This is a genomic window from Micromonospora sp. NPDC023737, assembly GCF_040639715.1.
Classification (GTDB): Bacteria; Actinomycetota; Actinomycetes; order Mycobacteriales; family Micromonosporaceae; genus Micromonospora.
In genome coordinates this window covers 385126-441451 of sequence record NZ_JBFAAL010000005.1, presented here as the reverse complement: position 1 = coordinate 441451, position 56326 = coordinate 385126, and the positions used below count along the sequence as shown (strand labels likewise).

The window sequence follows — 56326 nt, the reverse complement described above, 5'->3', positions numbered from 1 at the left end:
ACGGCAATGCACCCACCCACCGGCGAACGGCACCCGTGAATCCTCACTAGCCACGCCAGGTTGTGCCCGTTATCGGCGGGAGATAACGCCGGGTTCGTTCGCAAGCTCCCCGCTCACGAGGATCCCCGTCATCCTCGGTGTCGCGGTGTGCTACCACTGGACGGTGCCCCTGCCTCCTACGTCGTCGACCCGACGGCGGTCAGCGCCGCCGAGCTCCGGCTGGTCGCCGCGCGGATCCGGCCCCACGGGGCCCGAAGTGGTGATCCCCGGCCCCCACCGCGTCGCGATCCTCGTGTACGACGGAGTCACGTTGCTCGACGTCGCCGGACCGGCGGAGGTGTTCAAGGAGGCGAACCGGTTCGGCGCCGACTACCAGATCATGCTGCTGTCGCCGACCGGAGCGGACGTCATGTCGAACCTCGGGGTGCGGCTCGCCGTCGACGACGCCGTCTCCGCGGAGCCGGCTCTCGACACGTTGCTGGTGTCCGGATCCGACCTCTTTCCGCGCGCCCATGTCCCCGGCCACCTGGCGGACGCGGTGCGGATACCGGCAGCCGCGGCCGGCCGGGTCGCGTCGATCTGCACCGGGGCTTTCGTCCTCGCCGCCGCCGGCCTCCTCGACGGCAAGCGCGCGACCACGCACTGGAAGGTCGCGCACGAACTCGCCACCCGGTACCCGACGTGCCGCGTCGAGCCCGATGCGATCTACGTTCGCGATGGCACCACGTACACCTCGGCCGGAGTGACGGCCGGAATCGACCTGGCGCTCGCCCTCGTCGAGGAGGACCACGGGCCCGACCTGGCGCGCGACGTCGCCCGAGCCCTGGTGGTGTACATGCAGCGCGCGGGCGGCCAGTCCCAGTTCTCGGCACCGCTGCAGGGACCACCGCCCCGCTCGCCGGCCCTCCGCAAGATCACCGACCTGGTGACGGCGAACCCCCGGGGGGACCACTCGCTCGGTGAGCTCGCGAGACATGTCAACGTGAGCACCCGGCAGCTCACCCGGCTCTTCCACGACGAACTGTCCACGACACCGGCCCGGTACGTGGAGAACATCCGGTTCGACATGGCCCGTGCGCTCCTTGATCAAGGACACACCGCGTCGCAGGCCGCGGCCGTCGCCGGGTTCCCCAGCTACGAGAGCATGCGCCGGGTCTTCTCCAGGAAGCTGTCGATCAGCCCGGCCGCCTACCAACGCCGGTTCAGCACCGCCCGCCGCACCAGCGCGGGTCAGTAGGTGCGACAGCGGTGCGGCGAGCCGAGCCCGTCGCACCGGTGGTGGGGCGCCGATGGACGAGACCCGAGCGGCCGGAGTCGTGCGGACATCGCCGTTGGCCGAAGAAGACCTTGCGGCGGTACGTTCGGTAGCGATGGGAAGAACCGGTGCCATTCGGGAGCAACGTTGAGCGTGCTGGACGGAATTCTTGACGGTGTCCGCGCCGACCTGGCGACACGGCAGAGCGCGGTCCCGCTGGCGGAGCTGAAGGCACGCGTCCACGACACCCCACCGGCCCTGGACGTGCTCCCGCGTTTCCGCGCGCCCGGTGTCTCGATCATCGCCGAGGTGAAGCGCAGCAGCCCGAGCAAGGGTGCGCTCGCCGACATCCCGGACCCCGCGGCCCTCGCGAGGGAGTACGCGGCGGGTGGCGCGGCGGCGGTCAGCGTACTGACCGAGCAACGGCGGTTCGCCGGCTCGCTCGCCGACCTGGACACCGTCCGCCGGGCCGTGGACATCCCGATCCTGCGGAAGGACTTCATCCTCACGCCTTACCAGGTGTGGGAGACCCGCGCGCACGGGGCGGATCTGATCCTGCTGATGGTGGTCTCGCTCGACGGCGGGCTGCTCGCCGACTTGCTGGGCCTGACCCGCGAACTCGGGCTGACCGCGCTGGTCGAGGCGCACACCGCCGACGAGCTCGCCCGAGCCGTCGAGGCGGGCGCTGACCTGATCGGCATCAACGCGCGCGATCTGACCACCCTCGAGGTGGACCGCACGGTCTTCAAGCAGCTGGCCCCCGCCATCCCCACCGGGACGATCGCGGTGGCCGAGTCCGGCGTCTCCGGGCCTGAGGACGTCGCCGAGTACCGCCAGTGGGGTGCCGACGTCGTGCTGGTGGGTGAAGCGCTGGTGCGCTCGGGCGATCCGCGCACCTCGGTGCGGGAGTTCATGGCGGCGGCCGGCGACTGACCCCGACCGTCCGACAAGGACGGCGCTCCCCGTTCCCGAGCACAGCACCGTTGAAGACACCAGTGGGGATTTCGCATGGACCTGGCGTTCGATGATTCAGCGCCGACCGGCCCGGTGGTCGTGTGCCTCCCGATGTTCGGCATGACGCGCGCCGCCATGGCCGCAGCCTTCGCTCCGGCATTCGCAGGTGCCGGGGTGCGAGAGATCTACCTGGACCTGCCCGGCCACGGAGACTCTCCAGCGAACTGCCGAGCCACATCCGAGGCGGTGCTGGACACCGTGTGCGCGTGGCTCGACCGCCACGTCGACAAGCCGGTCCTGCTGGCTGGTGCGTCCTACGGCGGCTACCTCGCCGCCGGAATCGCGCGCCAACGGCCCGAGATCGTCAGTGGCCTGCTTCTCGTCTGCCCGGGCGTCAAGATCTTGCGGGAGGACCGGGACCTGCCTGAGTTCGAGCCGCCCGAAGCGCCCACGGGTTGGCTGGACGACGCCCCGGCCGAACTGCGCCCACACCTCGACGTGGCTCTGGGCCATCGCACCTCGGCTGTCGTCGCGACGGTGCTCACGGCCTTGGCGTCCGGCGGGCCCGGCGATGAGAAGTTCCAGGAAGAGCTACGCGGGGGCCCCGACTACGCCCTTCCCGACGAGGATGCCGGCTTCGTCTTCGGCGGTCCGGTCAGCGTGATCACCGGCCGACAGGACGGGATAGTCGGCTATGCCGACCAGTTCCGCTCCATGCGTCACTATCCCCGGGGCACCTTCACCGTGGTTGACGCGGCCGGGCACTACCTGCCGTTCGAACAACCCGCGCTGTTGCGGTCGCTGGCCCAGGATTGGCTGCACCGAACGAGGAGCTGACGAGGAGGCCGGGTCACCGACCCTGGGACGACAGGCCGGCGACGTGTTCCTCGCCGACCGCCACGGGCTTGTGCTGACGGATCCGCCGGGCCGTACGGCGTACCGCCTCGGCCGTGGCGGCGTGCGCCGCAACCGGCCCGACGACGGCGAGCGCGGCGACCAGACCGGCCAGGACGGACCCTGCCGCGGACACGTCGGTGGCCAGCGCCACCGCCGCCGCGCCGAGCGCGGCGAGCAGCATCGCCCCTCCCCCGCCGATCAGGGCGCCCATGAACCGGCCCCGACGCCGCGCCGTCACCTGACCGACCAGGACGGCCGGGACCACCAGCAGCGGCACCACGACGAAACCCACCAGGGCGGCGACCAGCACGAAGACCGGTCCCGCGAGCGGCCCGCCCGGATCCGTGCCCGTGATCAGGGCGTAGCCGAGCAGGCCGAGGTAGCTCACCAGTCCCTCGAAGGTGACGACGAGCCAGGCGACCACCGCACCGGCGACGTGTCGAGCGATCGTTCCCACAGAGCACCCCCGTGCCACCGACGCGTCCGGCCTCGTCGGTGGACAGACGCTATCGCAACGGCCCGTGATCGTGGGGGCACGTACTGGGAGATCAGACGCCGACCCGCTGGGGTGGGACGGTTAGGCCGTAGAGAGCCATCAATTCGGGCGTGTCCACCCGGCTGCCGTCGGCCACCGTGTCGCAGGCGATGTCGACGATCTGGTCCTTGTGCGCCAGCAGGTACGGCCGCGCACCGACGTCGGCGCTGGCCAGGGTCGCGATGCCGGCCCAGTGCCGGCGGCCGAAGAGCATCGGGTAGCCGCGCAGCCCGTCGTAGGTGGCGCAGACCAGCACGTCCGGGTACGGCAGCGCGGCCACCCGCCGCACCGCGGCCGGGGTCAGCCCCGGCATGTCGACGGGTACGACCACCACCGCCTCGACCAGCTCGTCGTCTATCGCGGCGAGTCCGGCGCGGATGGACGAGCCGACCCCGGTCCCCCACGCCCGGTTGACCACCACCGTGGACCCGGTCAGGTCGGCCGTCTCGCGTACCTGGTCTGCGGCAGCGCCGAGCACCACCACGATCCGCTCGCAGCCCGCCTCGGTCATCGTGTCGATCATCCGGTTGACCAGGGGTTTCTCTCCCTGGTGCAGCAGGGCCTCCGGGCCACCGATCCGGCGGCCGCCGCCTGCGGCGATGATCATTCCTGCGATCCGGTTCAGCTGCGCCCCCTCGAGCATGGGACCGGCTGGTCCCGTCCTACGGAGACTGCAACGAGCACGGCCGACCGGGGGTGGCGGGGCGAAAAGGAGAAAAAGCACAACCGTTATGCATCGGGCGGGGCGTCGGCGACTGTGCCGACGATCAGGGGCGACGCAACGCAGGCGATGGCAGCGGCGACCGGTCAGCCGACCCGGATGGGATCGGCGTCGGCCCGCCACCGCCAGTTCCGCCGGACGTACCGGACCCGCAGGCCGGCACGCTCCAGGTTGGCCAGGGACTGGTTCTTCGTACCCTCCGCCGGCTGCCCCGTCTCCGCGATCAGCCACCGGCAGCCAGCCGCCCGCGCCGCCTCGGCGCGAGCCGCGATCAGGGCCGACTGCACCCCGAGGTTACGGTGGCTGGGCAGCGTCGCCCCGGAGTTGAGCGCGCCGACCGGGCCCCGCACGAAGAGGTTCGCGCCGCCGACCAGGTCGGCACCGTCCCAGACACCGTACGGATGGAACTGGGGATGTCCGACGCTCGCCGCCACCATCCCGGCGAGCCCCTCGGTCGGCATGCCGAAGGCCCGCAGGAGCACCTCCGCCCACTCCTCGGCGTCGCTCTCGCCGACCGGGCCGACCCGCAGCCGGGTACCGGCCACGGGCGTGACCTCCGCGATCGGGGCCGCCAGCTTCACCCACGACGTCGCCGGCTCGATCCCGTACGCGGCGCGGATGTCGTCCCACTCGGCCGGCAGGACCGACGGGGCGATCTGGATCACCGCCTCCGGCGTGCCCTGGGCCCGGTAGAAGGCGACGATCCGATCCACCAGCTCACGAGTGACAGGTTCGGCGAAGCCGAAGCCGAGCGCCTTGCTCCAGTAGGAGACCGGGTCGTTGCGCATCGACAGGACCACGCCGCCACCGATTCGGCTGGTGGTGATCCCGAGCCGCTCCCGGTCGACCGGCGGCGTCGCCGTCTCGTACGCGTACATGAAGTCCGCCTCGGCCGCCTCGGCCATCGCGGTGGTCAACTCTTGGTCCGTCGTACTCACGCCGACAGGATGCCGTAGTTCACGCGGACGACCCGGCAGCCATGGCGCAGCGTTACGTCGGTCACGCCACGAGGGCAGGGGGCCGCGCCGGGCACGCTCGTGCCCACCGCCGGCACGACGCGGGGCCGGCCGGTGACCGTCACGCGGCGTCCGCGTAGCAGTCGACGACGGACAGATCCAGCGGGAACCGCACCGGAGTGTCGCCGAACAACAACCGGGACGCCCGTTCGCCGGCCCGGGTGACCGCCTCGGCCACCGCGTCGGCCTGCTCGGCCGGGGCGTGCACGATCACCTCGTCGTGCTGGAAGAACACCAGCTCGGCCCCGGTGCCCGCGAGGTCACCGCGCAGCGTCGCCAGCAGCGTGGAGGCCCACTCGGCGGCGGTTGCCTGGATGACGAAGTTGCGGGTGAACCGGCCCCGGGACCGGGCCGCGCGGGCCCGTGAGCTCTGCGGGTCGGCGACGTCCGGATCGAACCCGCCGTCCCCCGGATCCGCGAACCCGCCCGAGCCGGGCGGACACGTCCGCCCCAGCCAGGAGCGCACCAGGCCACCGGCCTCGCCGGTGCGCGCCGCCGCCTCCACGTAGCCGAACGCGGTCGGGTAGCTGCGCTTGAGCACCGCCAGCGCGGGCACCGCCGCGCCGCCGGTCTGGCCGTACATGGCGCCGAGCAGCGCCACCTTGGCCCGGGACCGATCGCCGCCGAACGAATCCTGGGCCAGGGCGGCGTAGAGGTCGCCCGCCCCGCCCGCCGCGGCGAGGCGGGCATCGCCGGAGACCGCGGCGAGCACCCGGGGTTCGAGCTGGCCCGCGTCGGCGACGACGAGCCGCCAGCCCGGGTCGGCCACCACCGCCCGCCGGATCACCTTGGGGATCTGCAACGCCCCGCCGCCGCGGGTGGCCCACCGGCCGGAGACCACCCCGCCGGGTACGTACTCCGGCTGGAACCGGCCGTCGCGCACCCACTGCTCGCGCCACGACCAGCCGTGCGCCGTCCAGATCCGGTAGAGCTCCTTGTATTCCAGGACGAGCGGCACCGCCGGGTGGTCGACCCCGCGCAGCACCCAGGCCCGGGTGTTGGGCAGCTCCACCCCGGCCCGGGCGAACGCGCGCAACAGCTCCGCCGGGGAGTCGGCGTGCAGCTGGCGTACGCCGAACGCGTCGGCGATCCGGGCGGCCAGCTCGGCCAGCCGGCGGGGCGGGCCGCCGACCGGGGACGGTTCGCCGAGCAGCTCGGTGAGGATCTCGTCGTGCACGTCGGCGCGCCAGGGCAGCCCGGTGGCCCCCATCTCGGCGGCGATCAGCGCACCGGCCGACTCGGCGGCGACGAGCAGCCGGAACCGCCCGGGGTGCGCGGTGGCGGCGATGCGGGCGAGCTGGTCGGCGTACACCCGGACGAGCGCGTCGATGCCCGGGCCCGGCGCGCCGGACGGGGTGTCGAAGAGCGCGTCCTGCCCGAGGCCGGGGGGCGCGGGCGCGCGCGGCGGCGGGTCGGGCGGCACCGGCGCGCCGGTCAGCCGGGCCCAGGCGGCGGCGAGCGAACGGGGCTCGCCCCAGCGTCCGGCGTGGCCGAGCAGCAGCGCCTCGGTCAGCTCGACGTCGTGACACCGGTCGACCCGGACCCCGGCCCGCAGCAGGCCCGGGTAGACCGCCGGGCCGGACGCCCACACCCAGCGCGGGTGCGCGTCGCACTCTCGGGCAGCCACCGCGGCGGGCAGGTCGGCCACCCGCTCCGGCGGACCGGCGGGCCGCCCACCGTCGTCGAGCGCCTGCAGCACGCCACCACTGCCGCCCTCGTCACCCACCACCGCCACCAGCACGGATGCGATTCTGCCTCGCCCCCCTGACACCCGACCCGTGGAACACCTCGTGCACGGAAAGAGTGGCTATCCCCCGTGTAATAGCCACTCTTTCCGTGCACGAGGCCCCATCTCGGGCCGTGGGGTTACTTGACGGCGCCGGAGGTCAGGCCGGACTGGATCTGGCGCTGGAAGATCGCGTACACGATGATCATCGGCAGGATCGCGATGGTGAGGGCGGCGAAGAGTCCGGACCAGTCGGCCTCGTAACCGGCGTTGACCGAGATGTCGGCGATGCCCTGGGTGAGCACCCACTTGTCCTTCGCGTTGGAGAGCAGCACCAGCGGCAACTGGTACTGCGCCCACTGGCCGATGACGTTGAAGATCGTGAGGCTGATCAGGCCCGGCTTCGCCATCGGCAGCATCACCTGGAAGAACAGCCGGGTGTGCGAACAACCGTCGATCATCCCCGCCTCGGCCACCGAGGACGGCAGCGTCTTGAAGAACGCGGCCAGGAAGAAGATCGTGAACGGCAGCGAGTACGCGATGTAGACCAGCACCAACCCGGTGTGGGTGTTCAACAGGCCGAGATTCTTCACCACGAAGAAGAGCGGCACCAGGGCCAGGAAGACCGGGAAGGCCAGGCCGGAGACGAACAGGTAGTAGATCACCCGGTTGCCCCAGAACTTGTACCTGGCCAGCACGTACGCCGCCATCGAGCCGAACAGCATGGTGCCGAAGGTGCTGAAGCCGACAACGATCACACTGTTCAGGAAGTACCGCCCGACGTTCGCCTTGGTCCAGGCCCGGGCGTAGTTCTCCCAGCGCAGTTCCCCGGGCAGGGTCCACGGGCTGCTGAAGATCTCGGTGGTGTTCTTGAACGAGGCCAGGAACGTCCAGAGGATCGGCACGATCACGATCACCGCCCAGACGGCGAGCGCCACGTGACCGAGACCGGCGAGCAGTCGTACCTCGGAAGGTCGGCCCTTCCCGCGCCGCCCGGCGCCGTTCCGGGTCCCGGTGTGGGGCAGCGCCGCCGGTGTCGGCGGCAGCGTCGACTGCGGGTTCATCAGTACTCCACGCTTTCCCGCTTGCTGAGCCGCAGCGTCAGGGCCGCGAACGTGATGGTCAGGAAGAACAGCGCCACGCCCATCGCCGACGCGTACCCGTACTTCGAGTAGACGAAGGCGTTGCGGTAGATCTCCATCGCCAGGACGGTGGTGGCGCCGTCCGGGCCGCCACTGTCCACCGAGAGCACCGCCACGATGGCGAACGCGTCGAACGCGGCGATACCGAGGTAGACCCAGGCGACCTGGAGGGTGTCCCAGAGCAGCGGCAGGGTGACCCGGAAGAAGAGCGTGACCCGGGTCGCGCCGTCCATCTCGGCGGCCTCGTAGATCTCGGTCGGGATGGACGCCATCCCGGCGGAGAAGAGCACCACGTAGAAGCCGACCGCCTGCCAGACCAGCACCGCGAGGATCGACCAGAGAGCCAGGTTCGGCTTGATGAGGAACAGCACCGGCTCGAAGCCGAGCTTCATCAGCACGCCGTTGATCAGGCCGGACTCGTTGGGCCGGTACACCATCTGGAACAGCACCGCGATGATTGCCACGGCCAGGACCTGGGGGAAGAAGAACACCACCCGGTAGAACTTCGACCCCCAGACCCCCTGGCGTTGGCCGCCGCTGCTCTTTCCGCCCACGTTGAGCAGGAAGGCGAAGAACAGCGCGATGGCAATGGTGATCAGCGGCAGGGCAAGGAGCAGTACGCCGTGGTGCTGGACCGCCTTCCAGAAGCTGCCGTCGTCCAGCAGTCTCCGGTAGTTGTCGAAGCCCACCCACTGTGGAGCCGACAGGCCCCGCCAGTTGGTCATCGAGATCTGGAACGCCTGCGCGTACGGCGCGATGACGAAAACCACGTACAGCGTGACCGGGACGAACAGGAACCCGATCACGAACGGATACTTGCCGTGCCGCATGACCCCTACGCTCCGATCAGCGCTTGAACTTGGTGACGGAGGTGTCCTTCTTGATCGCGTCAGCGCGCTTCTGGACCCGGTCCGCGAACGCGTCCGCCTTGATCCGACCGAACATCAGCTCGTTGGTGGCGGTCCGCGCCTCCGTGTCGAGCTCCTTGTACCAGTTGTCGAACATCATGTTGAACACGTTCGCGCCGGCCGCCTTGAGCGCGGCCTGCGAGCTGGCCACGCCGGGCGGGAACTGGTAGCCCTCGCTGCCGGCCGGCACGACGGTGGCCGCGCCGACGGTCTCGGTGAAGCCCCGGGCACCCGCCTTCGAGAGCATCTGCCGCATGTACTCCATCCCGCCGCGCGGGTTCTTGCTCTTGGCCGAGACGAAGTATCCCTCGCCGCCGGCCGCCCGGATAGCGTTGGCCGGCAGCTTGTCCGACGCGGTGAGGCTGGGTACCGGCATCAGCTGGTAGTTGAAGCCGGGCGGCGTGTCCTTCTTCTGCTCGTTCTCCAGCCAGTCCCCGGACGGGTAGAAGGCGAGCTTGCCCTGGTTCTGCCGGAGCTGCACGTCGGTGTGCTTGAGCCCCTCGAAGCTCTTGTCCGAGTACTTGGCGCCGATCTCGGCCCACGCCTCGGCGGCCTGCACGACGGCGTCCTGCTTCCAGGCGCCGTCCTCCAGGTTGTCGATGTTCTTCAGCACGTCGGGGCCGCCGATCTTCGCGGCGTGCGTCAGGATCACGTTCCACTGGTAGTAGGCCGCGTTCGCCCCGGCGTACCCGTACGGCGTGATGCCCTTGGCCTTGATCTGCTCGCAGAGCGCCTTGAACTGCTCCCAGTTGGTGGGCGCGGTCCAGCCGTTGTCGGTGAACAGCTTCCCGGAGTACCAGATGCCGTAGACCGTCGAGACGTAGTACAGCACGAACGGCTTGCGCTGCCCGTCGGCGGTGTCGAACATGCCCTGCTCGACGACGCCCGGGATCACCGTGTCGCGCACCTTCTTGTTCGGGTCGTCGACCGACGGCGCGTCCCACAGCTCGGTGAGGTCCTGCAACTGGCCGTCGTTGACGAGCGCGCCGAAGTCGAGGAACTTCTCGCCCGAGTTGTTGACGAACTCGGGCGGGTTGCCCCCGGCGAACCGCGGCTGGAGCACGGTGGAAACCGCCTGGGTCGCCTGGTGCTTGACCTCGGACTTGGGGAACGCCTGCTTGTACAGCGGCTCGTGCACGTCGGTGGCGTACTTCTCGCCGTAGCCGCCGTTGAAGATGATCACCTCGATCGGCGCGTCCTCCTTGATGCCGAGCGGGTTGGTGGCGCTCTTGGTGCCGCCGGAGACCTGCTCGGTCTCCCCGTCGCCGCCACTGGTGGCGCAGGCACCGAGGAGGCCGGCGGCGGGGAGGGCCAGGCCGACGGCGGCGGCCCGGCGCAGCACTGTCCGGCGGCTCAGGTCCACCGGGTTCTCGGGGGTAACGGACATCGTCGTCTCTCCTTGTGGGATTCGAGTCAGGCGGTGCGCCGGAGACGCCCGGCGTACCGCGACTCGAGGGCGAGGTTGTGCTCGTCCCCGCCGGGGACGTTGGCGGAGAGGTAGATAGGGGGTACCTCTCCGGCCTGGTGGAACCGTCGTACGACCTCCGCGGTCAGCAGCTGCGCCAGCAGCGCGGTGGTGACCGAGGAGACCGCACAGACCGCGCCACCGCCATCGAGCGGCAGCAGTGCGTCGCCGTACGGTGCGCCGTTGTCCAGCACGACGTCGGCGAGGTCGGCGAGCCGCCGGCCGGACGGGTGCCGGGGTACGGCTCGCACGGTGTGCTCTACCGAGGTGACCGCGATCAACGGATGACCGCGGTCGGTGACCAGCCTCGCGAGCTCGACGACCGAGCCGTTGATGCCGGACTGGGACGCCACCACGAACACGTCCCGCGGTTCGGGGGCCGCGAGCGCGTAGATCCGGTGGGCGATGGAGGGGTCGCGCTCCAGCTTCGGGTCGGCGAGCACGTCACGCGGGGCGTCGCCGTGCAGCACCAGGTCGTGCACCGAGAGCCGGTTGCTGGGAACCAGCCCGCCGGCCCGGGCCACGAGTTCGGCCGCGAACGCCTCGGAGTGGCCGGCGCCGAAGGCCTGGAGCACTCCCCCGGCGCGCAGGCTGGCGGTGATCAGGTCGGCGGCCCGGCCGAGCCCGTCGGACTGGGTGTCGACGAGCCGGTCGAGCAGCGGGCGGACGGCGTTCGCGTACCCCTGGGCGCTGATCATGACGCGGCTCCCTTCGCGGCCTTGTGGCCGTCGACGGCCTGCGCGGTACGCCGGAAGGCCGCGTGGGCCCGGTCGTGCGTCCGCTGCGCCACGGCGATGTAGAGCAGGTCGAGCACGACCAGTTGCGGGTGCCGCGCGCTGAGCGCGTCCGGCCGGAAGGTGGTCGCCTGGCTGGCGGTGACCAGGACGATGTCGGCCAGCTCGGCCAGCGGCGAGCGGGGAAAGCCGGTGAGCGCCACGGTGGTGGCGCCCCGGCTGCCCGCCTCGGCGAGCATCTCGATGGTCTCCCGGGTCTGCCCGGTGTGTGAGATGCCGAGCGCCACGTCGCCGGGGCGTAGCAGCGCGGCGCTGGCCAGGCCCTCGTGCACGTCGTTCCAGGCCCACGCCGCGACTCCGATGCGGTGCAGGCTGAACTGCATCTCCTCGCCCACCAACGCGCTGCCGCTGGCGCCGAAGATGTTCACCCGGGACGCGCCGGCGATCGCCACCGCGGCCCGCTCCACCTCGGCGAGGTCGAGCAGCGCGGCGGTGTCGTGCATGGCGCGGGTGTCCGCGGCGATGACCTGGTCGAGCACTCGGGTGAGCGGGTCACCGGGCTGGATCTCCCGTCCGATGTCGACGGTCCAACCGGCGGACCGGGCCCGCCCGGTCTCCGCCGCGATGCCCAGTCGCAGGTCGGCGTAGCCCTCGAAGCCCATGGCGCGGCAGAACCGGGTGACGGTGGCCGGCGAGGTGCCGCTGCGCTCGGCCAGTTCCACGATGGTGGAACGGGCGGCGCTCTCGGGGTCGCTCAGCACGTGCTCGGCGACCCGGCGCAGCGCCCCGGTCAACTTGTCGAGGCCGGTGCGGACCCGGGCGAGCACGCCATCGCTGGCGGCGGCGCGCGCGCCCCGCCGGTTGAACACGTCGGCGTCGACCACCGCGGTCCCCGCGGAGGTGTCCACCTCGTGATCAACCATGGGACGCCTTTCGAAAAGACTGTTAACTGATAGTGGTAAAAGTTCTTACTGCGGGCCCCTCTGTGTCAAGACCGTGGGCGAAGTTTTCAAACTGTTACCTGCTACGCGATCTCGGACGATGTCCGGCGCTTGCCCCACATCCCGCGGACGACCAGCATGAACGCGACGTCGATCAAGAGGTGGGGTGCGGATGTCCGGAACCGTCGTGGTGGGGCTCGACGTCGGAGGTACCTCCACCCGGGCCACCGCCCTCGGGTTGGACGGGCAACGCTTGGGCACCGGCCGGGCCGGCGGCGGCAACCCCACCAGCCATGGCGCCGAGCGGGCCGCGACCGAACTGCTGGCCGCGCTGCGCGGGGCGCTCGCGAACGTCGACCCGACCCGGGTGCGCGCCGGGGCCATCGGCCTGGCCGGGGCCGGCCGCCTGCTCGCCGATCCCGCCGGTCGGGCGGCCTTCGACCGGGCCTGGCGCGACGCCGGGCTGCGCTGCCCGTACGCGGTGTACGGCGACGCGCTGGTCGCGTACGCCTCGGGCACCGCCGACCCCGACGGCACGGTGCTCATCGCCGGCACCGGCGCCATCGCCGCCGGGGTACGCGAACTGCGGCTGGACCGTGTCGCGGACGGACACGGCTGGCTGCTCGGCGACGCCGGCTCCGGGTTCTGGCTGGGCCGGGAGGCGGTCCGCCGGCTGCTGGTCGACCTGGACAGCGGTCGCGCGCCGGCCGAGCTGGGCCGACAGTTGCTCACCGATCTGCTCGGCTCGGCCGAGGTGGCGCCGCGCGCCCGGGACACCGTCGACGCGCTCATCCAGGTGGTGACCCGCCGCCCGCCGGTGGAACTGGCCCGGCTCGCACCGGCCGTGGTCGCCGCCGCGGTGGCGGGCGAGCCGGCGGCGACCGGGCTGATCGTCGACGCCGCGACCCACCTGATCGACAGTGTGAGCCGCATCCGGGCGGCCGACGCCGGCAGCCCGCTCGTGCTCGGCGGCGGGCTGCTGACCGGGGACACCCCGCTCGCCGCCGCGGTCCGGGCCGAGGCCGCCCGGCGTTGGCCGCAGGCACCACTGCGCACTGCCGGCGACGGCGCCGCCGCCGCGGCCTGGCTCGCCGCCCGGGACCTGCCCGAGGTGATCGACCCGGCCGCGCTGCACGCCCTCCTGGTCGCTCCGACGCCCTGATCGCAAGGGCGGCGTACGGCGGTGAGCGAGCAGATCGGATTCGGTCTCCACCGGACGGGTCCTGGCGACTGCGGTTACCGGCCGAGCCCGGCGAGCGGGCCCGACGTCACTTGAGCTGACCGGCGGTGAGGCCGGACTGCACCTGACGCTGGAACAGCACGTAGACGACCAGTACGGGCACTGTGGCGATGGTGAGGCCAGCGAAGAGACCGCTGTAGTCACCCTGGTAGCCCTGACTGACCGCCAACGCGGTGAGCCCCTGCGCCAGCACCCACTTCGAGTCGTCGCCCTGCATGAGCACCTGGGGCAGGATGAACTGGTTCCACTGACTCAGGAAATTGAAGATCGCTATACTGATCATTCCCGGTCTGGCCATCGGCAGCATGACCCGGAAGAAGAGCCGGAAGTGACCACATCCGTCGATCAGCGCCGCCTCCGCGACCGCAGTCGGCAGGGTCCGGAAGAACGCGGTCAGGAAGAAGACGGTGAACGGCAGCGAGTAGGCCGCGTACACCAGAACGAGACCCGTCCAGGTGCCGAAGAGGCCGGCGTTGCGCACCACGAAGAAGAGCGGCACGAGAGCCAGGAAGACCGGGAACATCATCCCGCCGACGAACAGGTAGTAGGCGACCTGCCGGCCGCGGAACTCGTACCGGGCGAAGACGTACGCGGCCGCGGCGCCCATCAGCATGGTCAGGGTGAGCGAGCCGGCCACCACGATGGCGCTGTTCAGGAAGTAGCGGCCGATGTGCGCCTCGGTCCACGCCCGGGCCCAGTTGTCGAACCGCAACGACCCGGGCAGCCCCCACGGGTCGGACAGGATCTCCCCGTCGCTCTTGAACGAGCTGACGAACATCCACAACAGCGGCAGTACGGTCAACAGCCCCCAGAGCAGCAGGAAGCCGTGTGAGAAAACATTGGCGGCACCCGTTTCGCGGCGCAGCCCACGGTCCCGCGGCACCCGCCGGTCGTCGGCGGCGGCGCCCTCGGACGCGGGCCTGTCGAGAATGGTCACGAGTACTCGATCCGATCACGCCGCGCGGTCCGCAGGGCCAGTACCGCCACCGACAGGGTCAGGAAGAACAGCACCACGCCGATCGCCGAGGCGTACCCGAACTTGCTCTCGCTGCCGAACGCCGTCTCGTACATCCGCAGGCCGATGACGTCGGACGAGAAGTTCGGGCCGCCGTTGGTCATCTGCTGGATCAGGATGAACCCGTCCAGCGCCGCGATGGCCAGGTAGATCCAGGCGACCTGCACGGTGTCCCAGAGCAGCGGGATGGTGACCCGGCGCAGGGTGGTCCACCGGGACGCGCCGTCGAGCAGCACCGCCTCGTAGATGTCGCGCGGGATGGCCGACATGGCCGTGCCGAAGAGCACCACGTAGAAGCCCACGTTGGCCCAGACCATCACCGCCAGTACGCACCAGAAGGCCGTCCGGGGATCGCCGAGCCAGGTCGGTGCGGGTAGGCCGACGGCGCGGAGAGTGCCGTTGAGCAGGCCGCTGTTGGGGTGGTAGACCTCTTTCCAGAGCAGGGCGATGATCACCACCGAGAGCACCTGCGGGAAGAAGTAGACCATCCGGTAGACCGCCGTGCCCCGTACCCCGGTCACCCCGGCCCGGCCCTTGCGGCCGCCCATGTTGAGCATGGTGGCGAAGAAGAGGCCCAACCCGATCGTCAGCACCGGCACCACGGCGAGCAGCAGCGCGTTGTTCTTGAGCGCGTTCCACACCCGCCCGTCGTGCAGCAACGTCTCGAAGTTGGCCAGCCCGACCGGGTCGGCCTCGGCCGAGTAGCCGAGCCAGTCGGTCGTCGAGATCTGGAAGGCCTGCAGGTACGGCGAGACGACGAAGACGAGGTACAGCAGCAGCGGCGGCACCAGGAACGTCAGGATCAGCGGGTACTTGCCATGTCTCACGAGTTGGGCCTACTCCCGGAAGCGGTGACCGGTGGGGATCGCGCGTCCCCACCGGCCGGACGTCACGCGGTCCGCTTGTACTTCTTGATCGAGCTGTCCTGGGCGATCGAGTCGGCGCCCCGCTGGCACTGGTCGAGGAACTCCGCCGGACCGATCCGGCCGCTGAAGAACTCGCCGCACGCCGCGTCGATGAGCTCCCGCTCCAGCTTCCGGTAGTAGTTGTTGTAGACCCAGTTGAAGCCGTTGCTGCCGGAGGCGTCGAGTGCCTTGACCACCGTGCCGAGACCGAACGGCAGCTCGACGCCGTCGGTGGAGCCGGCCACGATGGTCAGGCTGGCGACCTTCCGCGTGAAGTCCTGCGCCCCCTTGAGCGAGAGCATGGTCCGGAAGTACTCCAGGCCGCCGGCCAGGTTCTTCGCCTTGGCCGGCACCATGAACGGCTCGCCGGCGGTGCCGCGGATCGCCTCGTACGGGAGCTTGTCACCACTGCCCAGGCTCGGCGTCGGCTGGATGATCATGTTGAAGCCCTCGGGAGTGACCTTCTTTTGCTCGCTCTCCAGCCACGAGCCGCAGGAGATGAAGGCGGCCTTGCCCTGACACCACTCGGTCTGCGACTGCACGTGGTCCAGGCCCGGCGAGCCGTCCAGGATGAACTTGTCCTTGACGATCTGGTGCCAGGCGTCGGCCGCCGTCTTCATCGCGTCGGACTTCCAGGCGTTCGGCTCCAGGTTGTCGATCGCCATGGCGACGGAGGGGCCGCCGAGCTTGACCGCGGTGGCGATCAACGGCCAGCTCATGTAGCGGGGGTGCTTGCCGGCGTACGTCCAGGGCGCGATGCCCGCGGCCTTGATCTGCCTGCAGAGCGCGATGTGCTCGTCCCAGGTCTTCGCGTACTGCCAGCCCCGGTCTCCGAAGAGCTTGGTGGAGTGCCAGATGCCGTACGCGGTGTAGGTGTAGTTCAAGACCAGGAACCTGCCGTCGTACGACCCGACCTCGACCGCGCCGGGCAGCAGGGTTTCCTTGACCGTCTTGCCGGGGATGTCGAGGCTCGGCGCGTTGAGCAGCTCCCCCAGGTCGGCGATGGCGTTCTGGGAGACCAAGCCGTTGAAGTCGATCTGACCGGCGCCGGAGTTGTTCACCACGTCCGGCGGGGTGCCGTCGACGAAACGCGGCTGGAGAGTCTTGTTGATCTCCTGCGTCGACGAGTGCTCGATCTCCGCCTTCGGGTACTTCTCCTTGTACATGGCCTCGTGGGCCTTGGCGTACTCCTCGCCGAACCCACCGTTGAAGATCACGACCTCGAGCGGGGCGTCTTCCTTGACGCCGAGCGGGTTCTGCGCACTCTTCGTGCCCTTGTACGTCTCCGCGTCGCTGTCGCCGCCACCGGTGGCGCAGCCGGCGAGCAGACCGGCGGCGGGAGTGGCCAGCAGGCCGGCGGCGGCGGTCCGCCGCAGGATGTCACGCCTGTTCATGCTCTCTCCTCGGTTCAGGCCGGGCAGCCGTCGATGAGTGGGGGTGGGCGGCCGCCGTACGAGGCGCGGGGGGACTGTTGATTGTCTTCAGTTCACAAATTGTTGCTGAAGAATTTCTACGACAGCCGGGGTGCGGACCGCAATACCTGCGCATCGAACCGTTATCCAGGCGCACGTCGACGGGCGTCACCACCGGGCACCAGAGCACCCGGGGCGACGATGCCCGCCGGATCCCCACCCGCGCTCACTCCCGGGACCGGCCCGCCCTCCGGCGCCGCAGCAGCACCACGGCGATGACGACGGCCGCGACCACGCCGGGACCGCAGTGGACCAGCAGCACCCCGGCCAGGCCCGGTCCGCCCCAGTCGTGCCGGTAGGTGGCCGGATCATTCATATCGATCACGAACGGCTCGGCAAGCGACCGGACCACCAGATAGAGGCCCAGAACCAGACCGAGAACCGACGCTGCCTTCCGCACTGGCCGCTCCGTCCATCGTTGTCGATGTATCCGCGAGGCCATGCTGCTCCCGGCCGCAGACCGGCACATCGGACCACGGGTTGACTCGCGGCGTCGTACGACAGAGCCAGGCCTCCGGCCGGAACACCCGACCGCCACGGTCCGCGCCCTCTGACGCCGGCGGCGGCGGGCCCGCCGGTACGATCCGACCGTGCCCGAGCCGCCCGATCCGCCGCAGCCCGGGCCCGCCGGCCCGGCCGGGTCCAGCCCGGTCACCGGTGGGACGGTGCCACTACCGCTGACGGGCGGAACGGTGGCGGGCGACCCCGGCGTACTCGTCGACGGTATCGCCGCGTGGGTCGGCTCCACGCCGCTGCGTGAGCTGGTCGACCGGTTCCGGGGCCGCTGGCCGGCCGGCGACCTCGCCGCCGTCCTCGCCGGCCTGGACGACTTCTCCGCGACACACTGGGACTTCCGGGGCGGCCGGGAGCGGCCCGACGCCCGCGAGCCCGACCTCGACCCGTCGACGTCACGGCTCGTGCCGGACGCGGCGACCGCACTCGGAATGGTCCGGGCCGCCCCGCCGGCGCTACCCCGGTACGCGCACCTGCTCGTGCTCGGCGGCCTGGCGTCCGCCTGCCTGCGGCGGGTGGCGTACGCCGCGCACCTGCTGCGCCACGGTACCCGGGTGGCCGGCGAGGTGGCGGTGCTGGGCAGCTTCCGGCCACTGTCCGCAACGGAGCGGCGCACCCTGGCCGATGCCGGGGTGACCGACGCCGACACCGAGGTCGACGCGCTCGACGCGGCGGTGCGGCTCGCGTTCGGCGTGACCCGGCCCGCCCGAGAGGACGGCGTGGACGCGGGGCACCCGCACCGATCCTGGTCGTCGCGAACGTACCGCCCGACCGGCTCCCCACCGGTGCGGGTGCTGGCCGCCCCGTCCAGTGAACCGCAGCACCGCCGCGCGCACACCGCCGACACCCAACGCTTCTGGGCCGGGCACGCCCGGCTCTCCCCCGGCGACCAGGTGCTGCTGGTGACCCACCCGATCTACGTGCCGTTCCAACACTGCGACGCGCTGCGTACCCTCGCGGTGCCGTACGACGCTGGGATCGACACGGTCGGCGTCGACCCCGCGATGCCCGACCCGGTCCGGCTACCCGAGCCCACACTCACGCCGGGACGCTACCTCCAGGAGATCCGCTCGGCCATCCGCTCGATGCGTTCCCTGCACACCACCCTCGGGCACGAGGGGTGACGCCCCTTCGCACCCGTTCCCACCGGTGGACGCCGGCGGAGGGGTACCGACCGTAGTCTCGGCATCGGCGGGACTGGCTGGACCGGGGAGCGACACGATGTGGCGAGCATTGATCGGAGCCCTGTCGGGAGCTCTCCTGGTCGTGATCGGAGCGGCGCTCGCCGCGAATCACCGCGAGATCGCGACGAGGCACATCGGGCTTGCCGAGCGGGTTGTCCGCCCGCTCAGCCCCGCTCGGCGAACGAACTGGACAGCTGACCGGCTCGTCCGGCGACGGAATCGGTTCGTCATGCTCGACAGGCTGTTCGGCGTGTTGATCACGTCGATGGGGGCGGTGGCGCTGGTCAACGGCGGGCGCCTCCTACTGAATGCCCTCTTCTGACACGGCCGCGCCCGCGTTTCGGCCCCGCGCCGCCAGGGCGGCCGATGATGCCCGCGGAGCTTGTGTTCCGGCCCTACCTTGTGAATCTGGCGAACCATGCCACTGCGCTATCGGATCCTCCTGTGGTGTGGCCTTCCGTTCGTGGCGGTCGCCTCGCCGCCCTCGTCCGTACGCGCGCCGCGGAGCCCATCGGCGTGGCCATCGTCTACGGTGCCGGTCACGCGCCGGCGATCCTCCGTGGACTTTCGGACCGGCACGGCTACCGCCCCAGGACGGGCGAGTGGCTCACCGTCCTGGATGCCTGACCTCCGACCAGAGGTCAGCCGGCGGTGTCGCGTACCGCCTCGGCGAAGACCTCCGAGCGGTGCTCGAAGTTGCGGAACCGGCCGTAGCTCGGCGCCGCGGGCGAAAGCAGCACCACGCCACCGACCGGGGTCAGTTCCCGGGCCAGCCGCACCGCGTCCACCAACTCGTCGACCGTCTCGGTCCGCACCTTCGGCAGCCCCGCGAGCGCCTCGACGATCCGCGGGCCGCTGTCCGGAATCCCGATGACGGTTATCTCGCGCTCGGCCAGGTGCTCCCGCAGCGGGCCGTAGTCCAACCCCCGGTCGGTGCCGCCGACGATCACGGTGAGGGGCCGTCCCTCGTACGCGTCGATGGCGTGCATGGCGGCGTACGGGCTGGTGGCGAGGGTGTCGTCGACAAAGGTGAGCCCGGACGGGTCGACGATCTCGGTGAGCCGGTGGGCCAGTCCCTGGAACCCGGCGACCGCCACGGCGAGCGTGTCCTTACGGCCGACGACGTCCACGCCGAGCGCGTCGAGCACGGCGAGCGCGACGCAGAGGTTGCCCTCGTTGTGCCGACCGACCAGTGGCAGCACGGCGCGCGGGAAGAGCGGCTGATCGCGAAGGTGGAACCAGGGCGCGCCGTCCGAGCCGGTGGCCACGTACGCGGTGTCGGGCAGGCCGGCGCGTACCGCCGCCCGGTCGCCCAGTTCGAGCGCGAGCCGCGGGTCGTTGCCGTTGACCACCACGGTCCGCGGCCCGTACGCGAGCAGGTTGAGCTTGTCCCGGTAGTACTCGGCCTCGCCGCCGTGGGCGTCGAGGTGCTCGGGGAAGAGCGCGGTGACCACCGCCACCCGGGGCGAGTCCATCAGGTCGCTGCACTGGTAGCTGGAGAGTTCCAGCACGTACAGGTCGGCCTCGGGCAGGTCCAACGTGGGCACGCCGATGTTGCCACCGAAGACGTTCGGCCGGTCCACCGCGTTCAGCAGGTGGCTGATCAGGCTCGACGTGGTGCTCTTGCCCTTGCTGCCGGTGACCCCGACGGTCCGGTCGGCGTGGTCGGCCATCCAGAGCGCGGTGCCCTGGGTGATGGTGACACCCTGGCGGCGCAGCTCGACCAGCCACGGGTGGGTCTGCGGCACGCCCGGCGAGCGGACCACCACATCGGCGGCGGCGAGCCGGGCGAAAGCCTCCTCGCCGGTGACGAGCGGGGCGGCCTCGGCAAGTGGCCCGTCCCACGGCAGCGAGAGGAAGTTGGCGCTGTCGTCGACGGCGACCAGCTCGGCCGGGCCGTGTGCGGCGATCGCGGTCACCGCCGCCCGGCCCTCCCGGCCGGTCCCCCAGACGGCGACGGAACGTCCGCGCAGGTCAGACAAGCGCACAGGTGATCTCCTCCGGGTTTCGGCGGTACCGGACGGGCCGGGTGTCGCGGTGCGGGTCCGGCACAGCCGGGCACGGCCGGACGAACCAGGGCCTAGTATGGCGTGTGCGCTACGAGCAACTGCGGCGGATGGACGCCTTCGGATTCCCGTCCTACTCGATCGACCTCTCCACCGGTGAGGCGTTGTTCGACTACGCTCTGACAGGTCCCGGCGGTGAGCAGCGGTTCACCGAGGCGATCACACTTCCACTCCCGGAGACGCCGCCCTCCGACGAGGCGGTCGCCGCCCTCGGTCGGGTGCTCGAGCTGCTGCACGTCGTCGCCGGAGTCAGCTACTACAAGGTCGCCGCGCCCGGCCGGCTGGTGCTGCCGGCTCCGCTCGGGCCGGCCGCCGCCGAGCTCGTCACGGCCATCTACACCAAGGGCCTCGGGGAGTACGCGTACCGCAACCAGTTGCGGCATGTGCTCCAGCTCACGCCGGAGATCCCGGACGGCTCCGTCAAGCCCCTGGCCCCGCTGGACAACTCCGACCGGCGGCCGCTGTCGGCGGTCGGCGGCGGCAAGGACTCGATCGTCAGCCTGGAGGCGCTGCGGCGGGCCGGCTTCGACCCGGTGCCGTTCTCGGTCAACCCGAACCACGTGATCGTCTCGGTGAACGAGGCGTCGGGGCTCGCGCCGCTGGCCGCCCGCCGCCGGATCGACCCGGTGCTGTTCGATCTGAACGCCGGCGGCGCCCGCAACGGACACATCCCGGTCACCGCGATCAACTCGCTGATCGCGGTCGCGACGTCGGTGCTGCACGGGCTGGGGCCGGTGGTGATGTCCAACGAACGCTCCGCGTCCGACCCGAACCTGATCTGGAACGGTCACGAGATCAACCACCAGTGGTCCAAGGGGGTCGAGGCCGAGGGGCTGCTGCGTGCGGCGCTCACCGAGCACGCCGGGCTCGCCGAGCCCTACTTCTCGCTGCTGCGGCCACTGTCGGAGCTGCACATCGCCCGGCTCTTCGCCGGGATCGACCGCTACGACGACGTGGTGACCAGCTGCAACGCGGCGTTCAAGCTGCGTGACCCCAGCGAACGCTGGTGCCGGGACTGCCCGAAGTGCCGGTTCGTCTTCCTGGCGCTCGCCCCGTTCATGCCCCGGGAGCGGATCACCCACATCTTCGGTGGCGACCTGCTCGCCGACGAGACCCAGATCCCCGGCTACCGGGAGCTGCTCGGGGTGGACGGGCACAAGCCGTTCGAGTGCGTCGGCGAGGTGGAGGAGTCGGTGGTGGCGTTGAGCCTGCTCGCCGAGCAGGAGCAGTGGCGCGACGCCCCGGTCGTACGCGCCCTGGTGGACGCCGTACCCGACACCGCCTGGTCGGTGGTCGCCACCTCGGACGTCTTCACCCCCGGCGGCGGCCCCAACCACGTCCCCCCCGCCTACGCAAAGGCCCTAACCACCCTCTCCTAACCCCCCCGGTCCCGCCTCCCGGTCCCGCCCACCCCGCGATCGCCGCGTCGATCATGAAGTTATTGCCGGGACACGCCGATGCCGGAGGCAATAACTTCATGATCACCGGGCCGGGGCGGGGGTGGGCCGGGTGGGCTGGGGGTGGTCAGGGGGTGCGGATGGCGTCCAGGGCCAGCAGTGCGACGTGGAGGCTGAGGCAGGCTTCGACCGAGTCCAGGTCGACGTCGAGGATGCGCCCTATGCGGGCCAGCCGCTCGTAGAAGGCCGGCCTGGACAGGTGCGCCGCGGCGGCCGCCGCCGACTTGTTCCGGCCCTGTTCGAGGTACGCGCGCAGCGTGTCGAGCAACTGCTCCCGCGGGTGCTGCGCGTCGTACCCGAGCAGCGGGCCGAGTTCCCGCTCGACGAAGGTCTGCACCCGCGGCTCGTCGCGGAGCAGGTGCAGCAGCCCGGCGAGCCCGACGTGCGGCAGCCGGAAGATGGGCAGGTCACGACGGTCCCGGCGGGCCGCGTCGGCGATCTGCCGCGCCTCGATGAGTGAGCGTCGGGCCTCGCGGAGGCCACCCACCCCCGTGCCTGCCGCGATGATCACCGGAGACGGCGGACCCGGGACCGTCGCGCGTGCGCCCTGCCGGGGCAGGTCGCCCCGGGACGGCGCGTCGATCCGGGACGCCGTCTCCGACCGGGTGGCATCGCTCCGGCCCGGTACGTCGACACGGGCCGTACCGTCCTGGCGGGTCGCGGTCGATCCGTCGAGCCGGGCCCGGCGCAGCGCGGCGGCGAACGCGCCCAGCGCCCGCTCCTCGGCGGCGGCGTCAGGCAGGGCGACCAGCGCGCCGACCGCATGGTCGTCGACCGCGCTGGACAGGGCGGCGAGCCGTGCCTCACGCAGCGCATGCTCCACCGCCTCGGCCAGGTCACGCAACCGCGCCGGCGGCGTCGCCGGGCCCGGTTCACCACCCGGGGCACTGTCCCCCGCCGGGCCGTCGGCCCGGAACCGGATCATGATCCCGACCAGGTGTCTGCGGTCCAGCGTCACACCGAGCGCCTTGGCCCGCAGCGCCACCTCGTCCACCGGCCAGGAGTGGTCGAGGAGCGCCGTGAGCAGCGTGCGATGCATCTGCCGTTCCAGCCCTTCGGCGTCCCGGCGGATCAACCGGCCCAACGCCAGCGTGGAGGCGGCCCGCTCGACCAGGATCGTGAGCCGGGTCGGCGGAACGACCTGCGGCGACTGGCGCCCGAGGTGGAAGTCCGGGGTGGTGGCGGGCCGACGTGGGCGGACGGTGGGAAGGTCACCCCCGGCCGGCCAGCGCAACAGCAGACGACCCCAGTCCTGGCCGCGGGCCCCGACCTCGGTCACCAGCCAGCCGCTGTCCGCGTCGTACGCGGTCCGCCCGGCCGGCCGGATCCGGCGCGAGTGCTGCTCCCAGCCGTCGAGTAGCAGTTCGGCGCTCTCCCCCGCCGGGTCGTACGCGAGCACCTGCCGGGACAGGTTCTCCAGCACCACCGGGCAGCCGGAGAGCTCCGCCGCCTGCCGGATCACCTCGCCCGGCCCGGCGCCCTCGACCGACAGCTCGGTGAACCGCTGGTGGATCTCCTCGGTGGCCCGCAGCTCGGTGAGCTGGGCATCCACGATCAGCCCGTGCACCGCCTCCGTGATCCGGACGAACGGGGTGGCCCGTCGCAGCTCCGCCAGGGGCAGCCCGCGGCGTTCGGCCGCGGCCGCCATCACCCGGGGCACCCCGCTGACGTACCGGCGACCCAGCTCGACGACCAGGCCGGACACGCCCACGTCGGCCAGGTCGCCGATGAACGCGCGCAGCCCCGCGTCGTCGGCGGGCAGGCCGATCCCGGTGGTGAGCACCAGCTCACCGCCGCCGAGCAGTGAGGCGATGTCCGGCACCTCGGCCACGTGCACCCAGCGGACCAGCCGGTCGAGCCCGGCCTCCCCCGCCACCAGGCGCGGGGCGCCGTGGCGGACCGGGTCGAGGGCAAGAACCTCACGGACGGTAGGGAACACGGGCGTCACGCTACCGTCCGTGACGCCCGTGGCGGAAACCGGCGCGGCCGCCCCTGCCCGATTCGGGAACGACCGGCCGAAGACCGGGCAGCTTACGGGTGCCCGCACCGGTACGCTCGGCCCGTTTCGGACCGGCCTGAGTTCGCCACGGCGGCGACTACACCCACCACTACAGCGGGTCGTCGCGGCCCAGCTCCCAGAACGCCACCGCCGCGGCGGCGGCGACGTTCAACGAGTCCACCCCACGGCGCATCGGGAGCACGACCCGTACGTCGCTGGCATTCTGCGCCGCCGCGGTCAGGCCAGGACCTTCGGCCCCCAGGAGAAGGGCCGCCCGCTGACGCTGCGCCGGCGTCAGCCGCTGGATCGGTACGGCGTCCGATGCCGGCGTCATGGCGAGCACGCTGAAGCCCGCCTCCCGGATCTGATCCAGGCCACCAGGCCACTGATCGAACTTGGCGTACGGCACCGCGAACACCTCACCCATGCTGACCCGGACGCTGCGCCGGTAGAGCGGGTCGGCGCAGGTCGGCGAGAGCAGCACCGCGTCGACACCCAGGGCGGCGGCCCCCCTGAAGATGGCGCCGAGGTTGGTGTGGTTGTTCACATCCTCGAGGATCACCACCCGGCGGGCCTCCGCGAGCACCTCGGCCACCGTGGGCAGCGGCCGCCGCCGGAAGGACGCGAGCACACCCCGGTGTACGTGGAAGCCGGTGGCCTTCTCCAGCACGTCCTGGCTCGCCGCGTAGACCGGCGCCTCCCCGGTGTCCAGGTCGGCGAGCTGATCGACCCGCTTGGCGTCAACCAGGTACGACCGCGCCGGATAGCCGGCCCGCAGTGCCCGGCGCAGCACCAGCTCGCCCTCGGCGATGAACAGCCCGTGCGGGGGCTCCCAGCGGGTACGCAGCTCGACGTCGGTCAGCGCGCGGTAGTCGGCGATCCGCTCGTCGTCAGGGTCGGTGATCTCGTGGACGGGCACCCGACGATTCTGCCGGACGTCCGTCCACCCGACCGCCTGCCGTGCGCGCAGCGCGGCGCACCTCACGCCACCCCGCACCGCCGACCACCGGAGCGTCCCCGTTCCACGTGGTGGCGCGGGCCGACACCCACGCCCCACGTCGATGCTACGGCGCCCGACCTTCCGCCAGCGACGCGTGCTCACTCCGCCCGCTGGTAGTGCAGCAGCACCGAACAGCCGTCGAAGGTACGGGTCTGCGCCAGGCGCAGGCCGAGCCGCTCGGCGTCCAGGAACACCGGCTGGCCGCCACCGAGCACCACCGGGTGCACAACGATCACGTACTCGTCGATCAGCCCGAGTTCGGTCAGCGCCGAGGCGAGCTTCGAGCCCCCGGTGAGCAGGAGGTCCTTGCCGGGCTCCGCCTTGAGCGCGGTGATCTCGGCGGCCAGGTCACCGCCGCCGATCACCCGGGCCCCCTCGGCGGCCCCGGTGAGCGTCCGGGAGACCACGACCTTCGGCGTCTTCCGCCAGACCGGCGCGAACGCGAGGTCGTGCGGGTCCTCGGACATCGACTCGGCCCGTGGCCAGTAGAAGGACATCAGTTCCCAGACCTTGCGGCCGTAGAGGAAGGCGCCGGCCCGCTCGGTCAGCTCGAACGAGTACGCCGACAGCTCCGGGCCCATGTGTGCCCAGTCGAACTCACCGTTCGGGCCGTGGATGTAGCCGTCGACCGACTGGTGTACGTAGTAGACGATCTTGCGCATGGCCGTTTCTCCTCCGGCGCGGTACGCCCCCAGACGGGGCCTCTCGCCCGTTGGTCGGAGCCGCCCGGCCGGATCCGACAACCCGGCCCGACTTTCGCCGGATCTTTCGTTCGCTCGTCGCAGACGGCCGCGTGCCGGGGCTCGGGCTCGTCCATCAGCCGGTCGGCACGCAGCTTCTCCGCTGGACGTCCCGCCCGACCCCAAGAGCTCGGACGCAAGTTGTCGCCCGCCACGACGAAGCGACCGCTCCGGCACGGTGCTGGAAACGGCTTCGGGTGCGGTTGTCGCCGCCGTGACGACAACTGCACCCGAAGCCGGCTGAGTGTTCCGGCGGTCAGCCGCGCCCGGCGAGCCAGCGCTCCAGCAGCGACCCGGGGTCGTCCGTACGCTGACGGTTGTCGGTGCGGTCCGGCCGCACCGGCGGACGGTCTGCCGGCCGGTGCGGGTTGCCGGCCAACTCCTGGCTGGGTGCGGTGAAGTCCTTCTCCGGCTTGCCCTTGACCGCCGTCGAGATCACGTGCGCGACCGCGTCGATCACCTGAGCCTGCACGGCGGAGCCCACCGAGTCGGTCGGGTCGTCGGGGTTCGCGGCGATGCCGGCGACCGCTACCTGCGGCGTGAACCCGACGAAGGTCTCGGTGGCGTTCTCCTCCGAGCTACCCGTCTTGCCGGCGACCGGACGGCCACCGAGGATGTCGTTCACCGAGGTGGCCGTACCGCCGTTGCACTGCCCGTACGCGGACTGCTGTCCGACCGGGCAACGCGCCGCATCCGTGGCGGCCCGGGCCACGTCGGCGTCCAGCACCCGCTTGCAGGACGGGTCGGCGACCTGAACCCGTTCACCGTTCGCGGCCGTCACCGAGACCACCGGCAACGGCTTGCAGTACATGCCCTCGGAGGCCACGGTGGCGTACGCGTTGGCGACGTCGAGCGGCGTGGTCGCGGCGACGCCGAGGGTGAAGGACCCCCAGTTGGCCGCGTTGTCCTTGGCGAAACTGGCGTCCGCGTCGGCCCGGAACGTGATGCCGAGCCGCTGCGCCATCTCGACGACCTTGTCCTGCCCGACCTGCTCGGCCAGCCAGACGAAGTACGTGTTGACCGAGCGGCCGAAGCCGTCCCACATCATCCGGTAGCCGTCCATCCAGTCCGGGTTGGCGTTGGCCGGACACCAGTGGCCGCCGCAGTTGCCCTCACCGTTGTCCGGGTAGCGGGTGGGTAGCTTCGCGGGCGCGTCGAAGCCGGTGGAGAGCGTCTTGCCCGACTCCAGCGCGGCGAGCATCGTGAAGAGCTTGAACGTCGACCCGGCCTGATAGCCGTCGACCCCGCCCCCGCCCGAGATCAGCGGGTTGACGGTGTTCGGGTGGTTCTCCTGCCCCTTCGGGTTCGCGGCGAGGCTGTAGTGCCGGTTCACCGCCATCGCCAGCACCCGACCGGTGCCCGGCTCGACCGCGGCGATCGGCAGCGCGTTCTTGCTGTCGTACCCGTACACCTCGGTGGCCTGCTTCTGGGCGGCGTCCTGGATCTTCGGGTCGAGCGAGGTGACGACGGTGTAGCCGCCCCGACGCAGCGCCTGCTCCCGCTCCTCCGTGGTCGCGCCGAACGCCGGCTGGGTCAGCCACCAGCGGCGCAGGTAGTCGCAGAAGAAGCCCCAGTCGTCGTGCCCCTGCGCGGTCGCCGTGCAGCCGTTGGCCTGGGCGGTCGGGTGCAGGACGAGCTTCTCGGCCTTGGCCTGGGCCGCCTGCGCGGCCGTGATCGCCCCGGTCTGCACCATCGAGTCGAGCACGTACGACCGGCGCGCCAGCGCCTGGTCCCGGTCACCGTCGAGCGGGCTGTACGCGTCCGGCGACTGCACGAGGCCGGCGAGCAGAGCCGACTCGGCGAGGGTCAGCTGCCCCGGCTCCTTGCCGAAGTACCGCTGGCTGGCGGCCGCGACGCCGTACGCCCCGGAGCCGAAGTACGCGATGTTCAGGTACCGGTTGAGGATCTCGTCCTTACTGAGCGACTTCTCCAACGCCGAGGCGTACCGGATCTCCTGGATCTTGCGGCCCACGGTCGGGTCGGTGGCGGCCTGCCGCTCCTCCGCCGTGCGGGTCGGGTCCGTCTTCAGCACGTTGCGGACGTACTGCATGGTGAGCGTGGAGCCGCCCTGTTCGGTGCCGCCGCCCTTCACGTTCGCCACCACCGCACGGAACAGGCCGCGCAGATCGGCGCCGCCGTGCTCGTAGAACCGCCGGTCCTCGGCCGCCACGATCGCCTGCCGCATCACCGGCGCGATCTCCGACAGCGAAACGTCGGTGCGGTTCACGTCGTAGAACGTGGTGATCAACGTCTTGCCGTCGTTCGCGTAGATGTAGGAGCGCTGCGGGGTGGCCGGCGTACGCAGGGCATCCGGTAGCGCGGCGTACGCCCCGAGCGCCGACCGGGTGACGAGCCCGAACAGCAGGTTGCCGGGGAGTACGGCCACCGCGAGGACGAGGCCGGCCAGCACCCCGGCGAGGAGCACGGTGAACAGCCTCGAGAGCGGTGAACGGAGAGGGGCCATGGTCCCCAGGATTGCCACGAAAGCCATCAACCGACCAGCCCGCGGGCCGGTTTGTCAGGAACTTCACCGCCTCGCCCCAGCAACCTCCCACCCTCCACCCCCACCGCGACACGCGCGACACGGGTGACGGGGGTGACGCGGGTGATCATGAAGTTATTGCCCGCTCACGCGGCGTGTCCCGGCAATAACTTCATGATCATCACTTCAGGGCCGGCCGTTGGGTCCGGGGTTGGGTTGGGTTGGGTTGGGTTGGGTTGGGTGGGTCAGGCGGGTGAGAGGGGGCCGCCGGGGGCGGCCGGTGGCGGGGTCGCGGTGGCGACGCTCGCCGAGGCCGCGTCGCGGACGATCTCGCGCGGCACGAGCCGGCCGGAGCGGTAGCCGATGCCGATTCCGGCGATCAACACGAAGATCGCGCCGAAGGTCTGCAGTGAGCCGACCAGCGCGCCGCCGAGGCCGAGCAGCGGCGCTGCGATCATCAGCATCACTCCGTCGCCCATGCTGAACGCGCCGGAGCGGGCCACCGCCCAGCCGGTGAGGAACCAGCCGATGCTGTAGCAGGTCGCTCCGACCAGCACCAACATGCGGGCGGTGGTACCGAACACGGGCGTCTGCTCCTCGAGTCCGGCGAACGGGAGCATCAACACCGTGCCGGCGATGCTCACGAGCAGGCCCGCCGCAGCGCCCTTGCGGCTGCGGGTCGCGGCGAGGAGCCCGGTGAGGGCCAACAGGGCGAGCAGACCCAACCAGACCGCGGCCACCCAGCCGACCAGGTAGAGCGGCCGACCGTCGGCCGGGTACGGGTCGTTGCCCACCCCGCCGTCGCTGGCCATCGCGACCGCGCCGTACAGGACGGCGTACGCAGGCAGCAGCCACACCGCGGCGCGGGCGAACCGGCGTACCGACCAGGCCCAGCTCGCGTTGGTCGCCGGCCCCGCCGAGGTCGGCTCACCGACGAAGGGCAGCACCCCGAACCCACCGCCCGTACGCCGAGTGCCGAGCGGTCCGGTCGGGTCGTGTGCTCCGCTCACCGGGGCCGAGGACCATATCCGCTTCGCCGGATCCTTCATGCGTCACCTCGCTCCTCACGAGCGGTGCGGAACGCCGGGGCGCCCCGATGCCTGGTCACCACCCGTCCTCCGACCGATCGTGGCAGCGATCCGAGCAGGAGTGAGGGGCTTTCGCGTTATTCCCAACGCACCGCCCCAACGCCACAACAATCGGCACACGCGCCAGCCAGGTCCGGGCGCGGCTCCGGCGATCGGAACGCGAACGCCCACGCTAGAAGCAGGCCTGCGTCAAACACGGGGCCTGCGCCAGACACGGGAGCTCACGCGGGAAGCGGCGGCCCGCGCAGCGGCCGCCGAGCCCGGAATCGCGGAGCCCGGACCGTGGAGCCCGGACCGCGGAGCCCGGAGCCCGGACCGCGGAGCCCGGAGCCCGGATCGCGGAGCCCGGACCGTGGAGCCCGGACCGCGGAGCCCGGACCGCGAGCCCGGACCGCGGGGCCCGGACCGCGGGGCCCGGACCGCGGATCGAACCCCACGATCAACTCGAGATCATTGATGTCGCGGTGTCCCATGCCCATTGATACCGCGACTTCAAGGAAGGCGAGTCGATCATGCCGAGGACCCGTGTCAGGCAGTCCGCGAAATCCGGTTCACCCCTGTTTGCCCCTGCATAACGAGCGGCGCAGCCGGCGATCAGTGGCTGTCGAATATCGGTTGGCGGTCGGCCCGGCCGGCAGGTTGGCCTGTCGGTCCGCCCGGTTGGCGGGGTTGGCAGGCCGGCCCGCCCGGCTGGCGGGGTGACAGGCCGGTCCACCCGGCTGGCGGGGTGGCAGGCCGGTCCGCCCGGCTGGCGGGGTGGCAGGCCGGTCCGGTCCACCCTGCGGGCGGGTGGGTTGGCGGTTGGCGGTTTGGCCGGTTGGCTCGGTTGGCCAAGGGCCAGCTCGCCGGTCGGCGGTTTGTCCGGTCGGCCCCCGTCGGCCAATGGGCCCGGTTGCCGGTCGGCCCGGTTGCCCGGTTGCCCGGTCGGCCCGGTTTCGCGGGTGGTGGGGTGGCCCGGGTGCCCGGGTGCCCGGGTGCCCGGGTGGCCGGGTGGCCGGGTGGCCCCGTTGGGCGGGTCGGCGGGTCCGCGGGGAAGAAACGACGCGGGTCGCCTGGCGTGCTTCCCGAGGGGAATCAGCCTGGCGACCCGCGTCGCAGGTGTTCGCTCAGCCGCGCTCGCGCTGGTCGGCCGGATCGTTCACCAGGCTCGCCGGGGAGACCGGCTCCGGCGCGGGCAGCCCCTGCGGCGTACCACCGGTGGCCTGCGCCTCGGCGACGCGTACCTCGTCGTGGATTTCCTGGGCGGCCGCCGCGGCGGCCTGCGCGGCCTCGGCCGCCTCGCGCTCGACGGCGCTCGCGTGGTCGGCCGCCTCCGGCGCGGGCTCGTCGCCCACCATCCGGCTCAATCCGCCGAGCGCGCCACCCATCCCTTCGAGGGCCTTGGTCAGCTCGGCCGGCACGATCCAGACCTTGTTGGCGGTGCCGTTGGCGATCTGCGGCAGGGCCTGGAGGTATTGGTAGGCGAGCACCTTCTGGCTCGGGTTCGCCTGGTGGACGGCGTCGAAGACGGTACGGATCGCCTTGGCCTGACCCTCGGCCTGGAGGATCCGGGCCTGCCGGTCACCGTCGGCACGCAGCACCGCGGCCTGCTTCTCACCCTCGGCGGTGAGGATCTGCGCCTGCTTGTGACCCTCGGCGTTGAGGATGGCGGCCCGACGGTCCCGCTCGGCGCGCATCTGCTTCTCCATCGAGTCGCGGATGCTCGGCGGCGGCTCGATCGCCTTGATCTCGACCCGGGTCACCTTGATGCCCCAGCGGCCGGTGGTCTCGTCCAGCACGCCGGAGAGGTGCCGGTTGATCTCCTCGCGGCTGGTCAGTGCCCGCTCGAGATCCAGCGAGCCGATGACGTTACGCAGCGTGGTGACCGTCAGCTGCTCGATCGCCTGGATGAAGTTGGAGATCTCGTAGGTCGCACGGACCGAGTCGATGACCTTGTAGTAGAGCACCGTGTCGATCGAGACGACCAGGTTGTCGGAGGTGATTACCGGCTGCGGCGGGAAGCTGACCACCTGCTCACGCATGTCGACCTTGGTGCGCACCGCGTCGATGAACGGCACCAGCAGGTTGAGGCCCGGATTGAGGGTCCTCTTGTACTTGCCCAGCCGCTCGACCACGTCCTGGCGCTGCTGCGGCACGATCCGCACCGCCTTGGCCAGTGTCACCACAGCGATCAACGCCACGGCGATCACCAGCACGGTTATCGCTGGCATTCCCTCACCCTCCCGCTTCCGGCAATTCGCCGGACGTAACATCGTCGTCCTGCCACACCAGGGCCGTCGCGCCCCGGACCTTTATCACCCGCACCCGCCGACCGGGGTCGAACGACTGCGTCGCGTCGTACGACCGCGCGGTCCACAGCTCACCGTCGATCTTGACCAGGCCGTGCTCGGCGTCCACCCGCTCCAGCACCAGCGCCGTCGCCCCCTCGATCGCCTCGACACCGAACGGCTGCTCGCCGCTCTCCAGCGCCGAGCGTCGGTGCCGCTTGATCACGGGCCGGACGACCGTCAAGGTGAGCGCGGAGACCACCGCGAACACCAGCGCCTGCACGAGCGTCGGCGCACCGAGCGCCGCCGCGCCGGCTGCGGCGAACGCACCGGCCGCGAACATGATCAGGAAAAGCGTCGTCGTGAATACCTCGGCGACCGCCAGCAACACACCCAACACGACCCACAGCACGGCGTCCACCCCTCGATCGTGACACGCAAATGCACGCGCGGCTGCCCCGGGATGATCAGTAAGCTCGGCGACGTCCGCGGCGGGCCCACCCGGCCGCGCGTCCAACGCACCCCAGCGAGCGAGGAGAACCCGTGTCCCTGCTGCCCGGAACCGCCCGTCAGGTCGACCTCCTGGTCGCGCAGGCGCAGTCGGCGGGACGTGTGCCGTCGCTGGTGATGGGCGTGGTCCGCGACGGGTCGCTGGTGCACGTCGCCACCGCCGGCGAGCACCCCGCTGCCCACCCGGACCTGCAGTTCCGGCTCGGTTCGATCAGCAAGACGATGACCGCCGTCGTGGTGATGCAGGAACGCGACGCGGGCCGGCTGAGCCTCGACGACCCGCTGGAGAAGCACCTGCCCGGCACCGGAGTGGGCGGGCTCACCCTGCGCCAGCTCCTCGGGCACGCCAGCGGCCTGCAACGCGAACCGGAGGGCGAGTGGTGGGAGCGGGCCGAGGGCAGCGACCTGACGACCCTGTTGACCGGGGTGAGCGCGACCAAGATCGCTTACCCGGCGCACCGTGCGTACCACTACTCGAACCTGGCGTACGGGCTGCTCGGCGGGGTGCTGGAGCGGATCACCGGTACGCCGTGGGCAGAGCTGGTCCGCCAGCGGATCCTCGACCCGTTGGGCCTGCGGCGCACCACGTACGCGGCGACCGAGCCGTTCGCCCGTGGATACGTGGTACATCCGTGGCACGGCACGCTCCGGGAGGAGCCACGCACCGACACCGGAGCGATGGCCCCGGCCGGCCAGCTCTGGTCCACGGTGGAGGACCTTGCCGGCTGGGCGGCGTTCCTGGCCGACCCGGCACCCGAGGTGCTCGCACCGGGCACGCTGACCGAGATGTGCGCCCCCGTGGTGATCAGTGACCTCGACTCGTGGACCGGCGGGCACGGCCTCGGCCTGGAGCTCTACCGCGACGGCGACCGCGTGTACGTCGGCCACGGCGGCTCGATGCCGGGCTACGTGGCCGCACTGGCGGTGCACCGCCCGAGCCGTACCGCGGTGGTGGGCTTCGCCAACGCGTACGGCTTCGGGATCGGCGGCCTGGGGCGGCAGATCCTCGCCACCGTGCTCGACACCGAGCCACCGCTGCCCCGCCCCTGGCAGCCGACCAGCGCCGCCCCGTCGACCGGGGTCACCGAGGTGACCGGCCGCTGGTGGTGGATGGGTGTGCCGCTCGACGTCCGCTGGGACGAGGCCGCCGGCGAACTGGAGGTGCTCATGCGCGGCGAGCGGATGAACCGGTTCGTCGCCGAGGGGCCGGACCGGTGGCGGGGCTGTTCGGGCCCGGAGCACGGGGAGATCCTCTCGGTGCTCCGCGACGACTCGGGCGTCGCCGTGGCGCTCGACATCGCCACCTTCGTCTTCACCCGCAGCCCGGACCAGGAACCCTGACAGCGGCTCGGCCAGGCGGCGCGCCGGTGCGGTGCCGAGTCACCGCAGCCGGCGCCGAGGCTCCGGCAACTGCCGCAACCCCGGGTCCGGCGGCTCAGCCAGCGCTCCGGCGACCGCCACAACCCCAAGCCCACGGCTCAGTCGGTCGCCGGCTCCGTGACGAAGTCGATCAAGCGTTCCATCGCGTTGATGAGCGGGGTCTCCACGTCGGCGAAGCTGTCGACCCGCGACAGGATGTGCCGCCACATGTCGGCCGGTTCGGCGACGCCCAGCGCGGCGCAGACCCCCTCCTTCCAGGGACGTCCGGGCGGCACCACCGGCCACGCCGCGATACCGAGCGCCTTCGGCTTCACCGCCTGCCACACGTCGACGTACGGGTGGCCGGTCACGAGCACGTGCGGCGAGGTCACCTTCGCCACGATCCGGCTCTCCTTGGAGCCTGGCACCAGGTGGTCGACGAGTACGCCGAGCCGCCGGCTCGGCCCGGGTCCGAAGGCGCGGACCTCCGCGCCGAGGGCGTCGATGCCGTCCAGCGGCTCGACCACCACTCCCTCGATGCGCAGGTCGTCGCCCCAGATCCGCTCGACCAGCGCGGCATCGTGCACGCCCTCGACCCAGATCCGGCTCGCCTTGGCCACCTGCGCCTTCACGTTGTCCACGGCGACCGAGCCGGACGCGGTCCGGCGACGCGGTGCGGGGGCCGAGGTCCGCACCGGGCGGCGCAGGGTCACCGGCTTCCCGTCCAGCAGGAACGCGGCCGGCAGCAGCGGGAAGTTGCGCCGACGGCCATGCCGGTCCTCCAGCACCACCGCACCCGACTCGAAGCCCACCACCGCGCCGCAGAACCCGGAGTCGGCGTCCTCGACCACGAGGTCGGGTTCCGCGTCCACCTCCGGTACGACCTTGCGCCGCCGCCAGTCCCCCGCCAACACGTCGCTCTCGTACCGCCGCGCCATGTGGATCACGCTAACTGCCACCTCCCCACCCGCCCCGCCGACACACCGGACCCAGGTTGTCTCGCCGCTCACCCTCCGCCGACCGGCGAGCCCCCCATCCGTCGCCGGCGAGCCCGGGGAAGGCAATGCCTGGGCGATCCAGCACCCCACCGGCGACACCCCGTACCGCCGCGCACGCCCAGAGCGACGGCCGGCACGCCGGTCGGCCGGCCCACGACCACGTCCAACCGTCAAGATCGCGCAACGACACGGAAGCAGTGGCCTCCCTGTGCCAAGGAGACCACTACTTCGTAGATACAGCGCGATCTTGCAGCGATCGCGACGCGCACGGCCCGGCATGGCACGCCGGGTCGGGGCGGCACGCCGGGTCAGGGCGGCACGCCGGGTCAGGGCGGCACGCCGGGTCAGGGCGGCACGCCGGGTCAGGGCGGCACGCCGGGTCAGGGCGGCACGCCGGGCCGCGACACCGGATGAACGGTACGAAATGCTCCCGATGGCGTGCCACCAGCGCATGATCGACGGGACCTGACGGGCCGGTACGGAGACGGCGAAGCGGGCAGTTCGGCGCAGGCCACGCCGCCGCACCGGCAGCCGAGACACAGCCGGTCGCGACCACGTACCCTTTCGGCATGTCCACCCCCGCAACGGGCGCGGCGACGCTGACGCCCCGCCGGTCGAGCCGGTTCGTTGCCTGGGTACGCGCGTGGCGCGCCGGGCTGGTGCCCTTCGACGAGGTCGCGAACGCGATCGCCGGTCACGAGGAGCACCTGGTCGCGGATGCCCCCGGCACCTGGACCGACGTACCGCTGGGCGAGGCGCTGCCCATCCTGGCCAAGCTGTCGCCCGACGAGATCCGTCTGGTGCTGCCCGCCCCCGGCGACCCTCGCGGGCTGCCCGGGCCGGGCGACTTCACCGGCACGGCGCTGGACGTGGGCGAGGCGGTGGTGGCCGGCGGGCTCGGGCTGATCCCGCAGGTACGCACGCACACCTCGGGCTCCGGTGACACCTTCGAGACTGTGCTCTGGCAGGTCTACCCGCTGCCCGCCAACGCGCCGGCGGCTTCGCTGACCCTTCCCGGCGCCGCCGAGGCGGAGGCGGAACTCGCCGCCGCGCTCGCCGAGACCACCGCCGCGCTGACCCGCCTCGACGTGGCCCAGTGGCGGCCCGAGCTGGCCGGGGCGCTGGAGGCGCTACGCCGTCCCGACGGCACCACCGACCTGCCGCCCGGCTTCGATCCGCGGGCCCGCCGGCTGTTCGCCCGGGCCGCGGTCCTGGATCGGGTGCTCGCCCTGGCCGGCCACACGGCGCCGGGCGGCGCGATCAACAACTACGAGGCCCAGCAGCGCGACGCCGCCCTGCGCCCGCTGACCACGGCGTGCCGACAGGCGCTGGTGGCCGCCTGCAACGCCCCGCTGCGCCCCTGAGCGACGCCGGCCGCGGCACCACCTCGCCGCCTGGACCCGGGCCCGATCCTGCCGTCCGGCGAAACCGCCCGTCGGCGGGTGCGCGGGCGAGGCCCGGAGAGCTGTCAGTCCTGGTCCGGGCGGTAACGGTGGCCGCCGGTCGCACCGGCGGCCACGCTGAACCGTCAGGTCAGATCTCGTCGATCAGGTCCGCCACCGACTCGACCATGCGCGACGGGCGGTACGGGTAGCGTTCCGCCTCGGCCCGGGTGCTGATCCCGCTCAGCACGAGGATCGTCTCCAGGCCGGCCTCCAGGCCGCACAGGATGTCGGTGTCCATCCGGTCCCCGATCATCGCGGTGCTCTCCGAGTGCGCGTTGATCGTGTTCAGCGCCGAGCGCATCATCATCGGGTTCGGCTTGCCGACGAAGTACGGCTCGATGCCGGTCGCCTTGGAGATCATCGCCGCTACCGAGCCGGCGGCGGGCAGCGCGCCCTCCATCGACGGCCCGGTGACGTCCGGGTTCGTGCAGATGAACCGCGCCCCGTCGTTGATCAGGCGGATCGCCTTGGTGATCGCCTCGAAGCTGTAGGTGCGGGTCTCGCCCAGCACCACGTAGTCGGGTGCGAAATCGGTCAGCACGTAGCCGACCGCGTGCAGCGCGGTGGTGAGTCCGGCCTCCCCGATGACGTACGCCGTGCCGCCCGGCCGCTGCTCGCCGAGGAACTGGGCCGTGGCCAGCGCCGACGACCAGATCGACTCCTCCGGCACGTCCAGCCCCATCCGGCTGAGTCGAGCCTGCAGGTCCCGCGGTGTGTAGATCGAGTTGTTGGTGAGCACCAGGAAAGGCTTGCCGGAGGCGCGCATCCGCTTGATGAACTCGGGCGCCCCCGGGACGGGCTGGCCCTCGTGCACCAGCACACCGTCCATGTCGGTGAGCCAGCTCTGCACGGGCTTACGGTCAAGCATCGGATGCTCCCAGGTCTGTCGGCGGGCGGGTCGGTGTCAGGAGCGGCGCGGCGGGACGCAGCAGACCGCCGGGCAGGTGTCCCAGAGGGGCAGTTCGCCGAGGCGTCGACGCAGCTTCGCCCCGTCCGGGTCGGTTCGCTCGGCGACCAGCTCCCGGACCATCGCGACGAAGCGCGGGTCGACGCCGGGAGTGCCGGCGCGGGCGAAGTCCAGGCCGAGCTCCTTCGCCGTCTGCCGCGCCTCCGTGTCCAGGTCCCAGACCACCTCCAGGTGGTCCGAGACGAACCCGATCGGGCTGATCACCACGCTCGTGGTGCCCGCCTCGGCGAGCGCGGCCAGGTGGTCGTTGACGTCCGGCTCCAGCCACGGCACCTGCGGCGGGCCGGACCGGCTCTGCCACACCAGGTCGTACGGCAGGTCGGGCGCGGCGGCCGCGGCCACCAGCCGGGCGGTCTCGCGCAGCTGCGCCTCGTACCGGCCGCCGTGCGGGCCGGCGCTGTTCGCCATCGAGATGGGCACCGAGTGGGCGGTGAAGACCAGCCGGGTGCTGTCCCGCTTCGCCGGGTCGAGCTCGCCGAGGGCGGCGCGTACCGCGTCGACGTGCGGCTCGACGAAGCCCGGGTGGTCCCAGAACTGACGCAGCTTCTCGATCATGGGCGCGTCCGGGCCCACGGCGGCACGGGCCGCGGCGATGTCCTCCTGATACTGGCGACACGAGGAGTAGCCGCCGTACGCGCTGGTGACGAACGCGAGGGCGTTGGTCACCCCGTCGTCGCGCATCTGCGTCACCGTGTCGGCGAGCATCGGGTGCCAGTTGCGGTTGCCCCAGTAGACCGGCAGATCAACACCGTTCGCGGCGAAATCGGCACGGATCGCCGCGAGCAGGTCCCGGTTCTGCTGGTTGATCGGGGACACCCCGCCGAAGTGCTGGTAGTGCTCGGCGACCTCGGCCAGCCGCTCCGGCGGCACGCCACGACCGCGGGTGACGTTCTGCAGGAACGGCAGCACGTCCTCGGGCCGCTCCGGCCCCCCGAAACCGACAAGTACCACCGCGTCGTACGCCATGGCTCCCATTCTTCCCCGCGGCCCGACCGCTCCGACGACGCCCCCGCCGACTGGTGCCCCCGATCGCGGCGGGGGCACCAGGGGCGAATCAGGCGCCGAGGGCGTGGTAGCCGCCGTCGACGTGCACGATCTCACCGGTGGTGGCCGGGAACCAGTCCGACAGCAGCGCCAGGCACGCCCGGGCGGCCGGCTCCTGGTCGGTGAGGCTCCAGCCCAGCGGGGCGCGTTCGGTCCAGGCTTCTTCGAACTGGTCGAAGCCGGGGATCGACTTCGCGGCCATGGTGCGCAGCGGACCGGCCGACACCAGGTTGCTGCGGATGCCCTGCTTGCCGAGGTGCAGCGCCAGGTAGCGGGAGGCGGATTCCAGCCCGGCCTTGGCCACCCCCATCCAGTCGTAGACCGGCCAGGCCTTCGTCGCGTCGAAGGTGAGGCCGACCACGGCGCTGCCCGGGGACATCAGCGGCAGCGCAGCCACCGCCAGCGACTTGTAGGAGTACGTCGAGACATGGACCGCGGTGGCCACGTCCTCCCACGGCGCGTCGAGGAAACCGCCACCGAGGCAGCTCTGCGGGGCGAAGCCGATCGAGTGGACCACGCCGTCCAGGCCGTCGACGTGCTCGCGCACCTTGTCGGCGAGCCCGGCCAGGTGCTCGGTGTTCGTGACGTCGAGCTCGATCACCGGGGCCGGCTCGGGCAGCCGCTTGGCGATCCGCTCCACCAGGGAGAGCCGTCCGAAGCCGGTCAGTATGACCTGCGCCCCGTTCTCCTGCGCGAGCTTCGCCACCGAGAAGGCGATCGAGGCGTCGGTGATGACGCCGGTGACCAGCAGCCGCTTACCGGCCAGCAGTCCGGACATGCCGGGTTCCTCCGTCCTGTGTGGTGATCTGGGTCAGTGGCCCATGCCCAGGCCGCCGTCCACGGGGATCACGGCGCCGGACACGTAGCCGGCCCCGTCCCCGGCCAGCCAGGTGACCACGGTCGCGACCTCGTCCGGGTGGGCCATCCGGCCGGCCGGGATCGACTTGCGGATCTCCGCCTTGCGTTCGTCGGACAGCACCGCGGTCATGTCCGTGTCGATGAAGCCCGGCGCCACCACGTTCGCGGTGATGTTGCGGCTGCCCAGCTCACGGGTGATCGAGCGGGCCACACCGACCAGTCCGGCCTTGCTGGCCGCGTAGTTGACCTGGCCGGCGCCCCCGGCGAGGGCGACCACCGAGGAGATGAAGATCATGCGGCCCCACCGGGCGTGGAGCATCTTGGTCGAGGCGCGCTTGGCGCAGCGGTAGGCGCCCGTGAGGTTCGTGTCCAGCACCCGGGTGAACTGCTCCTCGGACATCCGCATGAGCAGCGTGTCGTCGGTCATGCCGGCGTTGGACACCAGCACCTCGACCGGGCCCAGCTCCGCCTCGATCGCGGTGAAGGCGGCGTCCACCGACTCGCCGTCGGTGACGTCACAGCGCACACCGAAGAAGCCCGCCGGGGCCTCCCCGCTACGGTAGGTCACCGCCACCCGGTCGCCCTGCTTGGCGAAGGCCTGCGCGATCGCCAGGCCGATCCCCCGGTTACCCCCGGTCACCAGCACGGTACGGGCCACGATTCCCCCTTGCGACGTCACGAGCGCGGACGGGACGGAGCCTAGGCGTTACCGGTAGGTAAGCGCTAACCGGAGTGCCGTGTCACACCTGGGTACGACCCGCGGAATGGCTCTGCGGGGGCACGACCGGAACGTCGCGTCGAACTACTGTGCGTGGGATGGATCGCAGTCCCGTCCACGCCGCCGTGTCGGCCCTGCGCCGCGTCGTGGCCGGGCCGGACTACCCGGCGATCCGGCCGCTGCGCCGCTCGCCCCGGATCGCCGCCGTCGTTTCGGCGATCGGGGCGCTGGCACTGGTCGGGCTGACCCTGGTCACCGTGGTGTTCCTGCTCGACTCGCGGCGACTACCCATCGCCAGCGCGTGGCTGATCGCGGTGCTCACCGTCGCACCACTGCCGCTGCTGCCGAACCGACCGCTGTGGGCCTGGCGGGTCATGTTCGTCGGGCAGCTGCTCGGCACCTTCAACCGGCAGTCGACTGAGGTCTGGCCGTGGAGCCCCAGCCAGGTCATCGTCATCGTCATCGTGCTGACCGTCGTGGCCGCCCGGGTCGACCGGGCCGTGCTGGCCTGGATCGGCCTGTTCAGCCTCGTCCCGGTCTGGATGTACGTCGCACCGGCCGCCCAGGTCGGCATCAGCCTGCTCTTCGTCGTGCTGCTCATCGTCGGCGATCTGGTGCGGCGCAACGTGCACACCCGGCGGGCGCTGGCCGAGCAGGCCGAGCTGAGCGAGCTGGAGAAGGCCCGGCGGGCGGTGTTGGAGGAACGCACCCGGATCGCCCGGGAGATGCACGACGTGGTCGCCCACCACATGTCGATGATCGCCGTGCAGGCGGAGACCGCACCGTACAGGCTCGACGCGGTGCCCGGTCCGGCGCGCGACGAGTTCGCCGCCATCGCCGACTCCGCCCGTGCCGCCCTGACCGACATGCGCCGGCTGCTCGGCGTGCTGCGCAGCGACTCGGAGGACCCGCGGACCACGCCGCAACCCGACCTGGCCGACCTGCCCGACCTGGTGGCGTCCGCCCGCCGCGCGGGCATGGCGGTGGTCTCGACCACGGACGTACCGACCGCGCCGCCCGCCCCGGTCGGGCTGGCCGCGTACCGCATCGTGCAGGAGGGGCTGGCCAACGCCGCCCGGCACGCGGCGGGCGCAGCCGTGCGCGTGAACCTGCGCGCCCACGGCGGACAGTTGGCGGTGCGTGTGTCGAACGCCGCCGACGGCGTCGCGGCCGGACCGGACCGGGCCGGCGGGCACGGGCTCACCGGCATGCGCGAGCGGGCCGTCGCGCTCGGCGGTACGTTCACCGCCGGTGTCACCGACGACGGCGGCTACGCGGTCGAGGCGACCCTGCCGTACGCCGACGACGAGGAGAAGTCATGATCCGGGTGCTGATCGCCGATGACCAGGCGATGGTGCGGCAGGGCTTCGGCGCGCTGCTCGCCGCGCAGCCGGACCTGCTGGTGGTCGGCGACGCGGCGGACGGCGCGCAGGCGGTCGCCGCCGCCCGCCGGTTCGACCCGGACGTGGTGCTGATGGACGTCCGGATGCCGGTGCTGGACGGCCTGGCCGCCACGCGCAAGTTGCTCGCCGACGGGGCCGTGCAGCGACCCCGGGTGCTCATCCTCACCACCTTCGATCTGGACGACTACGTCTACGACGCGCTGCGCGCCGGGGCGAGCGGGTTCCTGCTCAAGGACGCGCCGGCCGCCGACCTGGTGCACGCGGTGCGGGTGGTGGCCGCCGGAGACGCCCTGCTCGCCCCGGCGGTGACCCGTCGGCTGATCGCCGAGTTCGCGGCGCGCCCGGAGCGGCACCGGCCCCGCCCCACCGAACTGGCCGCGCTGACGCCACGCGAGACCGAGGTGCTGCGGCTGATCGCCCGGGGTCGGTCCAACCAGGAGATCGCCGCCGACCTGGTGGTCGCCGAGCAGACCGTGAAGACCCATGTGGGCCGCATCCTGACCAAGCTGCACCTGCGGGACCGGGCGCAGGCGGTGGTGCTGGCGTACGAGACGGGACTGGTCGCCGCCGGCGAATAGCCCCGGAGTATCGGGACAGAGATCCCTCCGCGGGGTGACGCTCGCCCCCGTGCTCCGCACGCACTCTCCCAACCGAGATCCGGAAGGGAGAACGAGATGCGTTGGACAGTCCCCACCCGAGCCGCGCTGGCCGTCCTGTTGAGCACCGGGCTGGTGGTCGGTCGGCCGGAGCCCGGCACGGCGGCCGGGTTCGTCGAGGCGTACCCGGTCACCGCGGCGGCGATGCGCGCCGCAGGGGCGCCGTACGCCGACTGGGCGGCCCAGGGGCGGCGGTTCCTGCTGTTCGACAGGCGCGGCGACGGTCGTGCCGTGGAGGTCCTCGGCGACCTGGCCACGGCGGACCGCATCGTGGTGCTGGTGCCCGGGGTGGGCACGACGCTGCGCGACTTCGACCGGGGGCTGGGCGGGGTGGCCCGACGCGCACCGGCCGTACAGGCCGCCGCGCTCCACTCGGCGTTGCGGGCGGCGGAGCCGGACGCTCGGGTCGCGGTGCTGGCCTGGCTCGGCTACGACCCGCCGGACGGCGTTGTCGCCGCCGCCGGCCCGGCCCCCGCGCACCGCGGCGCCGCCGCACTGCGCACGACGCTGCGCGAACTGGCCGCGCACCGTCCGTCGGCCACGGTGACCGTGGTCGGGCACAGTTACGGCGCGCTGGTCGCCGGGCTGGCCGCTCACCACGCGCCGCCGCAGCTCACCGACGTGGTTACCCTCGGCGGGATCGGGACCGGCGCGGACCGGGCCGCCGCGCTCGGCCCGGCGCGGCGGATCTGGGCGGCGGAGGCGCCGGACGACTGGATCCGCCGGGTGCCGCCGGTGCGGCTGCCCGGCCTCGGACACGGCCGCCGGCCGGCCGACCCGGACTTCGGCGCCCGCGCCCTGCCGGCCGCCGACGTGCACGGGCACGACGGCTACCTCGTCCCGGGCACCAGCACCCTGGCCGCCGTGGCGTCGGTCGTGCTCACCGGCGCCGCCGAGGCGCCGGCCGCGGTACGCGTCGCCGCCACCACGACGGGGGCGGCCCGGTGACGCGGGACTGGCCGGTCGACGCGTTGCGCGGGTACGCGGTGGCCACGGTGGTGCTCGGGCACTGGCTGGTGACCGGCCTGGTGCTCGCCCAGGACGGCTCGCTCGAACAGGCCAGCCCGCTCACCGCGATGCCGGCCCTGGCCCCGGTCACCTGGGTGCTGCAGACCCTGGGGTTGTTCTACTTCACCGCCGGGTACGCCTCGGCCCGCTCGGCCGCGCGGTACCGGGGCGGCCAGGCTCGCTGGCTCGCCCGCCGCCTGCGCCGGCTGGTGCTACCCGCGGTCGCGCTGCTCGGCAGCGGTGCCGCGGTGCTGCTGGCGGCGACCGTGGCCGGCGCCCCGGACGGCACGCTCTCCGTCGCGCTGACCCTCGCGGTGAGTCCGCTGTGGTTCCTGCTGCCGCTCTGCGCCCTGGTGGCGCTGACCGGCCCGCTCCGGGCGGCCGTACGCCGGTGGGGGCCGTGGTGGTGCGCCGCGCCGGCGGTCGCAGCGGTGGCCGGCGCCGATTTGGCCGACCGGCTGCTACCGGCGGTCGACGCGGTGCTGCCGATCCGCCTGCTGGCCGCCTGGGCGGTGCCCTACCTGCTCGGCCTGGCGTACGCCGACGGACGGCTCACGGGGCGCAGACCGGCCGCCGCGCTGGCGGTCGGCGGCGCGGCGACGCTCGCCGCCCTGATCCCGGCCGGCTACCCGGCCAGTGCCGTCGGGGTGCCCGGGGCGGCGATGTCGAACCTGAACCCCCCGTCGCTTTTCGCGGTCGCACTGGCGGTCACCCAGATCGGCCTGGGGTTGCTCGCCCGCCCGGCACTGCTACGACTCGGCCGCCGGCCGGTACCCGCCGGGGCGGTGGACACCGTGAACCGGTACGCGCTGCGGATCTACCTCTGCCACCAGCCCGTACTGGTCGGCCTCACCGCACTCACCGCGCTCGCCGGCGGGCCGCTGCCCGGACTGCACACCGCACCCGACGGCCCGCGCTGGTTGCTGGCCCGCGCGTGCTGGCTGCCGCTGCTCGCGCTGGTGCTGGCGACGCTCGTGCGTCGACGCCCGGAACGACCCGCCGCGGCGCCTCGTCCCGACGGACCGGCCGAATGCGAACGTCCCTCCCGCCGGGTATACGATGTTCATCGTTCCGAGCCCCGCCGAACGCAGGAGGTGATCGCTGTGCGAGATAGCGATCCTCCTAGTCGTGGCCGGGCCCATCGTCAGCCCCGCTGAGCCACGGCTGCAGCAGGTGAGCTGACCCAGCTCCGCTCCCGCACGTCAAGCTCCCGACTCCGGTCGGGGCGATGCCGCGCGCCGCCCGCTCGCTGGGCGTAACGGGGAGCATCCCGGTCACGAGTTCGTGTGTGCGTCCTGATCCACTCGACGGCCCCGGTGCGCCCGAGGCTGTCCAGTCGCCACTCGGAGCCGTCCATGAGCCGCTACGTCGCCCCGCTGGGGTTCACCCTCGCCGCCGTCTGGGTGGCGGTCCTCTTCGTCCTCGCCGGGCACTGACGCCGTCGTACCCGGGCCGGTCGCGCACCGATCACCGACCCGCCGCCCTCGGGGCCGACCGAGACGTACCCGTCCCGGCCGACCGCGAGGGCGGCCGGCCGTCACAGCATCCGGGACGACCAGAGCAGGCTCAGCGCCCCGGCGCAGAGCGCGAGCAGCAGCGCGATCCCCGCGTACCACTGGGTGATCTCCCGCGGCTCCGTCCGGAACCCGATCGAGCTGCCCATGTCCTGATAGACCTGCTTGAGCTCGGTCACCGAGGCCGCCTCGTAGAAGTAGCCCTCGGTCGTCTCGGCCAGCTCCGCCAGGGCCATCCGGTCCACCGGCACCCGTTGCAGCTGCCCGCCGATGTCCACCTGACCGCCGTCCGTGCCGAACGCGATGGTGGAGACCGGCACGTTGGCCGCCTGGGCGGCCGCGCCCGCCTCCTCCACGGCGCGGCCCGCGGTGCGGTAGCCGTCGGAGAGCAGCACGATCCTGGCCGGCGGAATCCCGGCGGCCCCGTCGGCGGGCACCGACCGGATCGCCTCCAGGCAGGTGAAGACGGCCTCCCCGGTCGCCGTCGCCTCGGCCAACACCAGCCCGTCGATCGCGCTGGTCACCGCGCCCCGGTCCTTGGTCGGCGGCACCAGCACGTTCGCCGACTTCGCGAACGAGACGAGACCCAGGTTGTAGCTCTCCGGCAGCTCGTCCACGAACTGCTTGGCCGCCTCCTGGGCGGCCTCCAGCCGGTTCGGCGCGACGTCGTCGGCCTGCATCGACAGCGACACGTCGATGGCGAGCATGACGGTGGCCCGTTCCAGCGGTTCCTTGGTGTCCACCGCCGGGCGGGCCAGCGCGGTGGCGAGCACGAGCAGGCAGAGCAGGAAGGCGGTGGCCGGCGCGTGCCGCCGCCAGCCGAGACCCTTCGGGGCCAGGGTGCGCAGCAGCTCCACGTTGGTGAAGCGCATCGCGTACGCCCGGCGGTTCAACTGCCGCCAGACGTACAGGGCGGCGAGGGCGAGCACCGGCAGCACGGCCAGCAGCCACCACGGTTGCATGAAACGGATCATCGTGTCGTCCCTCGGGTGCGGGTGTGCCGCTGCGCGGCCACGAAGCGCACCATGTCCAGCAGCCAGTCTCGGTCGGTACGCAGGCGCAGGTGCCCGGCCCCGGCGGCCCGCAGCGCGGCGGAGATCTCCGCCCGCTGGGCGGCAGCCGCCTCGGCGTAGCGGTGACGCAGTCGCGGGTCGGCGGTCTGCACCTCGTGCAGCTCGCCGGTCTCCGGGTCGACCACGGGCAGCACACCCACGTCGGGCAGTTCCAGCTCCCGCGGGTCGACCACCTCGACGGCCAGCAGGTCGTGGCGTACCCGGAGCTTCCGCAGCGGCCGGGCCCACTGCGCGGGCGGGGCGAGGAAATCGGACACGACCACGACCAGACCGCGCCGGCGGGGCGGCCGGTTCAGCATGTCGATCAGGGCACCCAGATCGCTGCGGCCGGGCCGCAGCTCGGTGCCGGCGACGGCGCGGAGCAGGCCCTGGGCCTCCCGGCGCCCCGAGCGGGCGGGCAACCGGGTCAGCGTCCCGGGCGCGGCGGCCGGCGCGACGGTGCGACGGCGACCGGCGGGCGGTACGCCGGCGCCGGTGCCGATCACCGCGCCGACCCGGTTGCCCCCGCGCACGGTCAGGTGGGTGATCGCGGCCACTGCCGCGACCACCACCTCCCGTTTGAGCCACCGCCCGGTGCCGAAGTCGAGGCTCGCGGACAGGTCCACCGCCAGCCACGTCTCCAACTCCCGGTCGGCGACCGTCCGCCGGACGTGCGGTGTGGTGGTGCGCGCGGTCACCGGCCAGTCCATCCGGCGTACGTCGTCGCCGGGGCGGTACTCGCGGGACTCCCCCGCCTCGCTGCCCGGGCCGGGCAGCAGTCCGACGTAGTCGCCCTGGAGCAGCCCGTCCAGCTTGCGGGTGACCAGCAGTTGGAGGCGGGCGAGGACGGCCTCGGAGCGGTCTGCGGGGGCCGGGCGAGGGGTGGCTGAGGTCATGGGCGCTGCCCGGGCCAGCCGGCCCCCGGCGGCGGCACGATGGGCGCCGGTGTCGCCTGCTGTCTCGGCGCGACCGAGGGCAGCGGGATCGTGGACATCACGCGGTGGACGATGTGGTCGGCCGGTACGTCGTCGGCGAGCGCGTCGTAGCTGAGCACCAGCCGGTGGCGCAGGATGTCCGGTGCGATGTCCTGCACGTCCTGGGGAAGCGCGTAGTCCCGACCGCGGAGCAGCGCCAACGCCCGGGTGGCCCGGACCAGCCCGAGCGAGGCACGGGGGCTGGCCCCGTACTGGATGAGCTGCGCGACGTCCGGCATGCCGTGCTCGGCCGGGGCACGGGTGGCGAGCACCAGCCGGACCGCGTAGTCGACCAGGGCGTTGTGCACGAAGACCTGGTCGGCCTTGCGTTGCAGCGCCACGAGGTCGGTGGCGCTGAACACGGGTGCCGGTTCGGGGGCGGCCACCCCCATCCGGTAGACGATCTCCCGTTCCTCGGCGTCGGTCGGATAGCCAACGACGATCTTCATGAGGAAGCGGTCCCGCTGCGCCTCCGGCAGCGGGTAGACACCCTCCTGCTCGATCGGGTTCTGGGTGGCCATCACCAGGAACGGGTCCGGCACCCGGTGGGTCTCCCCGCCGATCGAGACCTGCCGCTCGCTCATCACCTCGAGCAGCGCCGACTGCACCTTGGCCGGCGCTCGGTTGATCTCGTCGGCGAGCAGGAAGTTGACGAAGACCGGGCCCAGTTCGATGTCGAACTTCTCGCTCGACTGCCGGTAGATGCGGGTGCCCATGATGTCTGCCGGCACCAGGTCGGGGGTGAACTGCACCCGCGCGAACGAGCCGCCGACGACCTTGGCGAGAGTCTCGACGGCGAGGGTCTTGGCCACCCCGGGCACCCCTTCGAGCAGGCAGTGACCGCGGGCGAGGAGCGCGACGACCATCCGCTCCACCATCCGGTCCTGCCCGACGATCACCCTCTTGATCTCGAACAGCGCCCGTTCCAGCAGGGTCGCGTCCTCGGCGGGGGTGGTCACCGTCGGGGGCGTCGGGGGTGCTGTCCCGTTCGGCGTCGGGGCGTCGGGCGTGGTCGGCTGGGCCACCGGTCCTCCACAGCATGATCGGTTGTCGCGGCGTGGTGCGTATCAAGACTCGCATGCCTGGCTGAGTACCGAGGTGGGGAGAAGGCGATTTCCGCCGCGCCGTCCCGACCGGCCGGATCGCCACGTTCGGGGTGGACAGGAACGGCACTTGCGCGTGTACGATTCACCCGTCGCCGGGCGGCTCCCCCCGTGGCCGCCCGGCGCTCATCTCCTCTCCCTCCCGCTGGCCTAGACTGGCCCGGATGAGCATTCCCTCCCCCGCCGACGAGCCGCTGATCTGCTCGGCAAAGGGGTGCCAGGCGCCCGCGACCTGGGCGCTGCGGTGGAACAACCCTCGGCTGCACGACCCCGACCGGCGCAAGACCTGGCTCGCCTGTCCGGCACACCGCGAGACACTCGGCGACTTCCTCGACGCACGCGGCTTCCTGCGTGCGGTCGCACCACTGGCCGGATCGCCTACGCTCGAAGCGTGAGCGCGCAGAACGGAACGCCCCGGTGAGCGCCGCGGAGTCCCACCAGCCACCGGCCGCGGCCGGTCCGCCGTCCGTGCCGGGCCCCTTCCCGTCCCCGTCCGTGCCGGGCCCGCCGCCGGCCGGGCCCCTGGAGCCCTGGCCGGAGACCGTCCGCTGGCGGCCGATCTCCCGGGACCTGATCTGGGTCGAGTTGCTCAGGCTCGCCGCCGTACTGGCGGTCGTCCTGCTGGGAGTGGTGATCGGCTGGGTTCTCAACGGTCACTGGCTGTTCGGGCTGGGCCTCGCCGTCGTCCTGCTGCTGGGCGCGGGACGTGCCGTCTCGATCGTCCGCGCGGTCCACGCCTGGGGCTACGCGGAGCGTGCCGACGATCTGCTGGTCCGGCACGGGCTGCTGGTCCGGCGATTGTCCATCGTGCCGTACGCCCGGATGCAGTTCGTCGACGTCAGCGCCGGCCCGCTGGAGCGCGCCTTCGACCTCGCCACCGTCCAGTTGCACACCGCCGCGGCGGCGAGCGACGCCCGGGTGCCGGGGCTGCGGCCGGCCGAGGCATCCCGGTTGCGCGACCGGCTCACCGCGCTGGGCGAGGACCGGGCGGAGGGGCTGTGACCGTCCGTTGCGGCTCGTCGCCGGTGCGCACGGAGTCGGCTCGATGAGCGAGGGCCCGGCCGAGCCGGCTGCCCGCCCGCCGGCCCAGTCGCCCGAGCCGACGCCCGCCGGCACGCCGGCGCCGCCTGAGCCGCCCCCCGCTCCCGGAGCACCCGCTGCCGCCCCGGCGCCGGTTCCACCGCCGCACCCCGGCGGCCCGCCGTTCCCGGTCAATCCGGCGTACCCCGGCGCGCCGATGCCGTACCCGGGTCCACCGGCGTACCCGGGCGGACCGCCGCACGCCGCGCCGTACCCCGGCGGGCCGTACACCGCGCCCCACCCAGGTGGGCCGCCGCACCCCGGGCCGTACCCCGGTACGCCCTGGCCTGCGGCACCGTACGGCGGCCCGCCGCAGCCGGTCGGGCCCGGCATGTACGTCCGGCCCGGCCCGCCGGCCTGGCCGGATCCGGTGGAACCGCGAAAGCGGCTGCATCCGCTGAGCCCGGCCCTGCACGGCGCCAAGTCGCTGGTCGTGGTGATCGCCGGCCTCTCCTGGTCGACCCTGTCCCGGGTGGGCTTCGGCTGGTTCGCCGCAATGGTGGTGGCGCTGGCCCTCGGGGCGACCGTGATCTCGATCATCAGCTGGTACAACACCGGCTACCACGTGGTCGGCCGGGAACTGCGGGTGTACGAGGGGCTGCTCTGGCGACGTACCCGCGCCATCCCGCTGGAGCGGTTGCAGGCCGTGGAGGTGGTCCGGCCACTGCTCGCCCAACTCACCGGCCTGGCCGAGCTGCGCCTCGAGGTGGTGGGCGGCGGCAAGACCGAGGCGCCCCTCGCGTACCTCACGGTGGCCGACGCGGCCGCGCTGCGCGGACGGCTGCTGGCCCTCGCCGACCGGGCCGGGCAGCCCGCGGCCGCACCGGCAGCCGGCGCGACGGTGCCGGCAGCGGCGGGCCAACCGGCCGCCCCGGTGGCGGTGCCGCCCGGCCGGGCGCTGCACACGGTAGGCAACCAGGACCTCCTGGTCAGCCAGCTGCTCACGCCGCAGGCGTTCCTGCTACCGCTCGGTCTGGCGTTCGTGGTGGCGCAGTTCCTCTCCGAGGACTCGTGGTCGTTCATCGCGGTGGCGAGCACGCTCACGGCGATGGCCGGGGTGGTGCTGCAACCCGTCCGGCGGGTCCTCGACGACTGGAACTTCCGGCTCGCGCGGGACGACGGGACGCTGCGCGTCCGCAACGGTCTGCTGGAGACCCGGGCGCAGACCGTTCCACTGCACCGCGTGCAGACCGTACGGGCCACCTGGCCGCTGCTGTGGCGGATGAAGGGCTGGCTGCGGCTGCGGCTGGAGGTGGCCGGCTACTCGGTCGGTGAGGGCGACGAGCGGAACCGGCCGGACCGGCTGCTGCCGGTCGGGGACCTACCGACCGCCGAGCTGATCGTGGCGGAGGTACTGCCGGGGGTACGGCTGACCGGGCTGCCGCTCACCCCGCCGCCACCCCGGGCGCGCTGGCTGCACCCGCTCGGGCGCAACGCCCTCGGCGCCGGGCTGCACGAGCAGGTCGTGGCGGTCCGCTCCGGGCTGCTCACCCGGCAGTTGACCGTCGTGCCGTACGCCCGGATCCAGAGCGTCCGGGTGGTACAGGGGCCGTTGCAGCGCTGGCTGCGGCTCGCCACCGTGCACGCGGACACCGCGGGTGGCTCGGGCGCGGCGGCCGAGTCCCGCGACGTCGACGAGGCGTGGGTGCTGGCCGCGGAGTTGTCCGCACGGACGCACGCCACGCGCCGGTCCGGCTGACCTCGGCCGGCTCAGCCGGTGGCTCGTACCCCCGCCGGATCGGCGGCCGATGCGGCGTCCTCGGGCGCGGCCGGCGCCGCCACGGCCGTCGCGCCGTCACCGGTCGGCAGCGGGTCACTGCTCGCCGCCGCGGTGCCGGCCGGGCCTCGGCGGGCACGGTGGGCGGCCCACCACCGCTCGGCCAGGCCGACGACGAGGAAGGTCACTCCGACGTACGTCCAGCCGACCAGCACGTCGATCACGTAGTGCTCGCCCGAGTAGACCAGGGTGAAGGTCATCGCCAGCGGGTAGGCCAGCAGCAGCGGCCACCAGCGCTTACGGGTGGCCGTCAGGAAGAACAGCACCACGAAGAGCGCCCAGGCGGTGTGCAGCGACGGCATCGCGGCCACCGGATTCGAGGCGATCTGACCGGCGTTGAGCAGGTTGCCGGCGCCGTGCATGCCGAACTCCTTCCACCCCCGGGTGGAGATGCGGGCCACCTCCTCGATCAGGCCGTTCTGGGCGGCCCACCAGGGCGGGGCGGCCGGGTAGAGGAAGTAGGTGACCAGACCGGCGGCGCAGAGGAAGCCCCATCGCCGCATGTACGCCCCCCAGCGCGACCGGTTACGCAGCCACAGCACAGCGGCGGCGGTGAGCGTGACCACGAAGTGCGAGAAGTAGATCCAGCTGGCCGCCACGTCCCACCACTGCACCTCGGGCCGGTACAGGTGCTGCTGGAGCCAGACGGTGGGCACCTGCCCGCCCGTCGCCCAGCCGAACATGAAGCGGTCGGCGGCGACCAGCTCGTACGCGTGCGGCACCGCGCCGTTGTCGGCGAAGCCGCGGGAGAGGTTGTACACGGCGAAGAGCAGCACCACCGGCACCCAGTCGCGCGCGAAGCGCAGGTGGCTGCGCCAGGGCCTGGACGAGTGCCAGGCGATGGTGGCCGCCCAGATCCAGAGGAACGCGTACGCGGGGTCGGTGGGCAGCCCGATGAGGAGCCAGGCGGCGACGAAGGCCACCCCCCAGATCGTCATGGCGACCAGGCGGCGACGCCCGCCGTCCGGCGGCGCGGGCGGGTCGGTCCGGGCGGGGGGCTGGGGGTCAGTCACGACGGCCATCGCGGTCAAGGTTAACGGCGGGCGAGGCATCGACCGACGCCAGCCACCAGCGCGTCGCCGGCCGCCGGTCGGACTGTCGGAGCGCGGGCCGGTGAAGAGCGCCTGTCCACCGCCCGTCGCGGGCCGCCGATGATCGGCAGGACAGGGCCTAGGCTGTTGGCCATGCAGGAACAGCCCGAGCCCGGATTCACGCCGGGGCTGACCGCCCGGGTGGAGTTGACCGTCACCGACGCCGACACCGCGCAGGCGGTCGGCTCGGGAGATGTGCCGGTCCTGGGCACGCCCCGGGTTGTGGCGCTGGCCGAGGCGGCGTCGGTGGCCGCGACCGCGGCGAGCCTGCCGCCCGGCATGACCACGGTGGGGATCCGCATCGAGCTCGACCACCGGGCCGCCACGGCGGTCGGGAGAACGGTCCACGCCCAGGCCCGGCTCGCCGAGGTCGACGGGCGACGGCTGTTGTTCGAGGTGCGCGTGATCGACGGCGCGGAGACGGTGGCCGACGGGCGCGTGGAGCGGATGCTCGTGGACCGCCGGCGCTTCGTGGAGCGGGCCACCCGTACCGCATGACCGGCCGTTTCGTCGAGGTCGCCAACGGCGTGCACGTGTTCAACGAGCCGTTGCTCGACGTCAACGTCACGCTGGTCGTCGGGGACGGCGCCGCCCTGCTGGTCGACACGCTCTCCACCGCCGGACAGGCCACCGAGCTGGCCGCCGCCGCCCGAGCGGTCACCACCGCCCCGTGGACGGTGGTGAACACCCACCACCACTTCGACCACTGCTTCGGCAACGCCGTCATCGCCGGGCAGCCGCCCCGCCCGATCTACGCACACGAGCGCGTCACCGCAGCGTTGCGGGGGCACCCGGACCGGCTGCGCCGGGAGGCGTACGACGAGGTGTCCGCCGGCTGGCCGGCACTGGCCCCCGCGCTGGCCGCCACCGTGCTGCTGGCACCGACCCACTCCGTACGCACGGAGACGTTGCTGGACGTGGGCGGCCGGCCGGTGCTGCTGCGCCATCCCGGACCCGGGCACACCGACGGCGATCTGGTGGTGCACGTGCCGGACGCGGACGTGCTGATCGCCGGGGACCTCATCGAGGAGAGTGGGCCGCCCGCGTTCGAGGACGCGTATCCGCTGCGCTGGCCGGACGCCGTGGCCGACCTGTTGCGGCGCTGCACCGCGACCACGGTCGTGGTTCCCGGGCACGGCCGCCCGGTGGACGTGGACTTCGTCCGGGCGCAGCACCGGCAGCTGACGGAGCTGGCCGGGCTGACCCGGGCCGGGCACCGAGCCGGCGTCGCGCCGGAGCGGCTCGCCGCCGACGCCCCGTTCGGCCCCGACGCCGCGCTGACGGCGATCCGTCGCGGCTACGCCGAACTGGAGGCCACCGCCCCCTGAGCGGCGTGCACCCCCGCCCCCTTCAGAGGCCACCGCCCCCTGAGCGGCGTGCACCCCCGCCCCCTTCAAGAACGACTCGGGTTCCTTGAAGTCGGGGCGTCCACGGGCGCTGGACACCCCGACATCCACGCAACCCGAGTCGATCAACCCGCGACGAGGCCGTGCCCCCGGGCGCGGTGTTCAGCCGGGTTCGCGGAGCAGCTCGGCGAGCCGCTCCAGGTGCGGCACGGCGGCGGTCAGTGCCTCTCGCGCCTCGGGGTCGAGCCGGTTCAGCGCGTCGGTGAGCAGGGCCACCCGGTGCCGGTGGTGGTCGGCGATCCGCTGCTCCGCGGCCTCGGTGACCCGCAGCCGGGCCACCCGGCCGTCCACCGGGTCGCGCTCGCGTCGCACCAGTCCGGCCGCGCCCAGATCGCGCACCAGGGTGCTGACGGTGTTGGGCGCGGTACGCATCCGGCTGGCCGCCTCCTTGACGCTCACGCCCGGGTTCGCCCGGACCAGCAGCATCAGTTCCGCCTGCGCGTCGGGCAGTTCGGGACGGTTCGCCCGCTGGGTCGCCGAGCGACGCAGCAGCCGGTGCAGATCGCCCACGAGCGCGCCCAGCCGCGTCATGCTGTCGCTCGACATGACCTTCCCCACGAGATGACCCTACCCAGCAGAAATACCTCTGACTACAGAGCTAAGGTTACCGGCCGAGATCGTCTTGATGGGGGAAGAACCATGGTCCAGGCCGCCCAGACACCCGTACGGCCGCCGTCAGGCGGCCGCGACACGAACGCCGGACCGGCGCGCGGCGGCCCCGGTCTGGTGGCGCTGCTCGGCCTGCTGACCGCGTTCGGGCCACTGTCGCTGGACATGTACCTGCCGGCGTTTCCCGCCATGGCTCGCGACCTCGGGGCAGACCAGGCGCACATCCAACTCTCGCTCACCACCTGCCTGGTCGGAATGGCTGTCGGGCAGTTCGTGACCGGCCCGCTCAGCGACCGGATGGGGCGGCGCCGGCTGGTGCTCGCCGGCGTGCTCGCGTACGCCGTACTCTCCCTGGTCTGCGCGGTCGCACCGAACGCCTCCGCGCTGGCGGTGGCGCGCTTCGCCCAGGGCTTCGCCGGCGGGATGGGCGTCGTGGTGGCGCGAGCGGTGGTCCGTGACCTGCACTCCGGTCGGGCCGCGGCGAAGTACTTCTCCCAGCTCACACTGATCTTCGGCGTCGCTCCGGTCGCCGCGCCCGGCATCGGCAGCCTGGTGCTGCGGTTCGGCTCGTGGCGTGCGGTCTTCGTCGCCCTCGCCGCGATCGGCCTGCTGCTCGCCGCGGCGGTCGCCTGGCGGCTGCCCGAGACCCTCCCGGTCGAGCGTCGCAACGGCGCCGGGCTGGTCAGCACCGTGCGGACGATGCGGATGCTCACCACCGACCGGGTCTACCTCGGCTACGCGCTGACCCAGGCCCTCGCCTTCGCCGGGTTGTACGCCTACATCTCCGGTTCGTCCTTCGTCTTCCAGGACGTCTTCGGTGTCTCCGACACCACCTTCAGCCTGATCTTCGGCCTCAACGCGCTGGGCCTGGTCGCCGTGGGGCAGGCCAACGCGCGGCTGCTCGACCGTTCGGACCCGCGGACACTGCTCACCCGCACCCTGATGGTCAGCACGGCGGCCGCGGGTGGACTGCTCGCGGGTGCGGCGGTCGGCAGCGCGTGGGCGGTGGCGGCCTCCCTGTTCGTGTTCGTCGGCTCGCTGGGCATGGTGACGCCGAACAGCACCGCGCTCGGACTGGACCGCCATCCGCGCCACGCCGGCACCGCTGCGGCCCTGCTCGGAACGGTCCAGTCGGTGGCCGGGGCGCTCGCCGCCCCGCTGGTCGGCCTCGGCGGCGAGGGCAGCGGGGTACCGATGGCCGCGGTCGTCGCGGGCGCCGTCGTGCTCTCCCTCACCGCGGTGCTGGCCCTGACCCGCCCCAGCCCGACCGCCTGAACCCGTCGCCCACCGGGTCGCGCTCGCATCCCGCCGGCCGGTACCCGACCGGGTCGCGTACCGGCCCGCAGCAGGGCGCGACTCAGTCCGCGAAGCGGGCCAGGACGGCGGCGCGGGTGGGCATCGACGTGGCGCCGCCGGGCGACTCGCAGACCAGGCCGGCGACGCGCAGCGCGAACGCAACCCGCTCGATCCAGCCTGCCGGCTCCCCCGGCTCGCCGGCCACCAGCAGGTCGGCGATGATCGCGGCCATCACCGAGTCGCCCGCGCCTGTCGTGTCCACCGGATTGACCTTTGGCGCCGGTACCCGGACCGGGTCCGCGTCGGCGGCCGCGAGTACGGCGCCGTCGGCCCCGAGGGTCACCACCACCGTGGCGGCGCCGAGTTCCCGCAGGTACGCGGCGACGCCCTCGACCGGCTCGCCGGGATAGAGCAGCGCGGCGTCGGCCTCGCTCAGCTTGACCACGTGCGCTCCGGCGGCGAACTCGGCCACCACCTCACGCAGGCCGGCGAGCGCGGCCTCACCGTCGAGCAGCCGCGGGCGGACGTTCGGGTCGAAGACCCGCAGGCCGGTGGCGAGCGACCAGGCACGCCGCGCCGCGGCCAGCACCGTCGGACGGAGCAGCACGACCGAGCCGCAGTAGAGCACGTCCGCCCCCTCGACCACCGCGACGTCGAGGTCGTCGGCGGCGAGCAGACCGTACGACGGCGGCTCGCCGTAGAAGCGGAAGTCCGGTTCCGCACCGGCGTGCGTGATCACCGCGAGCGCGGTGGCCGCCGGCACGGTGACCGCCCCGTCGAGGCCGACGCCGGCGGAGGCGAGGAAGTCACGGATGCGGCCGGCCAGGGCGTCGTCGCCGAGAGACCCGACGAACTGCGCGGCACCGCCGAGCCGGGCCACCCCGACCGCCACGTTCAGCGGTCCGCCGCCGATCGCCTGCCGGAAGACCGGTGCCCCGTCGTACTCGGTCTCGATCAGGTCGACCAGCGCCTCGCCGAGCACCATCGCGTATCCCATTCCGGTCCCTTTCGTCCTCGCCCGCTGCCGCGCCGTCCGACGCGACGGTCACCCGCGCGCGACGTCACGCCTGGGGAGATCTTGTCGTACCAGGCTGGCACAGTGCGCACCGTGGCGAACGTCGAAGACACGGTAATGGCGTACTGGAACGCCTGCGAGAGCCGGGACTGGGCGCGGATGGTCATGCTGCTCGCCGACGACATGGTCTACCACCTGCCGCAGACCCGGGAGCGGATCCGGGGCCGCGCGGCGTTCCTCCAGTTCAACCGGGAGTACCCGGGCGGCTGGCACCTGTCGGTGACCCGGGTGACCGGGGCCGGCCGGCAGGCCGCCAGCTGGATCACCGTCACCGTCGACGGCGAGGAGCAGCCGGCGGTCAGCTTCTTCGACCTGGACGAGGCGGGCCGGATCAGCGTCATCACCGAGTTCTGGCCGGAGCCCTACGAGCCGCCGGCAGGCCGCGAGCACCTCGTCGAGCGCTACGCGATCGGTGAGGTTCAACCCGGCTTAAGGCCTGTTTCATAAGACCGTGCCCGGCTGCGCCGGACCCAGGCGACGACCGGCGGCGTTGTCGGACCGCCGCCTGGGCCTCGGCTCGCTCTGCCGCGCCTTGTGAAACAGGCCTTAGCCCGGGTGGTGGATGGGTCCGGCCAGTTCGGCCAGCGGTCGACCGCTGCCACGCCAACGATCGGCGACGATCTGCGCGGCCACGCTCACCGCGGTCTCCTCGGGGGTACGC

Annotated in this window: 55 protein-coding genes (1 of these 55 cut by a window edge); 22 read left to right on the top strand and 33 right to left on the bottom strand. The window is 72.5% G+C overall.

Features of this window, described 5'->3' with window-relative positions; all coding sequences use genetic code 11:
- Nucleotides 1–256 precede the first annotated feature (256 nt).
- From AB0F98_RS15320 to AB0F98_RS15310, 3 genes are all read left to right on the top strand, one after another.
- Nucleotides 257–1237, top strand: a complete 981-nt coding sequence (locus AB0F98_RS15320; protein WP_357734631.1) for a GlxA family transcriptional regulator — start codon at nt 257–259, stop codon at nt 1235–1237.
- A gap of 171 nt (nt 1238–1408) precedes the next feature.
- The gene (gene trpC, locus AB0F98_RS15315) at nt 1409–2188 is read left to right on the top strand and encodes an indole-3-glycerol phosphate synthase TrpC (protein WP_357734770.1); all 780 of its coding nucleotides are present in this window, start codon (nt 1409–1411) and stop codon (nt 2186–2188) included.
- Between the two features lie 75 nt (nt 2189–2263).
- Complete coding sequence (locus AB0F98_RS15310; protein ID WP_357734628.1) at nt 2264–3046, top strand: alpha/beta hydrolase; 783 nt, start codon at nt 2264–2266, stop codon at nt 3044–3046.
- Between the two features lie 13 nt (nt 3047–3059).
- Here AB0F98_RS15310 and AB0F98_RS15305 read toward each other — a convergent pair whose 3' ends face one another.
- From AB0F98_RS15305 to AB0F98_RS15265, 9 genes are all read right to left on the bottom strand, one after another.
- Nucleotides 3060–3563 carry a hypothetical protein gene (locus AB0F98_RS15305; protein WP_357734625.1) on the bottom strand — a complete coding sequence of 168 codons (504 nt, stop codon included), beginning with the start codon at nt 3561–3563 and terminating at the stop codon, nt 3060–3062.
- A gap of 91 nt (nt 3564–3654) precedes the next feature.
- Nucleotides 3655–4248, bottom strand: a complete 594-nt coding sequence (locus AB0F98_RS15300; RefSeq protein WP_357734622.1) for an NTP transferase domain-containing protein — start codon at nt 4246–4248, stop codon at nt 3655–3657.
- Nucleotides 4249–4448: 200 nt separating this feature from the next.
- A complete protein-coding gene (locus AB0F98_RS15295) occupies nt 4449–5300 on the bottom strand; it encodes a GNAT family N-acetyltransferase (protein ID WP_357734619.1) in 852 nt (283 codons plus the stop codon).
- 139 nt (nt 5301–5439) lie between these two features.
- The gene (locus AB0F98_RS15290; protein ID WP_357734616.1) at nt 5440–7119 is read right to left on the bottom strand and encodes a bifunctional 3'-5' exonuclease/DNA polymerase; all 1680 of its coding nucleotides are present in this window, start codon (nt 7117–7119) and stop codon (nt 5440–5442) included.
- 125 nt (nt 7120–7244) lie between these two features.
- Nucleotides 7245–8168, bottom strand: coding sequence for a carbohydrate ABC transporter permease (locus AB0F98_RS15285; RefSeq protein WP_357734613.1), 924 nt, complete (start codon nt 8166–8168; stop codon nt 7245–7247).
- Complete coding sequence (locus AB0F98_RS15280; RefSeq protein ID WP_357734610.1) at nt 8168–9076, bottom strand: sugar ABC transporter permease; 909 nt, start codon at nt 9074–9076, stop codon at nt 8168–8170. The genes AB0F98_RS15285 and AB0F98_RS15280 overlap by 1 nt, the downstream gene beginning before the upstream one ends.
- Before the next feature lie 16 nt (nt 9077–9092).
- On the bottom strand, nt 9093–10541 hold the full coding sequence (gene ngcE, locus AB0F98_RS15275; RefSeq protein ID WP_357734607.1) for an N-acetylglucosamine/diacetylchitobiose ABC transporter substrate-binding protein: 1449 nt from the start codon (nt 10539–10541) through the stop codon (nt 9093–9095).
- Between the two features lie 26 nt (nt 10542–10567).
- Entirely contained in the window at nt 10568–11317 is a 750-nt protein-coding gene (locus AB0F98_RS15270) for an SIS domain-containing protein (protein WP_357734604.1), read from the bottom strand.
- Nucleotides 11314–12276, bottom strand: a complete 963-nt coding sequence (locus tag AB0F98_RS15265; protein WP_357734601.1) for a MurR/RpiR family transcriptional regulator — start codon at nt 12274–12276, stop codon at nt 11314–11316. Before AB0F98_RS15265 ends, AB0F98_RS15270 begins: the two co-directional genes overlap by 4 nt.
- A gap of 190 nt (nt 12277–12466) precedes the next feature.
- On the opposite strand from AB0F98_RS15265, the gene AB0F98_RS15260 reads away from it, so the two are divergent.
- On the top strand, nt 12467–13456 hold the full coding sequence (locus AB0F98_RS15260) for a BadF/BadG/BcrA/BcrD ATPase family protein (protein ID WP_357734598.1): 990 nt from the start codon (nt 12467–12469) through the stop codon (nt 13454–13456).
- 106 nt (nt 13457–13562) lie between these two features.
- On the opposite strand, the gene AB0F98_RS15255 is transcribed toward AB0F98_RS15260, so the two are convergent.
- The 4 genes from AB0F98_RS15255 to AB0F98_RS15240 all read right to left on the bottom strand — a co-directional run bounded on the left by AB0F98_RS15255 (nt 13563) and on the right by AB0F98_RS15240 (nt 17326).
- Nucleotides 13563–14471 carry a carbohydrate ABC transporter permease gene (locus AB0F98_RS15255; RefSeq protein WP_357734595.1) on the bottom strand — a complete coding sequence of 303 codons (909 nt, stop codon included), beginning with the start codon at nt 14469–14471 and terminating at the stop codon, nt 13563–13565.
- The gene (locus AB0F98_RS15250; protein WP_357734592.1) at nt 14468–15376 is read right to left on the bottom strand and encodes a sugar ABC transporter permease; all 909 of its coding nucleotides are present in this window, start codon (nt 15374–15376) and stop codon (nt 14468–14470) included. Before AB0F98_RS15250 ends, AB0F98_RS15255 begins: the two co-directional genes overlap by 4 nt.
- A gap of 62 nt (nt 15377–15438) precedes the next feature.
- Nucleotides 15439–16848 (bottom strand): N-acetylglucosamine/diacetylchitobiose ABC transporter substrate-binding protein, encoded by a 1410-nt coding sequence (ngcE, locus tag AB0F98_RS15245; RefSeq protein ID WP_357734589.1) that lies wholly within the window; start codon nt 16846–16848, stop codon nt 15439–15441.
- A gap of 244 nt (nt 16849–17092) precedes the next feature.
- A complete protein-coding gene (locus tag AB0F98_RS15240) occupies nt 17093–17326 on the bottom strand; it encodes a hypothetical protein (protein ID WP_357734586.1) in 234 nt (77 codons plus the stop codon).
- A 190-nt stretch (nt 17327–17516) separates the two neighbouring features.
- Here AB0F98_RS15240 and AB0F98_RS15235 point away from each other — a divergent pair, with 190 nt between their 5' ends.
- The 3 genes from AB0F98_RS15235 to AB0F98_RS15225 all read left to right on the top strand — a co-directional run bounded on the left by AB0F98_RS15235 (nt 17517) and on the right by AB0F98_RS15225 (nt 19250).
- Nucleotides 17517–18563, top strand: coding sequence for a hypothetical protein (locus AB0F98_RS15235; protein ID WP_357734583.1), 1047 nt, complete (start codon nt 17517–17519; stop codon nt 18561–18563).
- Nucleotides 18564–18705: 142 nt separating this feature from the next.
- Nucleotides 18706–18945 (top strand): hypothetical protein, encoded by a 240-nt coding sequence (locus AB0F98_RS15230; protein ID WP_357734580.1) that lies wholly within the window; start codon nt 18706–18708, stop codon nt 18943–18945.
- Between the two features lie 125 nt (nt 18946–19070).
- The gene (locus AB0F98_RS15225; RefSeq protein WP_357734577.1) at nt 19071–19250 is read left to right on the top strand and encodes a hypothetical protein; all 180 of its coding nucleotides are present in this window, start codon (nt 19071–19073) and stop codon (nt 19248–19250) included.
- A gap of 14 nt (nt 19251–19264) precedes the next feature.
- Here AB0F98_RS15225 and murD read toward each other — a convergent pair whose 3' ends face one another.
- Nucleotides 19265–20611: a UDP-N-acetylmuramoyl-L-alanine--D-glutamate ligase gene (gene murD, locus AB0F98_RS15220; RefSeq protein ID WP_357734574.1), complete on the bottom strand. Its 1347-nt coding sequence runs from the start codon at nt 20609–20611 to the stop codon at nt 19265–19267.
- A gap of 104 nt (nt 20612–20715) precedes the next feature.
- Here murD and AB0F98_RS15215 point away from each other — a divergent pair, with 104 nt between their 5' ends.
- A complete protein-coding gene (locus AB0F98_RS15215) occupies nt 20716–22068 on the top strand; it encodes a hypothetical protein (protein ID WP_357734571.1) in 1353 nt (450 codons plus the stop codon).
- A gap of 145 nt (nt 22069–22213) precedes the next feature.
- On the opposite strand, the gene AB0F98_RS15210 is transcribed toward AB0F98_RS15215, so the two are convergent.
- The 7 genes from AB0F98_RS15210 to AB0F98_RS15180 all read right to left on the bottom strand — a co-directional run bounded on the left by AB0F98_RS15210 (nt 22214) and on the right by AB0F98_RS15180 (nt 32143).
- Nucleotides 22214–24094: a PucR family transcriptional regulator gene (locus AB0F98_RS15210; protein ID WP_357734568.1), complete on the bottom strand. Its 1881-nt coding sequence runs from the start codon at nt 24092–24094 to the stop codon at nt 22214–22216.
- A gap of 160 nt (nt 24095–24254) precedes the next feature.
- A complete protein-coding gene (locus tag AB0F98_RS15205; RefSeq protein WP_357734565.1) occupies nt 24255–25142 on the bottom strand; it encodes an RNA methyltransferase in 888 nt (295 codons plus the stop codon).
- A 101-nt stretch (nt 25143–25243) separates the two neighbouring features.
- On the bottom strand, nt 25244–25807 hold the full coding sequence (locus AB0F98_RS15200) for a dihydrofolate reductase family protein (RefSeq protein ID WP_357734562.1): 564 nt from the start codon (nt 25805–25807) through the stop codon (nt 25244–25246).
- Between the two features lie 334 nt (nt 25808–26141).
- Nucleotides 26142–28349, bottom strand: coding sequence for a transglycosylase domain-containing protein (locus AB0F98_RS15195; RefSeq protein WP_357734559.1), 2208 nt, complete (start codon nt 28347–28349; stop codon nt 26142–26144).
- Nucleotides 28350–28612: 263 nt separating this feature from the next.
- Nucleotides 28613–29416, bottom strand: a complete 804-nt coding sequence (locus tag AB0F98_RS15190; protein WP_357734556.1) for a hypothetical protein — start codon at nt 29414–29416, stop codon at nt 28613–28615.
- Nucleotides 29417–30561: 1145 nt separating this feature from the next.
- A complete protein-coding gene (locus AB0F98_RS15185; RefSeq protein ID WP_357734553.1) occupies nt 30562–31665 on the bottom strand; it encodes an SPFH domain-containing protein in 1104 nt (367 codons plus the stop codon).
- A gap of 4 nt (nt 31666–31669) precedes the next feature.
- The gene (locus AB0F98_RS15180; protein ID WP_357734550.1) at nt 31670–32143 is read right to left on the bottom strand and encodes an NfeD family protein; all 474 of its coding nucleotides are present in this window, start codon (nt 32141–32143) and stop codon (nt 31670–31672) included.
- Between the two features lie 122 nt (nt 32144–32265).
- Here AB0F98_RS15180 and AB0F98_RS15175 point away from each other — a divergent pair, with 122 nt between their 5' ends.
- A complete protein-coding gene (locus AB0F98_RS15175; RefSeq protein WP_357734547.1) occupies nt 32266–33573 on the top strand; it encodes a serine hydrolase domain-containing protein in 1308 nt (435 codons plus the stop codon).
- A gap of 137 nt (nt 33574–33710) precedes the next feature.
- Here AB0F98_RS15175 and AB0F98_RS15170 read toward each other — a convergent pair whose 3' ends face one another.
- On the bottom strand, nt 33711–34529 hold the full coding sequence (locus AB0F98_RS15170) for a DUF3097 domain-containing protein (protein ID WP_357734544.1): 819 nt from the start codon (nt 34527–34529) through the stop codon (nt 33711–33713).
- 629 nt (nt 34530–35158) lie between these two features.
- Between AB0F98_RS15170 and AB0F98_RS15165 the strand changes: the two genes are divergently transcribed.
- Nucleotides 35159–35953: a hypothetical protein gene (locus AB0F98_RS15165; RefSeq protein WP_350792664.1), complete on the top strand. Its 795-nt coding sequence runs from the start codon at nt 35159–35161 to the stop codon at nt 35951–35953.
- Nucleotides 35954–36122: 169 nt separating this feature from the next.
- Here the strand turns inward: AB0F98_RS15165 and AB0F98_RS15160 are convergent, their stop codons facing one another.
- The 4 genes from AB0F98_RS15160 to fabG all read right to left on the bottom strand — a co-directional run bounded on the left by AB0F98_RS15160 (nt 36123) and on the right by fabG (nt 39561).
- Complete coding sequence (locus AB0F98_RS15160) at nt 36123–36902, bottom strand: HAD-IIA family hydrolase (protein ID WP_357734540.1); 780 nt, start codon at nt 36900–36902, stop codon at nt 36123–36125.
- Nucleotides 36903–36938: 36 nt separating this feature from the next.
- Nucleotides 36939–37967 carry a ferrochelatase gene (locus AB0F98_RS15155; RefSeq protein WP_357734537.1) on the bottom strand — a complete coding sequence of 343 codons (1029 nt, stop codon included), beginning with the start codon at nt 37965–37967 and terminating at the stop codon, nt 36939–36941.
- Nucleotides 37968–38055: 88 nt separating this feature from the next.
- Complete coding sequence (gene fabI, locus AB0F98_RS15150; protein ID WP_357734534.1) at nt 38056–38823, bottom strand: enoyl-ACP reductase FabI; 768 nt, start codon at nt 38821–38823, stop codon at nt 38056–38058.
- A gap of 33 nt (nt 38824–38856) precedes the next feature.
- Nucleotides 38857–39561, bottom strand: coding sequence for a 3-oxoacyl-ACP reductase FabG (gene fabG, locus AB0F98_RS15145; RefSeq protein ID WP_357734531.1), 705 nt, complete (start codon nt 39559–39561; stop codon nt 38857–38859).
- 158 nt (nt 39562–39719) lie between these two features.
- Here fabG and AB0F98_RS15140 point away from each other — a divergent pair, with 158 nt between their 5' ends.
- From AB0F98_RS15140 to AB0F98_RS15120, 5 genes are all read left to right on the top strand, one after another.
- Complete coding sequence (locus tag AB0F98_RS15140; protein ID WP_357734528.1) at nt 39720–40943, top strand: histidine kinase; 1224 nt, start codon at nt 39720–39722, stop codon at nt 40941–40943.
- A complete protein-coding gene (locus tag AB0F98_RS15135) occupies nt 40940–41602 on the top strand; it encodes a response regulator transcription factor (RefSeq protein ID WP_357734525.1) in 663 nt (220 codons plus the stop codon). Before AB0F98_RS15140 ends, AB0F98_RS15135 begins: the two co-directional genes overlap by 4 nt.
- A 96-nt stretch (nt 41603–41698) precedes the next feature.
- Entirely contained in the window at nt 41699–42628 is a 930-nt protein-coding gene (locus AB0F98_RS15130; RefSeq protein WP_357734522.1) for an alpha/beta hydrolase, read from the top strand.
- On the top strand, nt 42625–43845 hold the full coding sequence (locus tag AB0F98_RS15125; protein WP_357734519.1) for an acyltransferase: 1221 nt from the start codon (nt 42625–42627) through the stop codon (nt 43843–43845). The genes AB0F98_RS15130 and AB0F98_RS15125 overlap by 4 nt, the downstream gene beginning before the upstream one ends.
- A 129-nt stretch (nt 43846–43974) precedes the next feature.
- Nucleotides 43975–44124, top strand: coding sequence for a hypothetical protein (locus AB0F98_RS15120; protein ID WP_357734517.1), 150 nt, complete (start codon nt 43975–43977; stop codon nt 44122–44124).
- A gap of 101 nt (nt 44125–44225) precedes the next feature.
- Here the strand turns inward: AB0F98_RS15120 and AB0F98_RS15115 are convergent, their stop codons facing one another.
- The 3 genes from AB0F98_RS15115 to AB0F98_RS15105 are packed head-to-tail and all read right to left on the bottom strand — an operon-like array spanning nt 44226 to nt 47253.
- On the bottom strand, nt 44226–45176 hold the full coding sequence (locus AB0F98_RS15115) for a VWA domain-containing protein (RefSeq protein WP_357734514.1): 951 nt from the start codon (nt 45174–45176) through the stop codon (nt 44226–44228).
- The gene (locus AB0F98_RS15110; RefSeq protein ID WP_357734511.1) at nt 45173–46150 is read right to left on the bottom strand and encodes a DUF58 domain-containing protein; all 978 of its coding nucleotides are present in this window, start codon (nt 46148–46150) and stop codon (nt 45173–45175) included. The genes AB0F98_RS15115 and AB0F98_RS15110 overlap by 4 nt, the downstream gene beginning before the upstream one ends.
- The gene (locus AB0F98_RS15105) at nt 46147–47253 is read right to left on the bottom strand and encodes a MoxR family ATPase (RefSeq protein WP_357734508.1); all 1107 of its coding nucleotides are present in this window, start codon (nt 47251–47253) and stop codon (nt 46147–46149) included. Before AB0F98_RS15105 ends, AB0F98_RS15110 begins: the two co-directional genes overlap by 4 nt.
- A gap of 242 nt (nt 47254–47495) precedes the next feature.
- Between AB0F98_RS15105 and AB0F98_RS15100 the strand changes: the two genes are divergently transcribed.
- From AB0F98_RS15100 to AB0F98_RS15090, 3 genes are all read left to right on the top strand, one after another.
- A complete protein-coding gene (locus tag AB0F98_RS15100; RefSeq protein WP_350792650.1) occupies nt 47496–47726 on the top strand; it encodes a hypothetical protein in 231 nt (76 codons plus the stop codon).
- 73 nt (nt 47727–47799) lie between these two features.
- Entirely contained in the window at nt 47800–48333 is a 534-nt protein-coding gene (locus AB0F98_RS15095) for a PH domain-containing protein (protein ID WP_357734767.1), read from the top strand.
- A gap of 409 nt (nt 48334–48742) precedes the next feature.
- Nucleotides 48743–50110 carry a PH domain-containing protein gene (locus AB0F98_RS15090; protein ID WP_357734764.1) on the top strand — a complete coding sequence of 456 codons (1368 nt, stop codon included), beginning with the start codon at nt 48743–48745 and terminating at the stop codon, nt 50108–50110.
- Nucleotides 50111–50121: 11 nt separating this feature from the next.
- Here AB0F98_RS15090 and AB0F98_RS15085 read toward each other — a convergent pair whose 3' ends face one another.
- On the bottom strand, nt 50122–51210 hold the full coding sequence (locus tag AB0F98_RS15085) for a phosphatase PAP2 family protein (RefSeq protein ID WP_357734505.1): 1089 nt from the start codon (nt 51208–51210) through the stop codon (nt 50122–50124).
- 162 nt (nt 51211–51372) lie between these two features.
- On the opposite strand from AB0F98_RS15085, the gene AB0F98_RS15080 reads away from it, so the two are divergent.
- Nucleotides 51373–51777, top strand: coding sequence for a hotdog domain-containing protein (locus AB0F98_RS15080; RefSeq protein ID WP_357734502.1), 405 nt, complete (start codon nt 51373–51375; stop codon nt 51775–51777).
- The gene (locus tag AB0F98_RS15075; RefSeq protein WP_357734499.1) at nt 51774–52607 is read left to right on the top strand and encodes an MBL fold metallo-hydrolase; all 834 of its coding nucleotides are present in this window, start codon (nt 51774–51776) and stop codon (nt 52605–52607) included. Before AB0F98_RS15080 ends, AB0F98_RS15075 begins: the two co-directional genes overlap by 4 nt.
- Nucleotides 52608–52787: 180 nt before the next feature.
- Here AB0F98_RS15075 and AB0F98_RS15070 read toward each other — a convergent pair whose 3' ends face one another.
- Nucleotides 52788–53231 (bottom strand): MarR family transcriptional regulator, encoded by a 444-nt coding sequence (locus tag AB0F98_RS15070; RefSeq protein WP_357734761.1) that lies wholly within the window; start codon nt 53229–53231, stop codon nt 52788–52790.
- Between the two features lie 93 nt (nt 53232–53324).
- Here AB0F98_RS15070 and AB0F98_RS15065 point away from each other — a divergent pair, with 93 nt between their 5' ends.
- Complete coding sequence (locus AB0F98_RS15065; protein ID WP_357734496.1) at nt 53325–54569, top strand: multidrug effflux MFS transporter; 1245 nt, start codon at nt 53325–53327, stop codon at nt 54567–54569.
- An 82-nt stretch (nt 54570–54651) separates the two neighbouring features.
- On the opposite strand, the gene AB0F98_RS15060 is transcribed toward AB0F98_RS15065, so the two are convergent.
- Nucleotides 54652–55587, bottom strand: coding sequence for a carbohydrate kinase (locus AB0F98_RS15060; protein WP_357734492.1), 936 nt, complete (start codon nt 55585–55587; stop codon nt 54652–54654).
- Nucleotides 55588–55698: 111 nt separating this feature from the next.
- Between AB0F98_RS15060 and AB0F98_RS15055 the strand changes: the two genes are divergently transcribed.
- Entirely contained in the window at nt 55699–56112 is a 414-nt protein-coding gene (locus AB0F98_RS15055) for a nuclear transport factor 2 family protein (protein WP_357734489.1), read from the top strand.
- 99 nt (nt 56113–56211) lie between these two features.
- Here the strand turns inward: AB0F98_RS15055 and AB0F98_RS15050 are convergent, their stop codons facing one another.
- Nucleotides 56212–56326 carry the final stretch of an XdhC family protein gene (locus tag AB0F98_RS15050; RefSeq protein WP_357734486.1) on the bottom strand. 1037 nt of this gene lie beyond the right edge of the window, so only the last 115 of its 1152 coding nucleotides appear in the window; its start codon lies beyond the right edge, outside the window; its stop codon occupies nt 56212–56214.

Coding starts and splice junctions, on each gene's coding strand:
- AB0F98_RS15135 (WP_357734525.1), top strand. CDS start 40,940: ATGATCCGGGTGCTGATCGCCGATGACCAGGCGATGGTGCGGCAGGGC.
- AB0F98_RS15260 (WP_357734598.1), top strand. CDS start 12,467: ATGTCCGGAACCGTCGTGGTGGGGCTCGACGTCGGAGGTACCTCCACC.
- AB0F98_RS15270 (WP_357734604.1), bottom strand. CDS start 11,317: ATGATCAGCGCCCAGGGGTACGCGAACGCCGTCCGCCCGCTGCTCGAC.
- AB0F98_RS15110 (WP_357734511.1), bottom strand. CDS start 46,150: ATGACCTCAGCCACCCCTCGCCCGGCCCCCGCAGACCGCTCCGAGGCC.
- AB0F98_RS15165 (WP_350792664.1), top strand. CDS start 35,159: ATGTCCACCCCCGCAACGGGCGCGGCGACGCTGACGCCCCGCCGGTCG.
- AB0F98_RS15115 (WP_357734514.1), bottom strand. CDS start 45,176: ATGATCCGTTTCATGCAACCGTGGTGGCTGCTGGCCGTGCTGCCGGTG.
- AB0F98_RS15065 (WP_357734496.1), top strand. CDS start 53,325: ATGGTCCAGGCCGCCCAGACACCCGTACGGCCGCCGTCAGGCGGCCGC.
- ngcE (WP_357734589.1), bottom strand. CDS start 16,848: ATGAACAGGCGTGACATCCTGCGGCGGACCGCCGCCGCCGGCCTGCTG.
- AB0F98_RS15200 (WP_357734562.1), bottom strand. CDS start 25,807: ATGCGCAAGATCGTCTACTACGTACACCAGTCGGTCGACGGCTACATC.
- AB0F98_RS15265 (WP_357734601.1), bottom strand. CDS start 12,276: ATGGTTGATCACGAGGTGGACACCTCCGCGGGGACCGCGGTGGTCGAC.
- AB0F98_RS15285 (WP_357734613.1), bottom strand. CDS start 8,168: ATGAACCCGCAGTCGACGCTGCCGCCGACACCGGCGGCGCTGCCCCAC.
- AB0F98_RS15190 (WP_357734556.1), bottom strand. CDS start 29,416: ATGAAGGATCCGGCGAAGCGGATATGGTCCTCGGCCCCGGTGAGCGGA.
- AB0F98_RS15140 (WP_357734528.1), top strand. CDS start 39,720: ATGGATCGCAGTCCCGTCCACGCCGCCGTGTCGGCCCTGCGCCGCGTC.
- AB0F98_RS15085 (WP_357734505.1), bottom strand. CDS start 51,210: ATGGCCGTCGTGACTGACCCCCAGCCCCCCGCCCGGACCGACCCGCCC.
- AB0F98_RS15155 (WP_357734537.1), bottom strand. CDS start 37,967: ATGGCGTACGACGCGGTGGTACTTGTCGGTTTCGGGGGGCCGGAGCGG.
- AB0F98_RS15060 (WP_357734492.1), bottom strand. CDS start 55,587: ATGGGATACGCGATGGTGCTCGGCGAGGCGCTGGTCGACCTGATCGAG.
- AB0F98_RS15195 (WP_357734559.1), bottom strand. CDS start 28,349: ATGGCCCCTCTCCGTTCACCGCTCTCGAGGCTGTTCACCGTGCTCCTC.
- AB0F98_RS15185 (WP_357734553.1), bottom strand. CDS start 31,665: ATGCCAGCGATAACCGTGCTGGTGATCGCCGTGGCGTTGATCGCTGTG.
- AB0F98_RS15070 (WP_357734761.1), bottom strand. CDS start 53,231: ATGTCGAGCGACAGCATGACGCGGCTGGGCGCGCTCGTGGGCGATCTG.
- AB0F98_RS15130 (WP_357734522.1), top strand. CDS start 41,699: ATGCGTTGGACAGTCCCCACCCGAGCCGCGCTGGCCGTCCTGTTGAGC.
- ngcE (WP_357734607.1), bottom strand. CDS start 10,541: ATGTCCGTTACCCCCGAGAACCCGGTGGACCTGAGCCGCCGGACAGTG.
- AB0F98_RS15075 (WP_357734499.1), top strand. CDS start 51,774: ATGACCGGCCGTTTCGTCGAGGTCGCCAACGGCGTGCACGTGTTCAAC.
- AB0F98_RS15160 (WP_357734540.1), bottom strand. CDS start 36,902: ATGCTTGACCGTAAGCCCGTGCAGAGCTGGCTCACCGACATGGACGGT.
- AB0F98_RS15280 (WP_357734610.1), bottom strand. CDS start 9,076: ATGCGGCACGGCAAGTATCCGTTCGTGATCGGGTTCCTGTTCGTCCCG.
- AB0F98_RS15080 (WP_357734502.1), top strand. CDS start 51,373: ATGCAGGAACAGCCCGAGCCCGGATTCACGCCGGGGCTGACCGCCCGG.
- AB0F98_RS15300 (WP_357734622.1), bottom strand. CDS start 4,248: ATGATCATCGCCGCAGGCGGCGGCCGCCGGATCGGTGGCCCGGAGGCC.
- AB0F98_RS15090 (WP_357734764.1), top strand. CDS start 48,743: ATGTACGTCCGGCCCGGCCCGCCGGCCTGGCCGGATCCGGTGGAACCG.
- AB0F98_RS15170 (WP_357734544.1), bottom strand. CDS start 34,529: ATGGCGCGGCGGTACGAGAGCGACGTGTTGGCGGGGGACTGGCGGCGG.
- fabI (WP_357734534.1), bottom strand. CDS start 38,823: ATGTCCGGACTGCTGGCCGGTAAGCGGCTGCTGGTCACCGGCGTCATC.
- AB0F98_RS15100 (WP_350792650.1), top strand. CDS start 47,496: ATGAGCATTCCCTCCCCCGCCGACGAGCCGCTGATCTGCTCGGCAAAG.
- AB0F98_RS15310 (WP_357734628.1), top strand. CDS start 2,264: ATGGACCTGGCGTTCGATGATTCAGCGCCGACCGGCCCGGTGGTCGTG.